This window comes from Micromonospora sp. RB23 (assembly GCF_053585025.1).
The window spans coordinates 6,497,219-6,552,396 of sequence record NZ_CM132111.1 but is presented as its reverse complement, the minus strand read 5'-3'; the positions used below and the strand labels follow the sequence as shown (position 1 = coordinate 6,552,396).

Below are 55,178 nucleotides of genomic sequence, written 5' to 3'. Positions count from 1 at the left end.
CGACATGCGGGTCGACGCGGGGCAGGTGCACGGCTTCCTGGGTCCCAACGGGTCCGGTAAGACCACCACGCTGCGTACGCTTCTCGGCCTGATCCGGCCCGACGGCGGACGGATGACGCTGCTCGGGCACGAGGTTCCCGCCGCGCTGCCCACCGTCGCCGGTCAGGTCGGCGCGATCGTCGAGAGCCCGCAGTTCTTCCCGCACTTCACCGCCCGGGACACGCTGTCCCTGCTGGCCGGGGCGGGCGAGGTGCCCGCCACACGGGTCGACGAGGTTCTGGAGCTCGTCGGGCTACGCGACCGGGCCGGCGAGCGGGTGAAGACGTACTCGCTGGGCATGAAGCAGCGGCTCGCCGTCGCGTCCGCCCTGCTGAAGAACCCGCAGCTGCTCATCCTCGACGAGCCGGCCAACGGCCTCGACCCGGGCGGCATCCGGGAGATGCGCACTTTGATGCGCACGCTCGCCGAATCCGGGATGACCGTGGTGCTGTCCAGCCACATCCTCGGCGAGATCCAACTCATCTGCGACTCCGTCACCATCATCTCGCTCGGTCGACGGGTCGCCTTCGGCCCGGTCGACGAGGTGCTCGCCCAGCACTCGTCCGGTGCCGTCCGCGTACGCCTCGAGGCGGTCAGCGACCTGCCGACGGCCACCGAGGCCCTCACCCGGGCCGGCATCCGGGTCACCGGGCACCCGGACCACCTCATGCTGACCGGCGTCGACAAGCCGGCGTCGGTGACCCGGCTGCTCGCCGAGCAGAACCTGTACGTCAGCGAACTGGCCCCGATCGCGGTCGACCTGGAGAGTGTCTTCCTCGAACTGACCGCCACCGCGCCGGTCCCTGGCCAGCACCGGCAGGTCGACGAGTCCACGAAGGTCGGTGGGACGGGTCAGCCCGGCGCCACCGGAGGAGGGTGGGGCGCGTGAGCCTCTATCGGACTGAGCTGCGCCGGCTGGCCAAGCGGCGCTTCACCCGCTACATGTCGCTGCTCGGCCTGCTGGTGCTGGCCGCCGTGGTGGTCGGTGTCTTCTTCACTAACCAGAAGATCGACGCCGGTCAGCTCGCCAAGGCCGAGCGGCAGGCCGACCAGCAGTACCAGGAGCAGGTCCGCTGGAGCGAGCAGGAGCGGGTCAACTGCGAGGAGGCCAAGAAGGCCGGCACGCCGAACGACGGCCGCTACCCCGAGGACTGCTCGGTGATCACGCCGCCAGCGCGGGAGCAGATCCAGGCGGAGTGGTTCCTGCCGTCGACGTTCAACTTCCGTAAGACGTTCGACGAGACACTGGTGCCGTTCGCCGCGATCCTCGCCCTGGTCGGGTTCGTGATCGGCGCGTCCTTCGTCGGGGCCGAGTGGAGCACCGGCGGCATGATGAATCTGCTGCTCTGGCGGCCGAAGCGACTCACCGTACTGCTCACCAAGCTGGCCGCGCTGCTCACCGGCATCCTGGCGGTGACGCTGCCCGCCGCGGTGCTGTGGTTCGCCGGCTTCTGGGCGGTCGCCAGCTTCCGGGGCAGCACGGAGAAGATGACCTCGGGGGCCTGGCAGTCGTTCGTCCTGACCGGGGTACGCGGCGTGGCGCTGGTGCTGGTCATCACGACCATCGGCTTCGCGCTCGCCTCGCTGGGCCGGCACACCGCGATGGCTCTCGGCGGCGTCGTGGCGCTGATGGTGGTCGGCCAGTTCGGCCTCGGCATCCTGCTGGCGATGGCGAACGTGAAGTTCGCCGAGGCGTGGCTGCTGCCGACGTACGCGCTGGCCTGGATGACGAAGACGGTCAAGCTGGAGAACTGGCAGTCCTGCAACGCGACCTACTACGGCGAGTGCAAGCCGGAGACGATGGACATCACGTGGCAGCAGTCCTCCGCGCTGTTCTCGATCGGGCTCGTGGTGATTCTCGGCGCGGCGATCTGGGCGATGCGTCGCCGCGACATCTCCTGAGCGGTACGTGAGTGACCCGGCGCGGCCGGCTTCGACGTCGGTGTTCCGACGTGCGGGGCCGGCCGCGCCGGCTGCTGCGACCGGGGCCTGCCCTGACTAGGCTGAACGCCATGCCCGCCGACGCCACCCCGGCCGCCCCCGAGCCGTCCACCGACGCTCGCCCGGGCGGGACGGCCGCCGGCGCAGCGCCCAGTGTGCCGACCCCGCGACCGGCGCCGCCCGTCGAGAGCACCGACGACGACGAGCTGGACGACACGGCCGCACCGGCCGACGCGACGACCGCCGCTCCCGCCGCTCCGGCGGTCGGCCTGACCGCTCGCGAGCAGGCCATACTCGCCTTCGAGCAGCAGTGGTGGCGGCATGCCGGCGCCAAGGAGCAGGCCGTACGGGACACCTTCGGCGTCTCCTCGACCCGGTACTACCAACTGCTCAACGGCCTGCTCGACAATCCTGCGGCGCTCGCCGCCGACCCGGTGCTGATCGGCCGGCTTCGCCGGCTGCGCTCGTCGCGGGCCCGCAACCGCCGCCGCTGACCGACCTGTCCGGTCCGACCGGTGCCGGCGCTGCCGTCCGCTTCGCTTCCGGGCGCAGCCGGTTGCCCGCCTTCCGACGGTCTCTCCCGGTCGTCCCGCCCGCCGGCTCGCATGTCGGCCGGGCCCACGGGTACGCGACGGGAGTTCCGGGGTCGCCAGGCGACCGAGCACCCAGGAGGGGAGCGGAGCATGACGGCAACCAACCAGAGCAGCAGCGGGCAGCAGGCCCGGCAGGAAGCGTCCCGCGTCGGCCACCAGGCCACGCAGGCCGGCGGGCAGGTTGCCCACGCCGCCGCCGAGCAGGGTGGGCAGGTGGCCGCCGAGGCGCGTCGGCAGGCCCGTCAGTTGACCGGTCAGGCCGGTGGACAACTTCGGGAACAGGCCCAGACGCAGCAGCGGCGAGCCGCCGACGGTCTGCGCGACATCGGTCGGGAACTGGGGTCGATGGCTGAGCGTGACGGTGATTCCGGGCTGGCGGGTCAGGCGGTACGCCGCGTGGCCGACGCCGCCCAGCACGCCGCCGGGTGGCTCGACGAGCGTGAACCCGGCGAGGTGCTCGACGAGGTGCGCACGTACGCGCGGCGTCACCCCGGTACGTTCCTGGCGGGCGCGGCGGTGGCCGGACTTCTGGTCGGACGGCTCACCCGCGGCCTGACCGGCTCGGCCTCCGGCAACGGCGGAGGCGGCGGCATGTCGAGCGGCCAACCGATGCCGCAGGGCGCACCGGACCAGGACGGTCAGCAGCCGTACGTGGGGGCGGCGCGGGCGCAGAACGTCTCGCCCGCCGGTCGCCCGCAGCCGGACGTGCCGGGCGGGGTGGCGCCGTGAGTGCCCCGGAGAAGGAGCGGACCCAGGCGTCGGTCGGCGACCTGCTGGGCGACGTGACCCGGGACCTGTCCACACTGGTGCGCAAGGAGGTCGAGCTCGCCAAGGCCGAGCTGCGCGAGGAGGTCAGCCAGGCGGGCAAGGCCGGCGGTATGTTCGGCGGCGCGGGGCTGGCCGGGTTCCTGGCCGTGCTCTTCGTGTCGTACGCCGTCTGGTGGGGGCTGTCCAACGTGATGGACGAGGGCTGGGCGGCGTTGATCGTCGCGATCGTCTGGGCCGCTGTCGCCGGTGGCCTCTTCCTCAACGCACGGACCCAGCTCAAGCGGGCACGCGAGGTACTGCCCCGAACGAAGCAGACCGCCCGGGAGTTGCCGGACGCCCTGCGGGGCCGGTGACCGAGTCGGTAGGGAGAGCAGAGCATGTCGAGTGATCCGGATCGGATCCGGTGGGAGATCGAGACCACCCGAAACGAGTTGAGCAGTGACGTCGACGCCCTGGCCGACAAGGTCAACCCGCGTCGGATCGCCGGTGACAGCGTCGGGCAGGCTCGCGGCGCGCTCACCCGAGCGAAGGAGAAGATGATGGGCAGCTCCAACCACCTGGGGCAGGAAGCCGGCCAGCGGATGTCGCACGCCGCGGGCTCCGTACGCGACGAGACCCGTTCGCTCGGGCAGCAGTCGCGCGCGCAGGCGCAGGGCAACCCACTGGCCGCCGGGCTGGTCGCCTTCGGCGCCGGCCTGCTGGCCGCCTCGCTGATTCCGCCGAGCGGGCGCGAACGTCAACTCGCCGGCCGCGCGAGGGACATGGTGAGCGAGCACTCGGGCGAGCTGCGTCAGCAGGCGAGCCAGGTCGGCCATCAGGTCCAGGACAACCTGCGGGAGCCCGCGCAGCAGGCGGCCCAGTCGGTGCGTTCCAGCGCCCAGCAGGGGATGTCCGCCGTACGCGACCAGGGCCGTTCGGCCGCCGGTCAGGTGCAGGGGCAGGCGCATGCGGCCGCCGACGACCTTCGGCAGCGCTGATGTGACGGGGCCGGCGTCGATGATGCGGGTGCGTTCCGCGTCCGCGCCGGCCCCCGGTCGGCCGGTCAACGAGGACGTGGTCTTCCAGTTCGGTCCGCTGGTCGGCGTCCTGGACGGCGCCACGGTGCCGGACGGCTTCGACACCGGCTGCGTCCACGGGCCGGAGTGGTACGTCCGACACCTGGCCGCCCGGCTCGCGGTGGCGGAGGCGGTCCGTCCGGCGGCCCGCCTCACCAGCAACCTCGCCGCGGCCATCCTCGCCGTCCGCGCCGACCACGGCGGGCAGTGCGACCTCGACCATCCGGTCACCCCGTCGAGCACCGTCTGCCTCCTGCGCGACTGCGGCGACGAGGTCGACTACCTGGTGCTCTGCGACAGTCCGCTGGTGCTGGACGTGGGCGGTCAGGTGAGTGTGGTGACCGACGATCGACTGGACACGGCGATGGCCGAGCTGCGGCAGACCCTCGCCACGGTGCCGGCGGGCGCATCTGACCCGGTCGAGCGCTTCCGGCACGCGGTGGGCGTCCAACGGGAGCGGATGAACCGTACGCACGGCTACTGGGTGGCGGCGGCCGACCCGGACGCGGCCTTCCACGCGGTGACCGGGACGGCGCCCCGGCGGGGTTCGGCGGCTCTGCGCCGGGCGGCGCTGCTCAGTGACGGCGCGTCCAGTGCGGTCGAGCAGTTCGGGCTGACCGACTGGACCGGACTGCTCGACCTGCTGAGCGCCGAGGGTCCGGCCGCGCTGCTCGGTCGGGTCCGGGACGCCGAGCGCGATCATCCCGATCGGCTCCGCCGGCACAAGTCCACGGACGACGCGTCGGTGGTGTTCTGCGAGTTCGGGCCATAGGCCATATGACGACGGAGCGTGAGGAGAAACACGCGAACCGCCCGACCGGCCGGTACCCGTGGCCGGACCGCCATCCGCTGGCCAATGGGGTGGACTTCGGCCGATGAGGCCGGCAGACTGCGGCACGTGGCGAGTGCGGTACGGCTGGAGCCGGTGGACGAGCGGAATCTGGAGCCGTTGCTCTCCGTAGCGGCTGCCGAGGCCGAGCCGGGCGAGGTGATGCCTCCGGTGGAGGCGCCCGCCGGTTGGTCGCTCGCCCGCCGGGAGGCCTTCCGCGACTTCCACCGGGCGAGCTTCGCCGGCCTGGACGGCCCGACCGGTTCTCAGATGTACGCGATCCTCGTTGGCGGCGAGGTGGTGGGCATGATCCGGATGACGCGCTGTGACGATCCGGGCACGGTGGAGACCGGCATGTGGCTCGGCCTCTCGGCGCGCGGACAGGGCATCGGCGCGGCCGCCCTGCGCGAGCTGCTCAACGTCGCCGCCCGCGCCGGGATGCGTGCCGTGGTCGCCGAAACGACACCGGATAACGCCGGCGCGCTCGCCATCCTCGAGAAATGCGGTGCCAAACTGCGCGAGGAAGGCGGAAAGGTGCACGCCGAAATCTGCCTGGACTCGACACCCCCGGCTCTCTGAGCCGCAATTCCACTTTCCCTTTTTCTGACGTTCTCCCTGCTTGAAACCGCCCTGCTGTCCCGTCTGGGCCGTCCTGGTTCGCTTTTCCGAATAGCGCTGGCCGCTGTCGACGGAAAATGTCCAGACGGTTTCGCGGCAATTCCGCCGGGTACTGCCCGCCGGGTCCGCAAATACGGGACGTCTCTTCGAGGGCGTGGTGTGCGCTGTTCCCCGGTGGCCCGCTGCCCTGAGCCCGCAGATGTCCCGGACCACCGGGGAGCGAGGGAGACCTGATGAAGACCGGAACACGGATCGGACTGGCGGTGGGCTTCGGCTACCTGTTGGGCCGGCGTCGCAAACTGCGTACCGCGCTGACCCTGGCGGCCGCGGTGGCCGCCGGGCGCGCGAGCCGCGACCCGGGCGGTCTGTTGAAGCGGGGTGGGGACCTGTTGCAGTCGTCCCCACAGTTGAGCAGCCTCAGCCGACTCGGCGGGCCGCTGGTCAACGCCGGCCGGTCCGCCGCGACCGCAGCGGCCGGCAGCGGCGTCGACGCGCTCACCGGCCGGCTGCGCGGCTCCGCCGACGCGTTGCGCCGCCGCGCGGGCAACCCGGGTGGCGACGGTGGCCAGGGTGGCGACGGTGGTCAGGACCGCAACGGCGACCAGGACCGCAACGGCGACCAGGACGGCAACGGCGACCAGGACGGCAACGGGGGCGGCGACAACCAGACGCGCGGTCGGAACGACGCGGCGGCCGGGCAGCGGCGGGGGCGGTGACCATGGCGGGAAACAGCAGCCCGGGCGGCCTCGGCGACAAGATCCGGGGGCCGTTGGCCGACGAGATGCGCAACCTCGCCGGCGCCATCGGCGAACGCGCGGTGAGCGTGGTGACGGAGCGGATCACCGGTGCGACCGGCCGTCTGAGCGAGTACGCGCGCCAGGGCGGTGGACCCGGACTGGTCGCCGCCGCCACCGGAGCGCAGAAGCTGGCCGAGGGCGGATCACCGGTGAAGGCGATGCTGCACGCCGGAGTGGCCGGCGGTAAGGAGAAGGTGATGTCGGCTCTCGGCCGCGTGGGCGGTAAGGGCGGTAAGGGCGGCGGCAAGAACAAGGTCACCAACATCGTCGAGACGATCGAGGTCGGTGTTCCGGTACGGGCCGCGTACAACCAGTGGACGCAGTTCGGCGACTTCCCGAGCTTCATGAAGAAGGTCGAGCAGGCCGACAACGACGAGCCCGAGAAGATGACCTGGAAGGCGCAGGTCTTCTGGTCGCACCGGACCTGGGAGTCGACAATCGTCCGGCAGGTACCCGACAAGCTCATCCACTGGCGCTCCAAGGGCGAGAAGGGCTCGGTCGACGGCACGGTCAGCTTCCACGAACTGACCCCGGACCTGACCCGCATCCTGGTGGTGCTCGAATACCACCCGCAGGGCCTCTTCGAGCACACCGGCAACCTGTGGCGGGCCCAGGGTCGGCGCGTCCGACTGGAGTTGAAGCACTTCGTCCGGCACGTGATGACCGAGGTGGCGCTCGACCCGGACCAGGTCGAGGGCTGGCGGGGCGAGATCCGCGACTCCCAGGTGGTCAAGGACCACGAGACCGGCCTGCGCGAGGAGCGGGAGCAGCAGGAGCGCGGCGGCCGCGAACCGAACGAGCCCGAGGACGAGGAGTACGACGAGGAGCCCGCCGAGGAACAGCCGCGCCGCCGGCCCGCAGGACGCCAGCGCCAGCGCCCGCCGCGGCGACCGGCCGAGCCGGAGTACGACGACGAGTACGAGGCGTACGAGGACGGCTACGACGAGGGGTACGAGGACGAGGCCGAGGAGGCCGACGAGGAGCCGCCGCCCGCACCCCGCCGACGCGCTCCCGAGCGGGCCCGTCGCCCGCAGCCGCGTGAGGAGCCGCAGCGGCCGCGACCGCCCGTCCGGCGAGGCTCTGAGCCGCCGCGCCGGCCGGTCGTGCGCCGCCGTCGGGGGGAGGACGAGTGACGCTGGTTTCCGGTGGTGACGCCGTCGGCGGTGCCCTGGAACGTGTGGAGGGTGCCGCCGGCGACCTCGCCGATGTCGTGGAAACGGTGCTCGACAAGGGCGTCGTGATCGACGCGCAGGTGTCGGTCGGGGTCGTCGGCATCCCCCTGGTGGAGATCAACGCTCGGGTGGTGGTGGCGAGCATCGAGACGTACCTGCGGTTCGCCGAGGCGGTGGACCGGCTCGACATCGGCCCGGACGAGGGCGAGGGGTTGGCCGGCCTCGTCGGCGGCGTCACGGGCGCGGTCCGCGAGGTCACCGGTTCGGTCCGGGACGTGACCGGCTCGGTCCGGGACGTCACCGGCGACGCCAACGGCACGGTACGGGACCTCGGGAGGGGTTGACATGGCGGACGACACGGGACTGTTCATCTACGGGCTGGTGCCGGCGGACGTCGAGGCGACGTCCGACGCGGCCGGAGTGGGGGAACCGTCCGGCGAGGTGACCGTCGTCCGACACGGCGACCTCGCGGCGCTGGTCAGCGAGGTGCCACTGGACGCGCGGCTGGGTAGCGCGGCGGACCTGAGGGCGTACCAGGAGCTGCTGGACGGAACGGCGGTCGTGGCACCGGTGCTGCCGGTCCGCTTCGGCACCGTCGTCACCGGCGCGGACGCGGTGCTCGACCTGCTGCGCCCACACCACGACCGGTTCGCCGCCGCGCTGGCGGAGTTCGAGGGCCGGGTGCAGTACGTGGTGCAGGGCCGCTTCGACGAGCAGGCGTTGCTGCGCGCCGTCCTCGACGAGAACCCGGCCGCCGCTCAGCTCGCCGAGCAGGTACGGGGTCGGGCCGAGGCGGCCAGCCGGGAGCCCCGGATCCGACTCGGGGAGCTGATCAGTCAGGCGGTGGAGCTGCGCCGCGAGGCGGAGAACCGGCGGCTGCTGGACGTCACGGCCGAGTTCGTGGTGACCACCCAACTGCGTCCGCCCACCCACGAGATGGACGCGGGGCACGTGGCGCTGCTGGTGGACACCGACCGCGAGGCCGATCTGATCGACGTGCTCGAGCAGTACGCCCAGGACCGGCGGGGCCTGCTGCGGCTGCGACTGCTGGGGCCTCTCGCCCCGTACGACTTCGTCGACGCGCACCAGTTGGCGGGTTGACCGTGGATCTGCTCTGGGCGCTGCTGACCCTGCCGTACGCCCCCGTGCGGGGGCTGACCGCCGTGGTCGGGGTGGTGGCCCGGGAGGCCGAGGCGCGACAGCACAACCCGGTCAACGTCCGGCGCGAGCTGGAGGAGCTGGACGCCGCCGTGGCCGCCGGTGAACTCAGCGCCGAGGAACGGGATCGGGCCGAGCAGCGGGTGCTGGACCGGCTGACCGGGGGTGCGGGTCGACGTGCCGGCGGCGCGCCTCCCTCCACCGGACAACCGCGTGGCCCGGGCCGGGAGAGGGGAGTGCGTCATGACCGACGACGCGAGGGCCCGCGAGCGTGAGCAGGCCGACGAGGAGTACCTGGAGCCGGTGTCGGCGGCCGAGGCGGCGCGCGCGGGCCTGCGGCAGCTCGTGGAGTTGACCGGCCGCGAGCCGTCGGTGACCACGTCGCTGGAGGCCACCCAGGACGGCTGGCTGGTCGGCGTGGAGATGGTGGAGGCACACCGGATTCCCAGCTCGACGGACCTGCTCGGCCTGTACGAGGCGGAGCTGGACATCGAGGGCAACCTCCTCGGCTACCGACGGGTGCGGCGCTACCAGCGCGGAAAGGGTGAGGTGGGCTGAGATGACCGCTGGTCAGCCGCCCTCGGTGGTGCAGAACTCGGGCCAGGTCCTGCCCGCCGGCCACGAGCCGGCCAACCTGGGCGACATCCTGGAGCGGGTGCTCGACCGGGGCATCGTCATCGCCGGCGACATCCGGGTCAGCCTGCTCGACATCGAGCTGCTGACGTTGAAGCTGCGGCTGGTCATCGCGTCGGTGGACACGGCGCGCCAGATCGGCATCGACTGGTGGGAGCACGACCCGTGGCTCAGCTCGCGGGCCCGCCCTCCGGTGGAGCCGGGACCGCGCGACCCGGAGCAGGTCGAGGCCGAGCGGCGTCCCCGGGTGGCGGCCCGGGCACGCCGCCGCGACGCCGGGCTGGAGGAGTGGGATGAGTTCGACGGCTGAGGTCGCGCCCGCGGAGTCCGCCACGACGACGGGGGTGTGGCTGCACGGCGTGGTGCGTGACGTCGAGCCGGCGACGCTGGCGGCGCTCGCCGGAATGGGCGGCGCCCCGGTCCGCGCGGTAGCGGCCGCCGGACTGGTCGCCGTGGTCAGCCCCGCGCCACTCGACGAGTACGGCGAGGAGCCGCTGCGCCGCAACCTGGAGGACCTGGCCTGGTTGGAGCGGGCCGCGCGGGCGCACCACGCCGTGGTGGACGCGCTCGCCCGACAGGGTCCGGTGGTGCCGGCCCGGCTCGCCACCGTGCACACCGACGACGATCTGGTGGCGGCGTCGCTCGCCTCCCGGCGGGCCGAGCTGTCCGCGACCCTCGCCCGGCTGACCGGACGCGACGAGTGGGGCGTCAAGGGCTACCTGGTGCCGGGGACGCCGGTCGAGAGCGCGGTCGCCCCGGATGGCGGGGTGGGTACGGCGTACCTGCGCCGCAGACGCGCCCAGCTCACGGCCCGCGACGCGCAACAGCAGGTGGCGAGTTCCGCCGCCGAAGCCGTGCACACGGCCCTCTGCGAGGTGGCCGTGGCGGGTCGTCGACACGCTCCGCAGGACCGGCGGCTCTCCGGCGCGTCCACGGCGATGGCGCTCAACGGCGCGTACCTCGTCGACGTCGCGGCGCTGCCCCGTTTCACCGAGCTGGTCGGCGCGCTGGGGGATCGTCATCCGGGCCTCCGGTTGGAGCTGACCGGGCCGTGGCCGGCGTACTCCTTCGTGGCGGAACGTCCGGCCGACGCCGTCGGGGAGCCACGGTGACCACCGCGCTCGCGCCGAGCAGCGCGGACGATCCGCTGGCGTACCGGCCCGTCGCCCTGGTCGACCTGCTCGATCGGGTGCTCGCCACCGGTGTGGTGATCAGCGGTGACATCACCCTGGCCATCGCCGACGTCGACCTGGTCCGGATCTCGCTGCGCGCACTGGTGGCGTCGGTCGGCGCGCTGGCGGCGGAGGACGCCGGGTGACCGGCCGGGACGACGCCAGCGAGCTGGTCGCGGCGCTCGACGCGCGGTCCTGGCAGCCACCCCGGGTCACCCCGCTGGACGGTCGGATCTCCGTGGACCGTGAGTCGGTCGAACGAGGGCTGGCCAGCCTGGTGCTGACCGTCGTCGAGTTGCTGCGTCAGCTCATGGAGCGGCAGGCGCTGCGTCGGGTCGACCTGGGCGACCTGACCGAGGAGCAGGTCGAACGCATCGGGGTCACGCTGATGGCGTTGGAGGAGCAGATGGCGGGGCTGCGGGAGCACTTCGGCCTGGCCCCCGAGGACCTGAATGTGGATCTCGGGCCGCTCGGCCCACTCCTGCCCACCGACTAGCGAACCGCCGGGTGGTCGGCGGCGACCCCCCCGGTGCCGCCGCCGACCGTCCCGATCAGGCCGGGATGCGTACGACGTCGTAGTCGACGGTCGGGCCCGGCTCGACGTCGAACCGGCCGTTCACCACGTAGAGCGCCGAGCCGAGCAGGTCCCCGGTCGCCGGCGACCGCAGCGCCGGGCTGGTGATCTCCCGCCGTACCACCCCGGCGGTCCGGCCGGCGTTCAGCTCGACGACCGCGACGACGTTGCTCAGGTTCCGGATCACGTAGAGGGTGCGACCGCGCAGGACCAGCCCGTCCGCCCGGTCCACCGAGTAGCCGCCGAGGTCGACCACCTGGCTGGCGCCGGTGCGCGCGTCGACGCGGACCAGCCGGCCGGTCAACATCTGGGCGACCAGCAGGTCCCCGTCGGGAAGCGCCACGATCCCGTTGTTGAACGCGTCTCCGGTGGCGGCCGGACCGGTGAGCGGCAGCACCCGGCCAGCGGTGGCGGCGGGCAGCCGACCACCCGGGAGCAGCGGTACGACGTACAGCACCGGCCGGGCGGAGTCGGTGAAGTAGACGGCGCGCGGGGTGACCACGAGGTCGTTGACGATGCTTCCCGGCTCGTCGGTGAACTGGTAGCGGGCGAGCCGCACGCCGGTCGCACCGTCGTAGACGCTCGCGGCTCCGGCGGAGAAGTCAGCCGTCCACAGCCGGCCCTGCGGGTCGAGCTTGAGACCGGCCTTCTGCTGGCCCGGAGCGCCCGCGATGAACACCGAACCGCGTCCGGTACGGAGGTCGCCCCGCCAGACGGCCCCGTTGCCGACCGAGCCGACGTAGACGGTGCTGCCCCGGCCGATCGTCAGCCCCTCGGGGGCGTACCCGTCGGGCAGGGCGATCCGGGACGGGAACGACGTGGTCGGGTGAGCGGTCGCGGGCGAGCCGACCGTGGCGAGGGAGGCAGCCGCCACCAGAGGGACGACGAGAATAGAGAACAGCCTGCGCAAGAGGTCACCGCCTGTCGTCGAGTGGATCTCTCCACTGCGGAACGTTCCGCTTCGACAACGTTCCGCGTACGGCAAAAGGTTGGAGCCGGCGCTCAGTCCCGCTCGGCGGCGTACGCGGCCAGCCAGGCGACCTGGGCCGGGTCCAGCGACGGGCGGACGCGCTCCCGCGCGGTGGCCACGTGTGCGGCGGTGACGGTGGCCGCGGCCAGGGACTCCCGCATCGCCGCGAGCGCCGCCTCCCGGATCACGGCGGCGCAGTCCGCGGCCGAGAAACCGGCCAGGTCCGCGCCGAGCGTGGCCAGGTCGACGTCGGACGCCAGCGGCACGTTCCGGGACGCGGCCCGCAGGATCTCCGCGCGCGCCGGCCCGTCCGGTGGCGGCACGTAGACCAGCCGCCCCAGCCGGCCGGGCCGCAGCAGCGCCGGGTCGACCAGGTCGGGCCGGTTCGTGGCGCCGACCACCACCACGTTGCGCAGCGCCTCCACCCCGTCCAACTCGGTGAGCAGCGCCGCGACCACCCGATCCGTGGTGCCGCCGTCGGTGGCCTGCCCGCGCACCGGGGCCAACGCGTCGACCTCGTCCAGGAAGATCAGCGTCGGGGCGGCCTCCCGGGCCCGGCGGAACAGTTCGCGTACGGCGCGTTCGCTCTCGCCCACCCACTTGGAGAGCAGTTCCGCGCCCTTGACCGAGAGCACGTTCGCCCGGCCCGAGCCCGCGAGCGCGGTGACCAGGTACGTCTTGCCGCAGCCGGGCGGTCCGTAGAGCAGCACGCCGCGCGGTGGCTGCACGCCGAGGCGGGCGAAGGTGTCCGGATAGGTCAACGGCCACAGCACCGACTCGGTCAACGTCTGCTTGACCTCGTCCAGTCCGCCGACGTCGTCCAGCTTCACCGACGCCAACTCCAGCGTCGACGCGGCCATCGTCGTCGGCCGGACCACCTCCAGGGCGGCGGTGAAGTCGCCCATCGCCACCGTGGGCGTCGACGCGGACTTCTGCCGCAGCGCCGCGCGTACCCCGGCCTCCCGGACCAGCGCGGCCAGGTCCGCCGCGACGAACCCGGGGGTACGGCCGGCTACCTCGTCCAGCCGCACGTCCTCGGCGAGCGGCACCTGCCGGGTCAGCACGGTGAGTTGTTCGCGGCGCAGGGCCGCGTCGGGCAGCGGCACGCTGATCCGCAGCGACAGCAGGTCCGGCGCGCGCAGCGCGACGTCGACGGCCTCCGGCCGGCTGGTGGTGCAGACCACGGCGACCCCCGCGCGGACGACCTCCGCGAGCGCCTGCCGGAACACCGTGGCCAGCGGGCCGGGCTCCTCCGCCGGCACCAGCGCCTCCACGTCGGTGACCAGCAGCACCGCCGGCCCGTCGGCACGGGCCGCCGTCGCGGCGGCGCGCAGCCGGTCGGCGGCGGCCTGGTCGGTCAGCGCGGCCACCTCGGGCGCCCACAGCGGGTGTACGCGGGCGCCCACCCGGGCCGCCACCGCCCGGACCAACGCCGACTTTCCGGAGCCGGCCGGCCCGGACAGCAGCACACCCAGCGAGATGGTCGTGCCCAGCCGGCCCAGCACCTCCCGGTGGTGAAAGCCGAGGTCGAGGAGTTCGGTCAACTCGTCCGCCTGGGCGCGCAGCCCCGGCAGTTCGTCCACGTCGGGCGCGTCCGTCTCTTCGACGGCGTCGACCGTCCCGGGCCGCCGGGCCGGTGGTGGCGCGCCGTGGGTGGCCGGCCCGTGCTCCCAGGCGACCACCGTGTCCATGGTGACCAGCGACCCGGCGGACTTCTCGACGGCGACCACGGTGAGCAGGGTGCTCGTCCAGGCGAAACCGACGCTGGTGGCGAGGCTGCGCCGGGCCGCCTCGACGAGACTGCGCGTCGACGCGTCCGGCAGCACGTCCTGCGGCAGCAGCGACACGTCGTCGCCGGCGGTGACCACCTTGCCGAGCAGGGCGAGCCGGAGCATCTCCGGGCTGACCGCCGCGATCACCTCCACCGGCCCGGCCAGGGTGACCCGGCCGGCCGGGGTCAGCGGCAACGGCGACACGCGCACGGACGCGCCGTCCCGCACGCCCAGGTTCCCGAGCGTGAGGTCGTCGGCGTAGAGCAGGCCGCTGCTCGCGCCGGCCCCGGCCGCCGCCACGATCCCGGCGGTCTCCCGACGACCCGCCAGCCGCACCGGCGCGCCGGGGCGCAGGCCCAGCGCGGTCAGCGCCTCCGGGTGCAGCCGCACGATGCCCCGTCGGGCGTCCAGCGCGGCCGGTCGTAGGCTCGCCGTCAGGGTCAGGTCGGGTTGGGCCACCGACCGACCGTAGTACCCGTCAGCCCGTCACGCCGCTCAGCGCCGCGGATCCAACTCGTCCAGCAGCGACGGGTCGCGCCGGATCAGCTCCGCCAGGCGGGCGGCCGGGTCCGGCGTCAGCCCGTCCGGGCCGGGCGCCCACGCCGGCACCGTCCGGCCGGAGAGCGGCCAGGACGGCGGGGGTTCCACCGGGGCCGCCGGTGGCTCCGGGCCGACCGTCACGTCCGGGCCGTCCCAGGAAACCCGCAGCGGGTACGTCCGACCGTCGTGCTCCACGCGGACGGTCACCGCCAGCCCGGGGTACGCGCCGACGACCTGGCGTACCGCCTCGGTGACCTCCTCGACCGGTCCCCACCCGGCCTCGTCGGCGGGGTCGTGCGGTTCCGCGTGCCGGGCCGGGCCGGCGTTGCGGGTTGGTGCGGTGACGCCCGGCGCGGCGGTCGGGCCCGGCGCTGGCGTGGCATCGTCACGGTCGTTGGCCCGCCGGCGCAGCGCCTCCTCGCGCCGGGCCAGCCGGGCCAGCGTCTCGTCCAGGTCGCCCCTCACCCGATCACCCCTTCCCGCCACGGCCGGAGCCGGTCGGCTCAGGCCTTCCTGTCCCGGGTGGCCCGGTCCAACGCGCGGTCCAGGACGACCAGCAGGGCGTCCCGCACCGAGAGCCGGTCCCGGGCGTCGAACTGCACCAGGGGTACGTGGTCGCCGATGGCCAGTGCCCAGCGGATCTCGCCGAGTTCCAGCGCCAGTCGGCCGTCGAACGCGTTGACCCCCACCACGAACGGCAACCCGGCCCGCTCGAAGAAGTCGATCGCCGGGAAGCAGTCGTCGAGTCGTGCGCTGTCGACGACCACGAGCGCGCCGAGCGCCCCCCGGGCGAGGTCGTCCCACATGAAGCCGAAGCGGGACTGCCCCGGCGTGCCGAACAGGTAGAGCTTCAGGCTGCGGTCGATGGTCACACAACCGAAGTCCATCGCCACCGTGGTGGTGGTCTTGGTGGACCGTACGCCCGGGTCGTCCACGCCGATGCCGGCGCTGGTCATCTCGGCCTCGGTGGTCAGCGGCGCGATCTCGGAGATCGCGCCGACCGTGGTGGTCTTGCCCACCCCGAACCCACCGGCGACGAGGATCTTGACCGGTACGGGTGGCGCGGCCGACGGACGGCTGGTCGGTCCCGTGTCCGCCGGTGGTCGATACGGAGGTGGCGGCGTGGCCGGCGGGGGCGGCGGCGCGCTGGCACGCCCGGACGCCGGACCGGTGCCCGGGGCCGCGCCGTAGCGGGCGGTGGCGCTGTTGCCGGCGAGACCCCCGATCGGGACGACCGGCCATTCAGGAGATCGCACGAAGTCCATCAATCACTCGCAGGATGAGGTCGGGGTCGTAGGCGTCGTTGGCGTCGGTGACGTGCACGTCCAGGTGCCCGGCGGCCCGCAGGTCGCCCACCAGCACCCGGGTCACGCCGAACTGGAGCCGGGCTCGGGCGGAGATCTCGGCCACCGAGATCGGCTCGGCGCAGAGCGCGATGATCGCCTGGAGTTCCGGTGCCAGCAGGGTGACCGGTGTGCCCGTCCATCGGCCGCCGTCCGAGCGGGTCACCTGCGTCTCCAGTCCGATCGCCGGATCGGCGCCGGCCACCCGCCCGGCGGTGAGCACGAACGGCCGCAGACCGGCCAGGCCGCTGTCGTCCGGCGCCGACTCCGGCGCCGCCGGCGCGCCGCCCCCACCCGGGTGCGGCGTGCGCAGGTAGGGGCGGATCCGTACCCCGGGCTCCGGGTCCGGATCCTCGCCGGCGACGTCGGGAGTCACTGCTGGACGGCGTTCTTCAGCTCGGCGATCAGTCGCGGTGTGAGCGCGCCGCCGGCCCGCCCGGCGAAGAGCGTCATCTCGTACGCGACGGTGCCCAGGTTCGCCGAGCGGTCGGCGACGACACCCAACACGGAACCGCTGCTGATGGCGCTGATCAACAGGTACCCGTCGGCCATGTCGACGATCACCCGGTTGAGACCGCCGAGCGCGTACCAGCTGGCCGCGCCTCCGGCGAGGCTGGTCATGCCCGACACGACGGCGGCCAGGCGTTCCGCGTTGGAGCGGTCCTTGATGGCCGACATGGCCATCAGCAGCCCGTCCGAGGAGACCGCGATCGCCTCCAACACCCCGGCGGTGCTGGAGGTGAAGGAGTCCAGCAGCCAGTTGAACGTGCGGGCCTCGGGGCTGAGGTCCCCGGCGGCGGCCGGCTGGGTCTGGTGGTCGACGTTGTCGTGCAGGAAGGGGCTGGTCACCGTGATGATCCTTCTTCGTTCCGACGATCTGGGCTGACTTCGCGGAGAGCACGGGCGACGCCCGCCTCGAACTCGGTGATGAGGCTGCGCACCTCGGCCGGGTCGCCGAGCTGCGGGCTGGCTGGTTGGTGGGGTGGCGACACCGTCAGGTTCGCGCCGGGCACGCGCCGGCTCAGCCGGGGGCGACCCCGGTTGGTGCCGCCGGTGTCCGCCACGGTCGGGCCGAGGCCGCCGGGGGTGGTGGGCAGGTCGACGGTAGCGCCGGGATCCGCCACCGTGGGCCCCGCGCTGGCGGGCGCGTCGGTGACCGTCCGCATTGACCAGTTCCCGCCGGGACCATCGGCCGGTGGTGCGCTCGACTCGGCCCGTCGTACGCCGGACTGGAACGCCTCGACCAGCGCGCGGGCGGCGTCCGGGTCGGCGGCGGTGGCGTCGACCGGCCGGGTGGGCGCGGCGGCGTCGGCGAGGCTCGCGCCGGGTACCCGCTGCCGGATCCGGGGGCCGGCGGACGTTCCCGCCGTGGTGGCGCTCTGCGCGACGGTGGCGGGTTGCGGTGTCGCACGGCCGGTCGCGGCGGCGTCCGCCGGCTCCCGAGCGCCGAAGGCGTCCCAGGACTCGCCGGCCTCCAGGCTGCGGGTGGCCCGGCTGAGCAGGTCCGTGTCGAAGCCGGCCGGGGCCACGGCGGCGGCTGCGGCGGTGGCCGGCGCGGCCGCCGGTACAGCGGTGGCCGGCGCGGCGGCGGCGCCTCGCGCGCGGGCTCCTCGGGCGGAGTCGAGAGCCGGCCGTCGCCCCCGGTCCGGTACGGCGGCCCGGGCGACCGTCGCCCCGGCCCGGTCGGCGCGGCGCAGCACCAGTGACCCCTGGGGGATCTCCACCTGGGCGGTCACTCCGCCGCCCACGGTGCTGGCGAGGGTCACCTCCCAGCCGTGGCGGCGAGCCAGCCGGCCCACCACGAAGAGGCCGAGCACCTCGGTCGGCGCGAGGTCGAGACGCTCCCGCCGGGTGAGCCGGGCGTTCTCCCCGGCGAGCCGTTGCTCGCTCATGCCGATGCCGTGGTCCACCACGGTGATCCGGGCGCCCTGCCCGGAGGTCTCGCCCGTCACCACGACGCGGGTGTGCGGCGGGGAGAAGACCGTCGCGTTCTCCATCAGCTCGGCCAGTGCCAGGACGAGGTCGCCGACGATGGCCGGCGCGGCGGCGACACCTGCCGGCACCTGCACGTCGACGCGGGTGTAGTCCTCGATCTCGCCGAGCGCCAACCGGACCACGTCGGCCAGCGGGACCGGCGCGGTGTGCGCGTCGGCGCCGGCCGAGCCGGAGAGCACCACGAGGCTGCCGGCGTTGCGCCGCAGCCGGCTGGAGATGTGGTCGAGCCGGTACAGGTGCTCCAACCTGCCGGCGTCGGCCTCCTGCTGCTCCAACCTGTCGATCAGCGCGAGCTGCCGGCTCACCAGGTTCTGGGTACGCCGTCCGACGTGCCCGAACATCTGCGCCACGTTGCGCCGGCCGGCGATCTGCCGTTCGACCAACTGGGCGGCGGTGTTCTGCACCCGGTCGAACGCCCGGGCCAGGTCACCGATCTCGTCGCTGGACCGGATGACCACCGGCTCCAACCGGACCGACTGGACGTTCTCCGCCTCGTCGTCGGTGACCCGGACCAACTCCGCCTCCGCGACCCGGGCGACCCGGTCGGCGGAGCGGGTGAGCTGGGTCAGCGGTCGGGCCACCGTACGCGCCACCGCCGCGCTGAGCAGCACCACCAGCGCCAGGATCAGCGCCGCCGCGCCCGCCACCAGGTAGGCGGCGGTCAGCGCCCGTCGCTGGTCGGCCTTCACCTCGGCGAGAACGTCGGCGACGATCTTCTTCTCGACGAACTGGCCGAGCCGGATCATCGTGCGGACGGCCGGGAACAGCGCCTCCATCGGCACGTCACGGACCGCCCCGGCCGGGTCCCGGGCACTGGTGATCAGGAAGTCCGGGCTGGTACGCGCCGCCACGGCGGCGTCGTTGAGCTGGGCCACCTTGAGCTGCTCGGGCGTGATCAGGCTACGGAAGCGCGCGTTGTCGACCTGGAGGGCGGCGATGCACGCCACGTAGCCGGCGGTGGTGTCCGGAGTACCGACCGCCTTGACGAGGATGCTCAGGGTGGCGCAGGCGCCGATGCCCTCGTCGGCGCGGAGCAGCCCGTCCAGGGCGAGCACCTGACGGCCGGGCAGCGTTTCGGTGTCCACACTGAAGACCAGCCGGAGCGATCCGATCAACTCCCTGTTGACCGGGCCGAAGGCGTCCATCACCTGGCCGGGGTTCGCGGTACGGGCCAGCACCGCCCGGCGCAGGTCGCCGAGCCGGGACACCCCGTTGAGCGCGTGGTCGACCTGTTCGGTCAGCGCGTCGCCGCCGTCGGCCCGCAGGTCGGCCACCCGGTCGTCCACGTCGGCCGCCTTGCGGATCACCTCCGAGCGTTCGACCCGGCCGAGCAGGAAGCCGATCGACAGGATGCGCTCCTGCTGGAGGTCCTGGACGAGGCTGCCAACCCGGCTGGCGAGCCGTACCTGGTCGGTGATGTCGGCGGCGCGCTGCGCGGCGGCCACCCGGTCGAGCACCACGGGCACCGCGAGGCCGACCATGCTCAGCAGGGGAATCACCACGAGCAGCGCGAGCTTCGCGCGGATCCGGAGCCTAGCGAGCAGCATCGAACGGCCCCCACTGCTCGACGGCCGGCTCGTGGGCCGCGCCCACCGGTTGCAGCGGTCGGATGTCGGTGGCGGCCGGTGGCTGCCAGGGGTCCCCGGGCGGCGGGGCGGCGGGGGTCGCGGCGTCCGGCGCGGCGGCGCGTCGGCGTGTCCGCCGGTCGGCGGCGACCAGCAGCCCGGCGAGCCAGATCAGCACCAGCGCGGCCAGTGCACCGGCCCCGACCGCCAACCACCGGTCCCGGGCCAGCCCGTCGGCCCGTTCGGTGAGCAGGGTGTCCAGTTCACCGAGGATGACGGGTTGGAGCTGCCGCGCGGCGTTGCGCGAGTTGAGCGCGGCGGCGGCCAGTTGGCCCTGGTCGACGACGCCGGAGGCGCTGGGAGTCGAGTACAGGGCCAACGCCTCCACCGACCGCTGGTAGGCGTCGAGTGGGGTCAGCACGTTGGCGCCCAGGTCGGTGCTCTCCGAGTTGTCCACGGCGGAGCGCAGGTTGTCGACCACGTCGTTCGCGGGCGACAGGGCGGACACCCGCAGGCCGGTCATCTCCATCAGGCTCCGGGGCCGCTCGGCGGCCGGTCGTTTGCCGGCGAGCGCACCCAGATCGGCGAGCCGGCCGGCGGCCACCACCGCTTCGGGCAACTCCTGGCCGACGCTGTCCTGGAGGAAGAAGGAGTCGGCACCCGGGTCACGACCCAGCCCTGAGCTCTCCCGAACCTTGCGGTGCAGGGCGAGCAGCAGGTCGGTGACCTCGCCGTACGCGGTGAAGGCCGCTTCCGGGTCGGCGGGGCTGCGCTCGCGCAGCGCCTCCAGCTTGGCCCGCAGCCCGGCCCACCGTTCCTGGGTGCGCAGTTGTCCGCCGATGCGGGCGTCCACCGCGGCGGCCTGCTCGACCGCGCGGGTCAGCGGCTCGCCGGGGACACCCCGGCCGGCGACGGCGTTGGACTGGGCCTCCACCAGCGCCTCGGTGATCGGGGCGAGGGCGCGCAGGTACTCCACGCCGAGTCGCTCGGAGTCGGCCAGGCGCCGGTCGTCGCCGGTCTGTCGCCAGGTGGACGCGAAGAGCATCCCGACCGGCGCGAGCAGCACGACGATGAGCAACAGCGGCAGGGACCGGCCAAGCATGGACGTCCGTCGACGGGCCCGCGGCGCGGGGACTGTCATGGTGTGTCTCCTCCGGCGTCGGGCGGGGGATCGCGCGGTGTCGGGTTCGCCGACAAGTCCCGTCCACCGGACCGGAAAACTAATCGAACCCCCAGGCGAGCGGCCGATTGCGGCGAGTCAGGTTTGCGTCAGTTCGCGTGATGTCACCGTTCGTCAGGGTTCCCGGCACGCTGTGTCCCATTGGCTGGTGTGACATGAAGGCATCGAGGGTGATATCCGCGAAAGATCGGAATTCACGGGATCCGAACTCAACTCACTGGCCCGCCACCGGAGGATGCTCGGTCGCACCGGACCGGAGCACCGATCGGGGCAACCGGACGGACGTACGGCGGATCTCAGCCAACGCTCAGGCTCCGAGCCGTACCGTGTGCCGCATGAGATCGCCGTCGCCGGCCGCGTGGTTCCGGCGTGCCCTGCCCACCCGCCGTCGCGTGATCGCCGCGGCGGTGGTCGTCGTGCTGGTGGCGGTCGCCGTCGGTTGGGCGGTGTGGCCGCAGGGGTCGGGCGTACGCGCCCAGAGCGCGATGCTCACCGTCCGCTCCGGACCGTCCGGCGACGCGCCCGTGGACCTGGACACCACCCTGTATCTCCCGTCCGGCGCGTCGTCCGGTCGGAAGGTCCCCGCGGTCCTGCTGGCACACGGCTTCGGGGGCACCAAGGAGTCGGTGCGCTCGGACGCGGAGGAGTTCGCCGGACGCGGCTACGCGGTGCTCACCTGGACGGCGCGGGGCTTCGGCCGCAGCGGCGGCGAGATCCATCTGGACAACCCGGACTACGAGGTGCGCGACGCCCAGCGGCTGCTGGACTGGCTGGCCGCCCGGCCCGAGGTGCGGACCGACGCGCCTGGCGACCCGAAGGTCGGCGTGGTGGGCGGCTCGTACGGCGGGGGTCTGGCGCTGTTGCTGGCCGCCCAGGACCGTCGGGTCGACGCGATCGTCCCCATGATCACCTGGAACGACCTGTCCCGGGCGTTCCTGCCGGAGAGCACGGGCGGCGCGCCGACCGAGGGCGTGTTCAAGAAGGGTTGGGCCGGCCTCTTCTTCGGCGGGGGCGGCAATGTGGGCACCGGCCCGGCGGGGCTCTCCGGTACGACCGCGGCCCAGCCCGAAGGCGCGCCCGCGTCCGCGGGCCCGCCGAGCCCGGGGCCGGGCGCGGGTCCCGGAACGGCGCCCGGTGGCCTCCCGGCCGGCGCCGCCGACCCGTCGTGCGGGCGGTTCGCGGCCGACGTCTGCGCCGCGTACCTGCGGATCGCCACCACGGGCCGGGCCGACCAGGCGGCCGTCGACCTGCTCCGCCGGTCCAGCCCGGCCGGCGTGCTGGACCGGATCAAGGCGCCCACCCTGCTGGTCCAGGGCGAGGCGGACACGCTCTTCCCGCTCGGCGAGGCGGACGCGAACGCCAAGGGGATCGCCTCCGCCGGCACCCCGGTGCGGGTCGCCTGGTTCACCGGCGGCCACGACGGTGGCAGTGGACCGCGCTCGGACTCCGACCGGGTGAAGTTCCTGACCATCCAGTGGCTCGACCACTACGTCAAGGGCGAGGGCGACGCGCCCGGCGACGACTTCACCTGGTCCCGGATCGCCGGCTTCGACGCGCTCGACCGGGGCCTGGTCGCCACCGGTTTCCGCCGCGCCGACTACCCGGGCCTGGCCGGCAACTCCCGCCGCGAGGTCGCGGTCGCCGGTCCGGCGCAGCCGATCGCGAACCCGCCGAACGGCAACCCGGCCGCCATCTCCTCGGTACCGTTCGCCGGTGGGCTCGCCTCGCTGCTCGACGGGGTGGCCGGGGACGTGCCCGGCCAGCACGCGCGCTTCGAGTCGACGCCGCTGACCGAGGCGGTCGACGTGGCCGGCGCACCCACCGTGACCGTACGGGCGGCCTCGCCGACCGGGGAGGCGGTGCTCTTCGTCAAGCTCTACGACGTCGACAAGGACGGCGCGGCCACCCTGCCGAACGGTCTGGTCGCGCCGATCCGCCTCACCGGCCTGCCGCAGCGGGTGCAGGACGCCCGCCCGGTCACCGTCACGTTGCCCGGGATCGTCCGCCGGATCGAGGCGGGGCACCGGCTGCGCCTGGTGGTGGCCAGCTCCGACCAGGCGTACACCACGCCCGCCGCGCCCACCGTCTACACGGTGGCCGCGGACGGCGCGGTCAGCCTGCCCACTGTCGACGGCGAGCCGATCCCCACCGCGGCCACCGTCTGGCGCTGGGTGCTCGCCGCCCTGCTCGCCGGCATCGTGATCGGGCTCGTCGTGGTCGTCGCCGTGGTCCGCCGCCGGCACCGCCGCCAGGACCGCTCGGTGCGTCCGGAGTACGCGGACACGCCGCTGGCCGTGCGCGCGCTGCGCAAGGAGTACGCGGACGGCTTCGTGGCCGTGTCGAACGTGGACTTCGAGGTGCACCCGGGCCAGGTGGTGGGCCTGCTGGGGCCCAACGGCGCGGGCAAGACCACCACCCTGCGGGTTCTGATGGGGCTGACCCAGCCGACCGCCGGGGAGATCTACGTGTTCGGTCGTCGGCTGGTGCCCGGCTCGCCGGTGCTGTCCCGCATCGGCGCGCTGGTGGAGGGGCCGGGGTTCCTGCCGCACCTCTCCGGTCTGGCGAACCTGCGGGCGTACTGGCGGGCCACCGGGCGACCGGCCGAGGACGCGCACTTCGACGAGGCGTTGGAGATCGCCGGGCTGGGCGACTCGGTGCACCGGAAGATCAAGAACTACAGCCACGGCATGCGCCAGCGGCTCGCCATCGCCCAGGCCATGCTCGGTCTTCCCGAGCTGCTGGTGCTGGACGAGCCGACCGACGGGCTCGACCCGCCGCAGATCGCCGAGATGCGCCGGGTGCTCCAGCGGTACGCCACCGACGGCCGGGCGGTGCTGGTCTCCAGTCACCTGCTGGCCGAGGTGGAGCAGACCTGCACGCACGCGGTGGTGGTCAACAAGGGCCGGATCGTCGCCTCGGGGCCGGTCCAGGAGATCGTCGGCGAATCGCCGAGCGTGCTGTTCGACGTCACCGACCCGGAGGCGGCGCGGGCGGTGCTGGACCGGCTGCACGGCGTACGGGTGCTGCCGGAGAGCGACGGGCAGTTGGTGGTGGACACCAACGGCACGGCTCGCAGCGAGGTGGTGGCCGAGCTGGTGCGCGCCGGCATCGGGGTGGACCGGGTGGTGCCCCGGCGACGCCTGGAAGACGCGTTCCTCGCCCTGGTGGGCGAGAACTCTCGGGGAAGCGGTGACCGGTGATGGCAGTTGTCGACGCGGGCGAGGCGCGGGGCTACCGGCCGTCGGCCACCCTGCCGTTCGGGGCGGAGTTCCGCCGTCAGGCGTCCCGACGGCGGACCCAGCTCGCGCTCGGTTTCATGGTGCTGCTACCGCTGATCATCCTGATCGCCTTCCAGTTCAACTCCGGTGGCGACGACGACAACGGCAACAACGAGTTCGCCAGCCTGGTCGACCTCGCCACCTCGGGCGGGCTGAACTTCACCCTCTTCTCGATCTTCGTGTCGGCGTCGTTCCTGCTGGTCGTGGTCGTCGCGCTGTTCTGCGGCGACACGGTGGCCAGCGAGGCGAGCTGGGGGAGCCTGCGCTACCTGCTGGCGATCCCGGTGCCCCGGGCCCGGCTGTTGACGGTGAAGCTGGTGGTCGCGCTCGCGTACTCGGCCCTGGCCCTGGTGCTGTTGGCCGGTACCGCCCTGCTCGTGGGCACCCTGCGCTACGGCTGGTCGCCGCTGCGCAGCACCGTGGCCGCCGAGCTGGAGCCGGGCGAGGGGCTGCTCCGGTTGCTGGCGGTGCTCGGCTATTTGGCGGTCGTACTCCTGGTGGTGGCCGGCCTGGCGTTCCTGCTGTCGGTGACGACGGACGCCGCGCTGGGCGCGGTCGGCGGCGCGGTTCTGCTGTGGATCCTGTCCAGCATCCTGGACCAGATCACCGCCCTGGGCGTGCTGCGGGACTTCCTGCCCACCCACTTCAGCACCGCCTGGCTGGGACTGCTGTCCACGCCGGTGCAGACCGACGACGTGGTACGCGGCTGCATCTCGGCGATCAGCTACGCGACGCTGTTCTGGGGGTTGGCGTTCTGGCGCTTCACCCGCAAGGACATCACGTCGTAGGCGTCCGCCAGGCGCTGACGCCGATCCGCCCCGTGTTGCCCACGTCGACCGGGCCGTGCGGGTCGACCTCCTCGGCCGGCTGACCGGCGGCGGGGGCCACCGTCAGGTACGCCCCGTCGGTGGCCACCACCGTCGAGTCGGTGACCAGGTTGCGCCAGAGGACGGTGGCGACGGCCCGTTCGCCTTTTTGCAGCGTGATCAGCTGCGGCGGCTGGTCGAAGCCCGACGTGATGTCCTTCGCCCCGTTCACCACCGCGAGGATGATCGGCTTGCGTTGCTCGTCGAGGACCCACACCGTCGGGTACCCGTTGAGCCGGTACGGGCGGTCACCGCAGTTGACCAGCTCCAGGCCGAGGGCGCGCAGCCCCATCGCCGCGTCCCCGCCGGTCGAGCGGATCCGGACGCCGGACGCCGGGCACTCGGCCACCGGAGGGGCGCTCGCCGAGGGGCTCGCGCCGGCCGCGGAGGTGGGCCCGGGCGGCGGACCGGTGGGGTCGCCGCCCTGCCCCGCGTGATCGCGGGGCACGCAGGCGCTGAGCGTGAGCACCAGTACGGCCGCCGCGCCGACCCGTCGCCCGATGGCGTTCCGGAAGATCATCCCCCGATCCTCGCCCACCGACGCGGCCGGCCGCTGCCCGGCCTCCCGCCGGAGCGCCGATCCGGGGGTGTCCAGCTGGTTGCCGCTCGCCAGATCGGCGAAGTGGTGCCTTCCCGGTAGCCGGATCCCGCCACATCGCCGACCTGGGCGTGGATCGGGGTTCGGGGCAGCTCGACAGGGTGTACGGGCACCGCGCCAGCCGGTACGTTGAGGATTCGGGAGCGCTCCCAGCGAGCGAGGCGCCGTCGTGTGTGGATCAAATCAGGGCAAAGTCGCAGCTCCAGCACTGCGCTCTGGGTGTTACCGACGGGGATTTTCCCACTAGCAAGGAATCTATTAACATCGATGCCTTGAGGCCCCACCATGGAAGAGATCTGTCCCCTTCGATGGAGGTCTCCATGAACGTCTCTCGGCTCGGCGGGCCGACCCTGTCCCTGTTCCGCATCGTGATCGGCCTGCTGTTCACGCTGCACGGCCTCTCCTCGGTCTTCGGGTTGTTCGGCGGCAACCCGATGACCGGCAAGGCGGTACCGCTCGGCACCTGGCCGGGTTGGTGGGCCGCCCTGATCCAGCTCATCTGCGGCGCGCTCGTGCTGGTCGGTCTCTTCGCCCGACCTGCCGCGCTGCTCGCGTCCGGCTCGATGGCGTACGCCTACTTCGTCGTGCACCAGCCGGACGACCTGCTGCCGCTGCGCAACGGCGGTGAGCTGGCCGCACTCTTCTGCTGGTCGTTCCTGCTGGTGGCGACACTCGGCTCGGGCCCGTGGGCGCTCGACGCGCTGCTGTTCAAGCGTCGCGCCGAGGCGTCGGCGCCGTCGATGGCCGAGCCCAGCCCGGTGAACGCCTGACCGCACCCGTAACGCGCGTCGCCGGAGCCTCGGCGTGTCGGCTCCGGCGACGCGTGCGTTCGGGGCGTCGTTCCATCGGGTGATGCCGTGGACGATTCAGCTCCAAAGGATGCGAGGGGGAGGGGTCGCTCCCCGGCCGCCCTCACGCCGACTCAGGCGCGCAGTCAGGCCGGCGGGCGGGGCGTGAGGACCGCGTCCAGCAGGCCCGGGTAGCGCGCGTCCACCTCATCGCGGCGTAGTCGGACCAGGCGGCTGGTGCCCGCGGCCCGGGTGCGGGTCAGGCCGGCCTCACGCAGCACCTTGAGGTGGTGGCTGCGGGTCGCCTTCGAGACGCCGAAGTCGAAGCTGCCGCAGGCCGCCTCGCCACCCTCGGCGAGCGCCCGGACGATCTGCAACCGCACGTCGTCGGCGAGTGCGGCCAGCACGGCGGTGACCGGTACGGCGGTCAGGTCGGGTTCGTGCGGCTCCATGTGACCAGTCTAACCCTTGTTCGACAACGATCGAACAACACCCTAGGGTCGGTGTCGTTGGTTCGAAGATACTCGAACAAAGGAGCTGACGATGCGATCCCGCGCCGCCGCCTACCCGCTGCTCGCCGCGCTCGCCTGGGGTGCGATGTTTCCGATCCTCGCCACCGCGCTGGTGAGGGTCGACCCGCTCAACCTGACCACCGCCCGCTATCTGTTCGCCGCCGTCATCCTGGTCGGCATCCTGCTGATCCGTGAGGGCTCGGCCGCGCTGCGCCTCGGCGGACGCGGAGTCGAGGTGGTGGTGCTGGGTGTCGTCGGCTTCGCCGGTTTCAACCTGCTCACCAATCTGGCCCTCGAACACGCCGCCCCGCAGCAGATCTCCCTGTTCGTGGCGACCACCCCGATCATCACCCAACTGGTCCGGTGGGCCCGGGACGGCGTACGGCCGAAGCCTCTCCTGCTGGTCCTCTCCCTGGTGGCGCTCCTCGGCGTCGGCCTGGTGATCACGCGCGGGAGCCTGGCCGGGCTCGGCCAGTTCGGTCTCGGCGGCCTCATGATGATCGGAGCGGTGCTCGGCTGGGCCGTCTACACCCACGGCGCGACCCGGTTCGGCGCCTGGTCGCCGCTGCGGTTCACCACCCTGACCGCGCTCGCCGGCACGGCCGCCATGCTGGCCGCCAGCATCGGCGCCGACGCCGTCGGGTGGCAGCACGCGCCGGCCGCCGCCGACCTGGTGGCGGTCACCCCACAACTGGCGTACGCCGTGCTCGTCGCCGCCGTCGTCGCGGTGCTGGCCTGGAACACCGGTGTGCAGCGGCTGGGCGCGGCCAACGCCGCCCTGTTCATGAACCTCGTCCCGGTGACCACCTTCGTCGTGCAGATCGCCCGTGGCTACCGGCCGGAGGGCGTCGAGCTGGTCGGCGCGGCGATCACCATCGCCGCCCTGGTCGCCGCGAACCTCGCGGCGCGCACCCGCCCCCGGCCCTCGGCGCCGCCCCGGGCGACGGCCGTCACCGATCCGGTCGCGGTGGTCGACCCGGTGGCGGTGGCCGCCCGCTGACCCACTGGCTGGGATGCCCGGTGGAGGCGCCGGGCAACGTTGCCTAGACTCGGTGGCACAACTGCATACCTCATCCAGAGGGGCTGAGGGATACGGCCCGACGACGCCCCGGCAACCACCCCGCGCGCTCACCGCTGAGCGACAGGCGGGGCAGGTGCCAATTCCGTCCCCGCCGCACCGTGCGATGCGGGGAAAGATGAGAGGACTCTCGACATGACGTCGACGCTCGCCGCCTCCGGCATCGACACCTCCGCCAGCCCCGCCCGCGCTCTCGTCTGCCGCGCCTGTTCGGCCCGCTACCCGCTCGCCGCCCAGCACGCCTGTTACGAGTGTTTCGGCCCGCTGGAAGTCGACTACGACACCGCGGCCCTCGCCACGGTCACCCGCGAGCAGATCGAGGCCGGCCCGAACAACATCTGGCGGTACGCCGCGCTGCTGCCCGCCGGGCAGGACCCGGCCACCCGGGTCACCCTCGACCCGGGTCTGACCCCGCTGGTCGCGGCGCCGCACCTCGCCGCCGAGCTGGGCATCACCGCGCCGCTCTGGGTCAAGGACGACAGCGCCAACCCGACCCACTCGTTCAAGGACCGGGTCGTCTCCGTGGCGCTGACCGCTGCGAAGGCGCTCGGGTTCAGCCGGTTCGCCTGCGCCTCCACCGGCAACCTGGCCAACTCCGTGGCCGCGCACGCCGCCCGCGCCGGCGTGCCCTCGATCGTCTTCATCCCCTGCGACCTGGAGCAGGGCAAAATCATCACCACCGCCGTGTACGGCGGCGAACTGGTCGCCATCGACGGCTCGTACGACGACGTCAACCGGCTCTGCGGTGAACTGGTGGAGACCGACGAGTTCGAGGACACGGCGTTCGTCAACGTGAACGTCCGGCCGTACTACGCGGAGGGCTCCAAGACCCTCGGGTACGAGGTGGCCGAACAGCTCGGCTGGCGGATTCCCGCTCAGGTGGTCATCCCGATGGCCAGCGGCGAACTGCTCACCAAGATTGACAAGGCGTTCTCCGAACTGGTCGAGATCGGCCTGGTCGAGGCGCCGGAGGGCGGCTGGAAGGTCTTCGGGGCGCAGTCGGCCGGCTGCAACCCGATCGCCGTGGCGCTGCACGCCGACACCGACACGATCACCCCGGTCAAGCCCACCGGCATCGCCAAGTCGCTCAACATCGGCGACCCCGCCGCCGGCCTCTACGCCCTCGAGGCGGTGCGCCGCACCGGCGGCTGGATGGAGTACGCCGACGACGACGAGATCCGCGCCGGCATCCGCGACCTGGCCCGCACCACCGGGGTGTTCGCCGAGACGGCCGGCGGCGTCACCGCGGCGGTGCTGCGCAAGCTGGTCGAGTCCGGCCGGCTCGACCCGACGGCGGAGACGGTCATCTTCAACACCGGCGAAGGTCTGAAGACGATCGACGCAGTGGCTGCCCAGGTCGGCCCGACCCACCAGATCAAGCCGTCCCTGCGTGCCGCCCGCGACGCCGGTCTGCTCGGCTGAATCCACCGGGTGACTGGATTTTCGCTGTGAGTGCGGAAAACCCACCGCGCAGGACTTGACGGCAGGAACCGGACGGCGCAAGATGCTCCGTGCGGGAGGGCATTTCGCCGAAGACTTTTGAAGTTCTTGCGACCCAACGCCGGAGGCGTTGTGCGAGTGTCCCTCCCGACCACGTTCGACAGGGCCAGCGAATATTCGCTGGCCCTGTCGCTTTTGCGGCTGCCAGGCTGACCCGCATGAGCATCACGATCGCGCCGTTCGACGGCACCGACCGGGCCGCGGTCAACGAGGCGTACCGGATCGGCGCGGCGGCCACCGAGGCCGACCTGCCCGACTTCCCGCCGTCCTGCCGGCGACGCTTCGACGCCCAGTTCCACACCCCGATGCCCGGCACCCGTTCCCTCTGGGTGCTGGCCCGGCTGGACGGGGTGCCCGCCGGCTACCTTCAGCTCGACCTGCCGCAGCTCGACAACACCGACAACGCCACCGCCGAGCTGACGGTCCGTCCGGACCTGCGCCGCCGGGGCGTCGGCCGGGCCCTGCACGAGTACGGGGTACGCCTGCTACGTCGACACGACCGCAAACGGGTCGTCGCCATGGCTGTCGCCGCGCTACCCGGCGGCCCGGCCCGACCGGCGGCGGGCGCGGCGTTCGCCACCGCGATGGGCGCGCACTCCGCGCTGGTCGAGGTGCGTCGCCGCCTGGAGATCGAGCACATCGACCGGATCGCGCTGCGGGCCGCCCTGGCCGAGGCCCAGCCCCGCGCCGAGGGCTACCGGTCCGTCTCCTGGCAGGGCGCCACCCCGCCGGAGTACGTGGCGGACATCGCCTACCTGGACGGCCGGCTGCTGATGGACGCGCCCATGGGCGACGTGCAGTGGGAACCGGAGCAGGTCGACGCCGAGCGCATCCGGGGCAACGAGCGCGCCCTGGAAGCCCGGGGTCGGCGGCGCTACCACCTCGCCATGCGACACGAGGCGTCCGGCCGGCTGGTCGCCTGGACCCTGCTCGACGTGGGCGTCTCCGTCGACTGGCACGCGTACCAGCAGATCACCCTCGTCGACCCGGCCCACCGTGGTCACCGGCTGGGCCTCATCGCCAAGGCCGAGAACCTGCACCACCTGCTGACCCACGAGCCCGGCGTACGCGTCATCGACACCTGGAACGCGGCCAGCAACAGCTACATGGTGGCGATCAACGAGCAACTCGGGTTCCGCCCGGTGGATGCCTGGGACAACTGGCAGCTCACCCTCTGACCGCCGGCGGCTCACCCGCCTCCAGCCGTCGCTTCAGCTCGTGGACCGCGCTGAGTAGATCCTGGTCCGAGGTGAAGTGGTGCCTCAGCACCGGTGGCGGCACCGTGTCGGTCGGCGGGACAGTCAACCCGGCCGGATCGCGCACCCGACGATCCACCTCCACGGCCCGGCCGCCCACCCGGGCCGTGGGATGGCCGGGTCGGGCCACCGGATCACCGACGAAGATCCAACCGCCGATCGGGTCGGTATAGCGCCAAAGGTTGATCCACCGCCAGTCGATCCGTTCTCCCGCCTCGTACAGCACCGAGTCGTTCACGTATGCCGGGAAGAACCGCCGGTACAGGGTGCCCAGTGGGCTCGCGTAGGTCAGCAGCGCGACCCGCCGCTGGCAGGTCGCCGGCAACTGGAGCACCGCGGCCATGGCGAGCACGCTGCCGTGACTTTGCCCGGACAGGACCACCTGGTCACCGCCCGCGACGAGTTGCCCGATCCGGCGGGTCAGCTCCGGCACTGCCCGCTCCGCGTAACAGGGCGGCGCGAGCGGGTGCGCTCCGCGTGGCCAGAACGTCGCCAGGTCCCAGAGCACCCCGACCGACCGGACGCCGGCCGACCGGTAGGCGAACAGTCCCGCTGCCGCCAACACCAGGGCGAACACGCCGGTCAGTGCCCCACCGAGATCGGTCACGAAGATCACTGGCCGGGCGAGCGTCTGGCCGCCCAGCCGCAGCGCGAGCGCCCCCGGCCCCTGGTGCACCATGGAGAGCCCGGCCGCGCCGAGCGTGAGCAACGCCAACACCGCGTACGCGATCGGCAGGAGTGGGCCGAGCCGGTCCGCCAGGCGCGCCCTGACGATCGCGTCCCGCACCGCCTCGACGCGCTCCCGCGGCACCCGGGACGCCTCCGGATACTCCCGGTGGACCAGTTCCTCCGCCTGCCGACGGTAGCGGGCCTGTCGGGTTCGCGCCCCGATCACCGCCACCCCCCACACCAGGACGAGCGCCACCGAGAAACCCAGCGCCGCCCAGCGGTACGCGACCGGTGGGGACAGCGGTGGCGCGCCCGGAGGCAACGGTCGGGCCGGGGTGGGGCTGGAGCCGCGGTCCAGGTACTCGGCGACCGCGTAGGTGACGGCGGATGAGTACGCCACGGCCAATCCGATCGCCACCGACCCCAGCACCGGCGCGCCGAGGCGGGCGACGAAGGTCCGTCCGGTCGGCGGGTGGCGGCTGAGCACCAGCACCCCCAGGGCCAACAGCAGCACCAACTGTGTGGCGAAGAGTCCGGCGACCAGCACGTCGTACCAGGGCAACGTGCCGGTGGCGGCCCACGGTGAACGGGGTGCGGACGCGTACGCCAGCGTCAGCACCGTCAGCACCACGGCCGAGCGGCGCGCCGCCTGGGTCCCCGAGCGGCCGGTGCCCGGCCCGCCGTGCCGCTCGATGGCCGGCCGGCAGAGCAGCACGGCGGTCCCGGCGAGCAGGGCCACGTCGATACCGAGCAGCACGTAACCGGTCAGGGCGGCGTCGTGGCGGGCCAGCGGCAGTAGCAGCGCCGCGTCCAGAGTGCCGAGCGCCACGGCGACGTGTACCGACCGTAGCCGCCGCAGGAGTGCCCGGTTGTCCCAGAAGGCCGGGGTGTCCAGGCGGTCCGCGCCCACCCCCTGCGGGGTCGTCGCGCTGTCCTCGGGGAGCTGCCAGGTGCGCGCCCCGAGTCGCCAGATCAGGGCGATCGCCAGGATCGGCAGGATGGCGAGGATGGCCAGCCGCAGACCTGGGGTCACGCCGCCCAGCCAGGAGATTTCCCGGCGGTCCTGGAGGCAGCGTGGGTACGCCGCACACTGCCAGGCGATCAGGTCGATCGCGACGCCCACCGTCGAGAGGACGTACATGGCGGTCAACGACGCCGCCAACAGCCGACAGACCGCCCGACCGGCGGTGCCCGAACGGCCGCTGATCGGGAGCATCCAGATCACGATGTTGCTGAGCATGAACGGCAGCAGCAGGACGAGCGAGAAGGTCCGGGTGGCGGTGCCGCCGGTCAGGCTGCCCCAGCGATACGCCTCCACCGTCGCCCCGTGCGACCCGGCCGTGTCGCCGAAGCCGGGTCGGGGCCGGTAGAAGCCGGCGTCGTCGTCCCCCGCGACCCGTATCACCACCGGCCGATCGAGGATCGCCTCCGGACCCTTGTCGGCGACGCCGTGCACCCGGATCTCGGTGATACCCACTCCGCCGTCCCTCCCTGGCCGAGAGCGGCGGTTACCCGTACTCCGCCGGACCAATCGCCGGCCGGTACCGGCCCTACTGCGCACGAGCCCGGTTGTTGCATGATGGCGGGCATGACGGAGACCCCGCATCCCCTGTACGACAGGCACGCCGACACCCTCAACCGTGCGCTGACCGCGATCACGGAGCGGGGCTACTGGTCCGCCTATCCCGAGTCCCCCAGCCCTCGCGTGTACGGCGAGACGGCCGCCGCCGACGGCAAGGCCGCCTTCGAGGCGTACCTCGGCGGTGACTTTCCACTCGACCAACCCGGCGGTGGCGGGCGGACCGCCACCGAGACGAGCCCGTTCGGCGTCGACCTGGCGGTGCGGTACCCGCACGCCGGCACCGACGAGCTGGTCGCCGCCGCGTCCGCCGCGCTGCCGGCCTGGCGCGACGCCGGCCCGCAGGCCCGGGTGGGCGTCTGCCTGGAGATCCTCGACCGGCTGCACACGCACATCTTCGAACTGGCGAACGCGGTGCAGTTCACCAGCGGGCAGGCGTTCGTGATGGCCTTCCAGGCCGGTGGCGCGCACGCGCTGGACCGGGCGCTGGAGGCGCTGGCGTACGCGTACGCCGAGATGACCCGGCACCCGGGCACGGCCGGCTGGGAGAAGGCCGCCGGCAAGGGTGAGCCGCTGCGGATGACCAAGACGTTCCACGTGGTCCCGCGGGGGGTGGCGCTGGTGATCGGGTGCAACACCTTCCCGACCTGGAACTCGTACCCGGGGCTGTTCGCCTCGCTGGTCACCGGTAATCCGGTGATCGTGAAGCCGCACCCGCGCGCGGTGCTGCCGTTGGCGATCACCGTCAAGTACGCCCGGGAGGTGCTGGCCGAGGCCGGCTTCGACCCGAACCTGATCCTGCTGGCGGCCGAGGCCCCCGGTGAGAAGCTCGCCAGCGACCTCGCCCTGCACCAGGCCGTCAAGATCGTCGACTTCACCGGTTCCACCGAGTACGGCGACTGGCTGGAGACGCACGCCCGGCAGGCGTCGGTCTACACCGAGAAGGCCGGCCTGAACACGGTCGTCATCGACTCCACCGACGACTTCGCCGGCATGTGCCGCAACCTCGGGTTCACGCTGACCCTCTACAGCGGGCAGATGTGCACCACCTCGCAGAACATCCTCATCCCGGCCGGCGGCATCGAGACCGACCAGGGGCACAAGAGCTTCGACGAGGTGGCCGGTGGAATCGCCGCCGCCGTCGGCAAGCTGACCGCCGACCCGGCCCGGGGCGTCGAGCTGACCGGCGCGATCGTCAACGACGGCGTGCTGGAGCGGCTGGCCGAGGTGACCAAGGTCGGGGAGCCGGTGCTGGAGTCGCGGACCGTCGCCCACCCGTCGTACGCCGACGCGGTGGTGCGTACCCCGACGATCGTGAAGCTGACCGCGGACGACGCCCAGACGTACGGCCGCGAGTGGTTCGGGCCGATCTCCTTCGCCATCGCGACCGACTCCACCGCGCACAGCCTGGAGCTGATGCGCCGGACCGTCGGCGAGAAGGGCGCGCTGACCGCCGGGGTCTACTCGACCGACGAGTCGGTGCTGGACGCCACCGAGGCGGTCGCGGTCGAGGTAGGGGTACACCTGTCCTGCAACCTCACCGGCGGTGTCTTCGTGAACCAGTCGGCGGCCTTCTCCGACTTCCACGGCAGTGGCGCCAACGCGGCGGCCAACTCGGCGCTGACCGACGGGGCATATGTGGCTAACCGGTTCCGGATCGTGCAGTCGCGGCGGCCTGCTTGATCTTTGGTTGCGGTGGGGGTTTCCGGGGCAGCCCGCCCCGCTCCGGGCGGTCAGGCTTGATCCCTGCGCGGGGCGGGCTGCCCCGGAAACCCTTCCGTGGGCACGGTTGTCGCTTTCGCGTCCGGGTTTGGGTGGGGCACCTTTCGTGGTTTTGCCCTGGGAAGAGTTCTCTTTTTTACGCTGTTCGTCGCATCTGTAGTTCGGTCAGGGCGGGGATCGTGGGGTGGGGGACCCGTACTCCGGTGTCTTTGAAGCCCAGCCGCTGGTAGGCCCGGTAGGCGCGGTCGTTGCCGACCACCACCTCCAGCAGCAGCTCCGGCCGACCGCAGGAACGTGACCAGGCGGCCACCGCGTCGATCAGCTCGCCGAGCAGCCCGCTGCCCCGCCAGGCCGGCGTGACGTACACGGCGTAGATCACGGTGAGGCCCGGCTCGTTCGGGGCGACCGTACCCCCGGCGTGCCCGACGAGCCGGCCGCCCGGGTCCGCGACGAACTGCGCGTTGTGGGGACCGGTCGACGTGTACGCCACCCGGGCGGCGAACTCGTTGTGCGGCCGGGCCGCGGCGTCGGCCAGGGTCTCCAGGAAGGCCAACGGCGCGTCGGCGAGCATCTCCAGGCGAAGCGCTCGCATCCGGGCGGCGTCCTGCGGTCGTACGCGGTGGATCCGCGCCTGCCGCAGGGCTGCGGCGCCCGTGGTGGTGGTCATGCCCGCATGCCTACCACAGGGGTGGACGCGCACCGGCGACCTGTGCGGTTGGATCTCCTCCATCCGGCCCTAACGCAACCATCGTCATGAATCCGACGGACCCTCGAATCGCCACGAAGTATGCCCGATTTGTGGTCGTGCGCTCCCGTCACTCCTCGTGTAGCGTGCGATTTCGATCACCTCTTTCAGCGGTCGTCGTCGATTGCTGTGGCGGTGGTCCGCGGGTGCCCGGCCGTGCCGGGTGTCCGGGCAGGCAACGCCGCGAAGAGTGAGGGAAGTGCACCGTGGCACAGGGTTCCGTGAAGTGGTTCAACGCCGAGAAGGGTTACGGCTTCATCGCCGTCGACGGCGGTCAGGACGTGTTCGTCCACTTCTCCGCGATCGAGATGGACGGTTACAAGGCGCTCGACGACGGTCAGCGGGTCGAGTTCGAGATCGCCCAGGGTCAGAAGGGTCCGCAGGCGGAGCACGTCCGCGTCATCAGCTGACCGATCCCGATCTGCTCGCCGGCGGTTCCCCCGATCGGCTGGCGAGTCGGGGCTGCGGCGCGGACGCCGGCCCGGGAAGATCGTGAACCGTTCCAGCCGATGCTGAGGAGGGCTCATGACCGACCAGTCGCCGCCACCCGCCACGCCCTCCGGGCCGGGTGAGCCGGACCCGTCCGCCGAAGATTCCGGCGCGTCACCCGTCCCGGGTGCGCCGCCCGAGTCCGGCGCTGGGATGCCTCCTGGCTGGCCGCCGGCCGCTGAGCAGCCGCCTGACGTGGTCGCCGGGATGCCGCCTGCCGGGCCGTCGCCCGTCTGGGACCCCGCGCGCGGCGCCTGGGTTCCGGCCGGCCTGCCGCCGCAGGGCTGGGCCGCTTCCGGCGTCGGCGGCTACCCGCCCGGGGCCGGCCCCTACGGCGGCCAGCCCTGGTATCCGGGGGCACCGGTCGGCTGGTACCCGCCGGGTTACGGCCTCGACCCGAACGACGCCCTGGTCACACCGCCCGGCGCCGGCATCGGTGGCTGGTTCGACCGGTTCTGGGGCGCGCTGCGTCGGGGCTGGCGGCAGTTGGTGCCGATCATGCTGCTCACGCAGGTCCTGCCGGCGGCGGTGCTCTCGGTCATCTCGTTCGGTCTGGACCCGTCACCCGCCTGGGAGGCGCAGGCCGAGACGAACCCGTCGGCCGGGCTGCCGGACAACTTCGCCACCAGCCTGCTGACCCTCGTCGTCGTGCTGGTCGGCGGCAGCCTGGTGATCGGCCTGGTGCAGGCGCTGGGCTGGGCCGCGGGCAGTTGGGTGATCACCCAGCAGGCGATCGGCCAGCCCGCCCGCCTCGGCGCGGCACTGCGGTACGGGCTACGCCGCGCGCTCGGCGTGTGGGGCTGGACGCTGCTGGTCAGCCTGCTCATCGGCATCGGAGTCTGCTTCTGCGTGCTGCCGGGCATCTACCTGGCGTTCGCCCTGAGCATGGCCGGCCCGGTCTACCTGTTCGAGCGGGACAATCCGATCGGCCGGTCGTTCCGGATGTTCCACGACCGGCTCGGGATGCTGCTCGGACGGGTGGCGCTGGTGGGCGCGGCGGTGATCATCGGAAGCGTCGTCCCCGGCGTCCTGGAGTCCGCCGGCACCACCGCGTTCGGCGAGGATCCGTTCGCGTCCCCGGGCGCCGCGGTCGGGGTGGTGGCCGTCATCGGCGTCACGGCGGTGCTGGCCCTGCCGGCCCACCTCGCCCAACTGGTCGGTCTGCTGATCACGTACGCCGAGCAACGCGCTCATGAGGGGCCCGTGAACGGGGCCACACTGGCCGCGGAACTCGGCTGACCGGGCTCATCGTGCTTGCACTCGGCAGGTGAGAGTGCTAAACAAGTCATTGGCACTCGCATACCGTGAGTGCCAATGGTCGGGACGGTGGGGCCTGGTTGCCCCGGTGTGGAGACACCGGAGCAGCACATGGCCGGTCGTCGCGGGCTATCCGGCCCGGCCGAAGGACGTCGTCGTCGCCAGGTGGCGACGTCCCAAGGTGCGTACACCAGGCGGCCCATCCGGGGCACACATCTCGGGTGGCCCGTGAGTGTCCAGGAGGACAACGCCGTATGGCCAAGATGATCGCGTTCGACGAAGAGGCGCGCCGCGGCCTCGAGCGGGGCATGAACCAGCTCGCCGACGCCGTAAAGGTGACCCTCGGCCCCAAGGGCCGCAACGTCGTGCTCGAGAAGAAGTGGGGTGCCCCCACCATCACCAACGATGGTGTGAGCATCGCCAAGGAGATCGAGCTCGAGGACCCGTACGAGAAGATCGGCGCCGAGCTGGTCAAGGAGGTCGCCAAGAAGACCGACGACGTTGCCGGTGACGGCACGACGACGGCGACCGTCCTGGCCCAGGCCCTGGTTCGCGAGGGCCTGCGCAACGTGGCCGCCGGCGCCAACCCGATGGCCCTGAAGCGGGGCATCGAGGCCGCGGTCGCGAGCGTCTCGGAGGAGCTGTCCAAGCTCGCCAAGGACGTCGAGACCAAGGAGCAGATCGCCTCCACCGCCTCCATCTCCGCTGGCGACAGCACCGTCGGCGAGATCATCGCCGAGGCGATGGACAAGGTCGGCAAGGAAGGCGTCATCACCGTCGAGGAGAGCAACACCTTCGGGCTGGAGCTGGAGCTCACCGAGGGTATGCGCTTCGACAAGGGCTACATCTCGGCCTACTTCATGACCGACCCGGAGCGTATGGAGGCCGTCTTCGACGACCCGTACATCCTGATCGTCAACAGCAAGATCTCGTCGGTGAAGGACCTGCTCCCGATCCTGGAGAAGGTCATGCAGGGCGGCAAGCCGCTGCTGATCATCGCCGAGGACATCGAGGGCGAGGCCCTGGCCACCCTGGTCGTCAACAAGGTCCGGGGCACCTTCAAGTCGGTCGCCGTCAAGGCGCCGGGCTTCGGTGACCGCCGCAAGGCCATGCTGGGCGACATCGCCATCCTCACCGGTGGCCAGGTCATCAGCGAGGAGGTCGGCCTCAAGCTCGACGCCGTCAGCGTCGACATGCTGGGCCGCGCCCGCAAGGTCGTCGTCACCAAGGACGAGACCACCATCGTCGACGGTGCCGGTGACGCCGAGCAGATCCAGGGCCGGGTCAACCAGATCCGGGCCGAGATCGACAAGAGCGACTCCGACTACGACCGCGAGAAGCTGCAGGAGCGGCTGGCCAAGCTGGCCGGTGGCGTTGCGGTCATCAAGGTCGGCGCGGCCACCGAGGTCGAGCTGAAGGAGCGCAAGCACCGCATCGAGGACGCCGTTCGCAACGCGAAGGCGGCCGTCGAGGAGGGCATCGTCCCGGGTGGTGGCGTCGCGCTGGTGCAGGCCGGCAAGACCGCCTTCGACAAGCTGGACCTGGTCGGCGACGAGGCGACCGGTGCCAACATCGTCAAGGTCGCGCTGGACGCCCCGCTGCGGCAGATCGCCGTCAACGCCGGCCTCGAGGGCGGCGTCGTGGTGGAGAAGGTCCGTAACCTCGAAGCGGGTCACGGCCTCAACGCCGCCAACGGCGAGTACGTCGACCTGCTGGCCGCGGGCATCATCGACCCGGCCAAGGTGACCCGTTCGGCGCTGCAGAACGCGTCGTCGATCGCCGCGCTGTTCCTCACCACCGAGGCCGTCGTCGCGGACAAGCCGGAGAAGACCCCGGCTGCCCCGGCTGGCCCGGGTGGCGGGGACATGGACTTCTGAGTCCAGATCCGACACACCGAACGGGGCGGGCCGCTGACGCGGTCCGCCCCGTTCGTCGTCAGGTGGGCAGCGGGCGCTGGTTGCGCCGCTTCTGCGCCCGGTCGTACGGCGGCAGCAACTGGATCGGCGCGTCCACCATCTCCTGCGGCTCGTCGGTCGCCGGGCGGCCGTCGGTGCTCATCTCGGCCAACTGTTCGGCGTCGCCGTAGTCCAGCCGGTCGAACGGCAGTTGGCCGGGCAGGTCGTCGACCGGTTTCCAGGTGATCGGCGGGCCGTCCTCGGTCTGGTCGTCATCCGTGGTCATGGCTGCCTCCTCTACCGAAACGGTAGGGGGCGTCGATGCCCGACGCGGGCGAATGGATCAATGTCCCATTTGACCGCTATTTCGCCGTGACGCGTCGCCGGTACAGGAAGAACACCCGCTCGATCCGCGCGCCCGCGCTGCCCGAGTAGAACGGCACCGGCCCCACCCAGCCGATCTGCGCCCGGTCCAGTCCCGCCGCATGCTGGTCCCGCAGGCAGCGGCGGAGCAGCACCCCGCCGATGCCCGAACCCTCGGCGGCCGGGGCCGTGCCCATCGGGCCGAACCAGCTCGGCCGGGACGACCCGTAGGCGGCGAACCCCAGCACCTCGCCGGCCCGCTCCGCCAGGTGGCAACCGGCCCCCTCGCGGCCCACCGATCCGGCCAGCTCGCCGTCCCAGGCGCCGCCGAAGGTGGACCGGGCGAACGCGGTCAACGCCGGCAGGTCCGCGGGCTCGGCCCGCCGTACCGTGATGTCCTGTCCGGCGAGCCGTCGCTCGGCCGCCTCCGTCGACCGCAGCGCCGGCGACTCGTCGTACGACAGGTCCGCGGTCATGTTCCAGGCGGTCCGATCCTGGTCGTAGCCCAGCGCCAGGGCCGCGCACACCGCCGGCGTGTACCGCACGTCGATGCCGGGCCAGGCGTAGTACGGCGGGTTCCCGGCCAGCAGCACCTCGGTCACGCCATGGCCGGCGAGTGCCCGCTCGGCCCGGGTGAGCAGCGCGCGGCCCACGCCACGGCGACGATGCCCCGGCAGTACGGCGACCAGGTCCACGTGCCCGATGCCCGGCTCGGTGGGCGACACCGAGCAGAGCGCCACCCCGACCAGGTCGTCGGCCCGGTACGCCCCGAGCGCGATCACCGGCCGGTCGACGGCGGCCCGGGGCCAGAGGACGTCCACGATGGCGTCCGCCTCGGCGGCGTCCTCCGGCAGGTCGAGCGCCTCTGCGCAGAGCCGCGCCACGCTGGGCGCGAGGTCCAGGGCCAGCTCGGTGACGATGATCTCGGCGTCCATGGGTGCCGACCCTAGATCACCCGCCGCCCTCCGCCCTGCTCACCCCCGGGCTGCCCGGACGGCGGCGAACGCGTCGACCTGACCGGCGCCCGTGACGTTCGCCGGAACGCCGCAGGCGTCGTCGGGATTGCGCGAGCGGTAGGTCGGCTCGGCCGGCGTGGCGGTGTCCCGCAGGATCTGCCGGGTCCGGGTCAGGTCGCCGATCAGGGCCGGATTCGCCGACCACATGAGCGCGACCACTCCCGCCACCTGCGGGGTCGCCATCGACGTACCGTCCAGCGCCGCGTACCCGCCGCCGGGCATCGCCGACACGACGCCCACCCCGGGGGCCAGCACGTCCGGCTTGCCCGCGCCGCCCGGCACCGGCCCGCGCGAGGAGAACTCCGCCACCCGCCGCTGCGCGTCCACCGCGCCCACGGTCAGCACCGTCGCGTACGGCGCGGGCGGGTCGTCGATCGACGCGCACCACGGGCCGGTGTTGCCGGCGGCGGCCACCACGAAGATCCCGGCCGCGTCCAGCGCCGCGGCGGCAGGCAGCAACGCGTTCCGGTCGCAGCCCTCGATCGCCGGGCAGCCCCACGAGTTGGTCAGCACCTGCGGGGCGCGTTCGGGTCGACCGTCGGTGAACGGGTCGCCCCCGGCCGGGAAGGGCGCCAGCATGAACTGGAGACAGTCCAGGTAGTGCCCCGGGCTGCCCAGGTTGCGGTCCAGGTTGACGCAGCCCACCCACTGCGCGTCCGGGGCCACGCCGATGCCGTCGCGCCCGACCGCGCTGCCCACGGTGTGGGTGCCGTGCCCGCCCTGATCGTTCGGCGCCCGGGTGCCGTCCCACGGGTCGTACCACGAGTCGTCGCCGCCCCGGAACCCCGCCCGCAGCGCCGGATGGCCACCGTCCACGCCGGAGTCGGAACTGCCGACCACGATGCCCCGGCCGGTCACCCCGAGTTGGGACCAGACCCGGTCCGCACCGAGCTGACGGATGTTCCACTCCGGGCCGGTCGGTGCCGGCGCGGTGCCCCGATTCTGCCCCGCCGGGGCGGGCAGTGGCCGTAGACGCTGGCTGACCAGTACCCGGGCCACCTCGGGCCGCCGCGCGAGCCAGGCGCGCACGGCCGGACCGCCGTCCACCTCGACCGCGTTGACCAGGTAGTACGGCACCGGGTCGAGCCGTAGCCGCGCCGCCGTCCGGCGCAGGCCGGCCTGCGTACGGTCGGCGGTCGTCACCAGCCGCCGGTAGACCTCCGCCGCCCGGGCGTCCCGGCCCGCCTGTCCCGGGGCGCCGGCCGGGATGCCGCTCAGGTCGGCCTGCTCGCGGAGTACCACCAGCAGCCGTTCGCCGTACAGGCCGGGCTGACCGGGCCCGACGTCGACCACGCCCACCGTCACCAGCAGGACCGCCGCCGCCAGCGCGGCGACCCGGCGGCTCGGGGTTCGTGCCGCTGGGCGGGCCAGCAGCACCGCGTACCCGACGGCGAGGACGACCCCGACGGCGAGGCCGACGCCGGCGGCGGCCGCCACCCAGAACGGCACGTCGCGGGTGCCGACCAGCAGCAGGGTGATCTCCTCCGGGTCGGTGAACGCCAGCGGTCCGAGCGCGGCGAGACCGACCAGCCAGCCGGTCGCCACCCGGCCGGCCTGGGCAGCCCCGGCCACGTCGGCGGTCGGTCGGGGGGTGACGGCCGGGTCGGCGGTGGGTCGCAGGGTCGCGGCCCACAGCGCGGCGAGCACGAAGCCGGTCGGCGGCAGCGTCAGCAGGGCGGGCAACTGCGCGCCGGACTGGCCCGTCCCGGCCGCCAGCAGCAGCAGCGCCACCCCGGCGACCAGGCCGCCGACCAGCACCAGGCGGGCCGGTCGGGGTGGCCGGCCGACCGCGAACCGGGACCAGAAGCTGGCGTCCAGCAGCGTGGCCGCCAGCACTCCCAGCGAGGCGGCCGCCAGGACCGCGAGAACGGTCTCCAGCAGCCCGCCGAGCGCGCCCAGCCAGGCCCACGGCAGCACCAGCGCCAGCCCGGCGGCGACGGCGAGCAGGGGCACCGGTCCCGGCCGCCGCGAGTCGCCCGGCGCCGGGCCGTCGGTGAGGCCGGCCAGCCGGGGGTACGCCCACCGACGCGCCGACCAGCGCACGGCGAGCGCGCCGAGCAGCGCCGTCGCGGCCAGCACGGCGAGGTACGCCTCGTGGTGCACGGGCGGCACCACCCGCAGCAGGGTGAGCAGGCCGAGGGTCAGCGCGCCGAGCAACCAGAGGTGTCCGGTGGCCCGGACGGCGGCCGAACGGGGCAGGACGGCCAGCAACAGGGCGGGTGTTCCGACCAGCACGACGGCGGTCAGGCCGAGCACCGGCCAGAGCCAGCCGAGGCGGTCCCGTCCGAAGTTCAGCAGCACCTGATCGGTCAGCCAGCCACCGGTCTGGGTGGCCACGGTGACGGCGACGGTCCAGCAGCCGACGAACACGGCCGCGACCACCGGCCACGGGGAGCTGCGGTCGCCGACTCCAGGATGACCATGCATCCGAGAACCCTACGACCACCCGGAAGATCTTCGACACATTCCGTTGGCCGCTGACGGAGACTGTCCGAAATCTCTGTCCGGTCGAGGTGGAAAGGAACGTGGTGGGGCGGGCGGCACGTGTCGACCGGCTGAGATGGCGGTTACGGTGGATGAGTGCGTGATCCCAATGTCTCCCGGGCCGTCGCCGGGCAGCTCTCGCCGATCCGTCGTGCGGCAGACCTGCGCCGACTCCGCGCCGAACGCTTCGACGTACTGGTCATCGGGGGTGGGGTGACCGGTGCCGGTGCAGCCCTGGACGCGGCCTCCCGGGGCCTGAAGGTCGCCCTGGTCGAGGCGCGCGATCTCGCCTCGGGCACGTCGAGCCGTTCCAGCAAGCTGATCCACGGCGGGCTGCGTTACCTGGAGCAGTTGGAGTTCCACCTCGTCCACGAGGCGCTGACCGAGCGTGGCCTGCTGGCGACCCGGCTCGCGCCGCACCTGGTCCGCCCGGTGCCGTTCCTCGTGCCGCTGCCCGCCGGTCGGGGCCTGCGTGATCTGCCGGCGCGCGTCTTTCGTCGTTCGTACTACGGCGCGGGCGTGGCCGCGTACGACGCCTTCGCCGGTCTCTTCGGCGGCGGCCGGGGCATGCCGCTGCACCGACACCTGACGCGGGAGGGCGCCCGGCGGATCTTCCCGAGCCTGCGCGCCGACGCCCTGGCCGGCGCGATCCGCTACTACGACGGGCAGGTCGACGACGCCCGGCTGGTCGTCACCCTGGCCCGCACCGCCGCCAGCCTCGGGGCCACGGTCGTGAGCAGCGCCCGTGCCGTCGGGCTGGTCCGACAGGCCCGGGAGGTCACCGGCGTCCGCGTCCGCGACCTGGAGGCCCCGGCCGGCTCGCCGGACGCGGAGTTCGAGGTGCACGCCCGCACCGTCATCGCGGCCACCGGCGTGTGGAGCGACGACATGTCCCGGATGCTCAACGATGTGGGCCTGCGGCCCGGCATCCGGGTGCGCGCCTCCAAGGGTGTGCACCTGGTGGTGCCCCGTTCGGCGATCACCGGGGAGACGGGGCTCATTCTGCGTACGGCGACGTCGGTGCTCTTCGTCATCCCGTGGGGCGGGCACTGGATCATCGGTACGACGGACACCGACTGGCGGCTGGACCGGTCCCATCCGGCGGCTTCGGCCCGGGACATCGACTACCTGTTGCAGCAGGTCAACACCGTGTTGGACCGGCCGCTGACCACCGCCGACATCGAGGGCGTCTACGCCGGCCTGCGTCCCCTGCTGGCGGGCGAGGCCGACTCCACCTCGAAGCTGTCCCGGGAGCACGCCGTGTTCGAGCCGATGCTCGGACTGCTGCTGGTGGCCGGTGGCAAGTACACGACGTACCGGGTGATGGCGTCCGACGTGGTCGATCGGGCCGTACGCCGGTTGGGGGGAGGTCGGGCGTCGCGGACCGCCGACCTGCCGCTGCTCGGCGCCGACGGGTACGCGGCGCTGTGGCGGGACCGGGCCGACCTGGCCCGGCGGCACGGCGTTCCGGTGGGCGTGGTGGAGCACCTGTTGGAGCGGTACGGCAGCCTCACCCTCGACCTGCTGGCGTTGGTCGACGCCGAGCCGCTGCTCGCGTCGCCGCTGGCCGGCGCTCCGGAGTACCTGGCGGCGGAGGTCGCCTACGCGGCGCGGGCCGAGGGGGCGCTGCACCTGGAGGACGTGTTGACGCGGCGTACGCGGATCTCGTTCGAGACCAGCCATCGTGGTCTGGAGTCGGCGGAACACGCGGCGGAGTTGATGGGCGCGGTGCTGGGGTGGGACGCGGCGACCCGGGCCCGCGAGGTCGAGCACTATCGCTCGCGGGTCGAGGCGGAGCGCCGGTCCCAGCTCATGCCGGACGACGCCGGGGCGGATGCTGCCCGACTCGGCGTGCCGGACGCGCGCGGGTACGCCGCGGACCGGGGCGGCGACGATCAGGCGGAGCTGCGACCGACCGTGAGATGACCGGAATGTAACGTTACCGATGGGTAACTAGCGATAGCAGCCCGGATGGTGGTTTCGAACGCTACCTACGGTGGGGTAGGTTTCCGCGCGTGCTGTACCGTGCGCGCCGCCGTCCGCTCGCCCCTGTTCTCGCCGTGGTGCTCGTCGGTGCCCTGGCCGGGTGTTCGCTGCTCGGCCGCGACGACGACGCCGACACACCGGCCGCCCCACCGCCGGCCGGGACGGCGGCCGGAGGGTCGGCACCCGAGCCCCCGACGACGGTGGCCGTGGGTCAGGTCAGCCTGCTCCAGCGGCTCGGCGCCGACGCCCCGCTGCGCACCCTCAGCGTCGAGAAGGACGGGTCGTGGCAGTGCCTCGACTGCGCCGGCGACGGGGTCACCTCCCGGGGCCGGCTGGCCCCGGAGCAGACCGAGCGGCTCCAGGTGCTGCTCGCCGACCCCCGGCTCGCCGAGGAGACCGACCAGGTCCGGCGGTACCGGACCACCTGCATCGACGCGCTGACGTCGAGCCTGCTCACCTCGTCCGGGCTGATCACCTCGCAGGACTGCCCCGGCGAGGAGCGGCCGCCGGTGGCCGGCGAGATCCTGTTGCTGCTCACCCAGGCCACGCCCGCCGAGGTCAAGGGCTGAACGCGGCGCCTCAGAGCACCTTGCCGGGGTTGAGCAGGCCGGCCGGGTCCAGCGCCGACTTGATCGCCTGGTGCACCCGGACGCCGACCGGGCCGATCTCCTGCGCCAACCAGTCCCGCTTGAGCAGGCCCACGCCGTGCTCGCCGGTGCAGGTGCCGCCCAGGTCCAGGCCGAGGCGCATGATCTCGTCGAACGCCCGCCGGCCCCGCCGTACGCTCTCCGGATCGGCCCGGTCGACGACGATGTTCGGATGCATGTTGCCGTCCCCGGCGTGCCCCACCACGCCGATCGGCACCGCACACTCCGTCGCGATCCGGGCCACCCCGTCGAGCAGCGCGGCGAGCGCGCCCCGCGGCACCGCCACGTCGTCGATCACCAGGCCGCCGCTGCCACCGGGGTGGGTGTCGGCCGCGAACTTCTCCATCGCCGGGTGGGCCAGCCGGCGGGCCTGCAACAACGCCGCCGCCTCCAGCGCGTCGGTGGCCGCGTAGACCTCCTCGGCACCGGCCGCCTCGCACACCTGCGCCACGACGGCCAGGTCGTCGGCCGCCCGGTCACCGGTGTCGGCGGCGGCGAGCAGCAGGGCCTGCGCGTCGGTCCGCAGACCCATCGGCCGGTACGCCTCGATCGCCCGCAGGTGGGTCTGGTCCAGCAACTCCAGCAGACTGGGTGTGAGGCCCCGCGCGGCGATCTGGGCCACCGCCGTGCCCGCCGCCGCGGTGGATCCGAAGACCGCCACCAGGGTCAACGAGTCCGCCGGGGCGGGCCGCAGCGCCACGGTCACCTCGGTGATCACGCCGAGGGTGCCCTCCGAGCCGACGAAGAGCCGCGTCAGGTCGTAGCCGGCCACCCCCTTGGCGGTACGACGGCCGGTGCGCAGCACCTCACCGGAGGCGAGCACCACCTCCAGGCCCAGCACGTACTCGGTGGTCACGCCGTACTTCACGCAGCACATGCCGCCCGCGTTGGTAGCCACGTTGCCGCCGATCGTGGACGACTCCCAGGAACCGGGGTCCGGCGGATACCAGAGACCCTGCTTCGCGACCGCCTTAGCCAGCGCGGCGTTGACGACGCCCGGCTGGACGACCGCGATCCGGCTCACCGGGTCGATCTCCCGGATCTCGTCCATCGCGACGGTGCTGAGCACCACCGAGCCGTCCACCGCGTTCGCCGCGCCGGCCAGTCCGGTCCGCGCGCCCTGCGGCACGACCGGTACGCCGTGCCGGGCCGCCGCCCGGACCACCGCGACCACCTGCTCGGTGGTCCGGGGGCGGGTCACCACAAGGGGTACGCCGGCGGCGCAGAGGTCGGCCTCGTCGCGCTGGTGTACGCGCAGCAGGTCCGGGTCGGTGAGCACGCCGTTCTCGCCCAGGGCGGCGCGCAGGTCGTCGAGGAGTCCGGTGGGGGCCATGCCGCCGAGGCTAGGTCGCCTGCCACCGATCATCAACGCGGGCTAGCTTTGGCGACATGCTCTACCTGGACCGGCCTGCCTGGCCGTGGCGCGGTCGGCTCTGGTCGCACCTGATCAGCGATGTCTCCTACGCCGAGTTGCACGCCTTCGCCGAGGCGCTGGGCGCACCCCGGCGCGGCTTCGACCGGGACCACTACGACATCCCGGCCGACCGGTTCGCGGCGGCGGTGTGGCTCGGCGCCCGGGTGGTGCCGAGCCGGGAACTGGTCCGGCTGCTCCGCGACACCGGCCTGCGCCGCCCGAAGCATCTCAGCGCGTCGCCGACCCGGTGAGGGTGGCCAGCTCACGGCGTAGATTGTCGCGGGCCGGCACCTCCCACCGTCGCGCCAGCGGCGGCAGCCGGAACAGTGCGGGCAGCCCCAGCAGCCCGGTGAGGACGCTGGCCCGCCCGCTGCGGAAGGCCGGGTCGGGCACGTGCGCGTACTCCCGTCGGATGGCCGCCGCGTAGCGGTCGTAGGCGGCCGGCGGGCCGGCCAGCACGGCGAGGTCCGCGTCGCAGAGCAGCGCGCCGTCGGAATCGTCCGCCGTCACCCGGTGCCCGGCGGTCAGCAGGACCAGCCGGCGGACCTCGGCCACCGCGGGTCCGGGCACCCCGAGCCCGGTGAGCAGGCTCCCGGCCAGCGCCGCGCTGTCCCGTTCGTTGGCGTCGCCGGCGGCCCGCGGGTCGTAGACCGCGTCGTGGCACCAGGCTGCCAACCGGACCAGGTCGGGCCGCTCGGCCAGCCCGGCGTGGCGGTCCACCACATCGAGTACGGCGGCCAGGTGCGTGACGGTGTGGTAGTGCCGGTGCGGCTCCCGCCAGCGGTCGAGCAGCCGCTCACCGGCCCGGGTCGCGTGCTCGTCTGTTGTCGCACCGGCGGCGCGGGCCGCAGCCCGCCACCGTTCCAGCAGATCGGCCACCGCCCGAGTCTGCCGCATCCACGCCCTATCGCGCGGGGGAGGATTCAGCGGGCCCGGCACGGGTAGTCGCGCCCATGGCGGCGGCCCGGGACAAGAGACCTCCGATGGTGCGGCGTGCGCCGCTGCGCGACGGGCTCGTGGACGTCGACGGGGCGCGCATCGCCGAGGCCACCGAGCAGCTCAAGCACCGGGGTCGGGCCACCCTGCACGACCGGCTGCACCGGGTACGGATGGCCGGTGGGCTGGCGGTCCAGGCCGGGCTGGCGGCCGGCCTGGCGTACCTCGTCTCGCACAAGGTGCTCGGCAACCCGCAACCGGTCTTCGCGCCGATCTCCGCGGTCGGCACGCTCGCCGCGTCGGTGGGTCAGCGGTTCCGCCGGACCGTGGAGCTGATCGTCGGGGTGGGCGTCGGGGTGGCCGTCGGTGATCTGTTGATCTACTTCCTCGGCACCGGCGCGTGGCAGCTCGGCCTGGTGGTCACGGTGGCGATCCTGCTCACCATCTTCGCCGGGGCGAGCGTGGCCATCGTCATCCAGGCGGCGGCCACGGCGGTGCTGATCGTGACGCTGAGCCCGTCCACCCAGAACCTGGAGATCCCCCGCTTCGTCGACGCGTTCCTCGGCGGCGGGATCGCGTTGCTGGTGACGGCGGTGCTGCTACCGCTGAACCCGCTCCGCGTGATCAACCGGGCCGCCCGGCCGGCGCTGGACCTGCTCGCGGCGCAGCTCGACGCGACCGCCGACGGCCTGCGCTCCCGGGACCGCGCCACCATCCAGCGGGCGCTGGAGCGGCTGCGCGACAACAAGGAGGAGCTGGCGACCCTGAGCGAGGCCATCGAGGGCGCCAAGGAGACCGCCACCCTGTCGCCGGCCCGCTGGCACCGCCGCGACGAACTCATCCACTACGCGGAGGCCGCCGACCCGATCGACCGGGCGATGCGCAACTCCGGCACCCTGATCCGCCGTTCCGTCACGCTGATCGAGGACGACGAGCCGGTACCCGACCCCATGCCGGACGCGATCGGTCACCTCGCCGAGTCGGTCCGGCTGCTCAAACACGAGTTCGCGGCGGGCGAGGAGCCGCAGAAGGCACGGGAGCGGTCACTGCGGGCCGTCAGCGAGGCCGGCCGGGCGTACGGGGCCGGCGTCGGCTTCTCCGGCAGCGTCGTGATCGCCCAGATCCGTACCACGGCCAGCGACCTGCTGGTGGCCTCCGGGATCGAGCAGGAGGAGGCGAACCGCTGGATCCGCACCTCGTTCGGCGACCAGGAGCGACCGGTGGGTGAACCGGCCGAGCCGGGCGACGCGCCGAAGCCACCCACCGCGCCGCCCGTCGGCTAGGGCGGGTGTCAGGCCAGCTCGGCGAGCGCCGCGAGCAGGCGGTCCACCTGGGCGGCGGTGCTGCCCAGACCGATGCTGGCACGCAGCGCGGTCGGTGGGAGATCCCGTCGGCCGGTACGCGTGGCAGCCTCGCAGAGCAGCCGTCGGGCCAGCGGGTGGGCGCAGAACAACCCGTCCCGTACGCCGATGCGGTGCTCGGCGGCGAGCCGGGCGGCCACCGTGGCCGAGTCCTGACCGGCGACCACGAACGACACGATGCCGACCCGGGGGGCGTCCGGGCCGAAGGTCCGCAGCTCCACGACGTGCGGCAGGGTCGCGAGGCCGGTGCGCAGCCGGGCCAGCAACGCCTGCTCGCGGGCGGCGAGCGCGAGCCGGTCGGCGTCGGTCAACGCCGCGCACACCGCCGCCAGCGCCACCGCGCCCAGCAGGTTGGGCGTGCCGCCCTCGTGCCGGGCCGGTCCGGTCGCCCAGGTCACGTCGTGGGTGGCCGGCCCGACGTGGCTGGTGGCTCCGCCGCCGGCCAGGTACGGCGGGGCAGCGTCCAGCCAGTCCGCCCGGCCGACGAGCACACCCGCGCCGAACGGGGCGTACAGCTTGTGGCCGGACACGGCCAGGTAGTCCACGTCGAGCGCGTGCTTGTCGACCGGCGCGTGCGGGGCGAGCTGCGCCGCGTCGAGGACGATCCGGGCGCCGTGCCGGTGGGCCACCCGGGCCAGCTCGGCGACCGGCCACAGCTCACCTGTCACGTTGCTCGCCCCGGTCACCGCGACCAGCACCGGCAGCGCGGGACTGCTGTCGCGGCGCAGTTCGGTGAGCGCGGCGGCGAGATCGCGTACCGCCCCGGCCGGGTTGGCGGGCACCGGCAGGCGTACCGAGCCGCGCGGCCAGGGCAGCAGGTTCGCGTGGTGTTCACCGGCGAAGGTGACCACCGTCGTGCCGGCGGGCAACGACCGGGCCAGCAGGTTGAGCGCGTCCGTGGTGTTCCGGGTGAAGACCACGTGGTCGTCCGCGCGGGCGCCGAAGAAGTCGCCGATTGTCTGCCGGGCCCGCTCGTAGGCCAACGTGCAGCGCCGCGACAGCGCTCCCGCGCCCCGGTGCACGCTGGCGTACCAGGGAAGCAGTTCGTTGACCGCGTCGGCCGCGGCCCGCGCGCACGGCGCGGTGGCCGCGTAGTCGAGGTTGATCTCGCCGGGTACGCCGAGCACGTCGAGCGCCGCCGACGGCGGGGACGCGACGGCGGGCAGGCTGGGTAGCGAGGGTACGAGAGTGACGGACACGCCGGAACCTCCGGGGTCAGGGACCCCGGGTGTGCTGTCGGGACGGGGTCCGCGCTTGCCCAGCACGCCGATCGGGCTGGGCCCGGTCATCACCCGGGGCACCCCACCGCGAACTCGACGAGGGTTGCCGGCCAGCAAGCCGGGGCTTGACGCTGGCGCTCGTGACCTGCCGGCAGCATAGCGGCTGTGGATGCGGCCGGACCAGCCGGCGGGGGATGGCTACGCTGACCGCATGGCCGACACCCCGCCCGGTGCACCCCTGCCGTCGCCGCCGCATCCGCCCGCGGTCCCGCCCGGCGCGTCGCCCCGGATGCCGTTGCGGCGCCTGGGCTGGCGGCGGTTCCTGGTGCTGGCCGGGGTGGTGCTGCTCATCGCCGCGTGCGCGGTCTTCATGGTCGTCCGCCTCGGCCAGTCGCTTGGCCTCGACGCGCTGCTCATCGGCGTGGGTGCCGCGATCCTGCCGGTGCCGGTGCTGGTCGCCTGCTTCCTCTGGCTCGACCGGTACGAGCCGGAACCGCTGAAGTACCTGGTCTTCTGCTTCGCCTGGGGGGCGTTCGTCTCCACCGCCGCCTCGCTGACCGTGAACGAGTTCGCCGCCGGGCGGTTCGCCGACTGGGGGCTGCCGGACGCGCTGACCGGTGTGCTGGTGGCGCCGTTCATCGAGGAGCTGACCAAGGCTCTCGGCCCGATCCTGCTGCTGGTGTTCCGGCGTCGGGAGTGGTCCGGGATCACCGACGGCCTGGTCTACTGCGGGCTCTCCGCGGTCGGCTTCGCCATGGTGGAGAACATCCTCTACCTGGGTGGATACGGCTACGCGGCCGGCGCCGACCGGTACGGCCCCGCGACCGGCACCCAGCAGGTGATCGCCATCTTCATCGTGCGGATCCTCCTTTTCGGGTTCGCCCATCCCCTCTTCACCTCGATGACCGGCGTGGGACTCGGCGTGGCCTCCCGTACCGCCGACCGGCGGGTCCGGGTGCTGGCCCCGATCGCCGGCCTGCTGCTGGCGATGATGCTGCACGGCACGTGGAACCTGCTGCCCACGCTGACCCAGGCCACCGGCGAGGCCGTGATCATGCTGTACGGCTTCCTGGGCCTGATGGTGCCGGTGTTCTTCGGCGTGGTCGGGCTGGCCGTGTGGCTGCGTGCCTGGGAGGGGCGGCTCACCGAGCGGACGCTGCCGGACTACGTACGCGCCGGCTGGTTGAGCCCGCCCGAGGTCGCCGCCCTGAGCAGCCTGGGCCGTCGGCACGCCGCCCGGAGTTGGGCACGACGGGTAGCGGGCGACGCCGGGGCGCGGGCGATGCGCGGATACCAGCTCGCCGCGACCCGGTTGGCCCTGCTGCGTGACGGGACGCTGCGCGGTCTGGACCGTAAGCCGGCCGACCGGGAACGGACCGCCGTCGAGGAGCGGCAACTCCTGGAGGCGATCACCGCGTACCGGTCGTACTTCGTGGGCCGTGACCCGCAGGCCCCGGCCGGTGTCTGGGACGGCAGCCAGTACCACCTGCGCTTCCCGGACGGCACGCAGCGATCGGTGACCGCGCCCGACGAGCCGGTGGTGCCCATCCCGGTGGTGCTCGCCCCGCCGCCCCCGGTCGGCTACCCGCCGGCCGGCTGGCACGGCCTGCGTCCCGCCGCGCCGTGGCCGCCCGGTAACGCCTGAGCGCGGGTGGCGCGCGTCGCGGCTGCCGGTGTCAGGTCATCAGGGTGGTGAGGAAGTCGCCGAGCCCCTGGGCCATCGCGATCAACGCGGCCCCGATCGCCTTGAACATCTGCGCCGCGCCGTCGGGCCGGAACGCCATGAAGTAGATCAGGAAAGCGACGCTGCCCCAGGTCAGCAGTTTCTTCACGAATACCGGCATCGTCCCTCCCCAGGGCCACGGTCGCCGGCTGGCTTCCCGTCGTACGGTCCGACAAACGGAGCGGCCGGGCCCGGGGAGGTCTACAGGTAGAGGCCGGTGGAGTCGTTGTCCACCCGTTCGGCGGCCACGGCGTGCACGTCGCGCTCGCGCAGCAGCACGTATCCGCGGCCGTGCAGCTCGACCTCGGAGCGGTCGTCGGGGTCGAAGAGCACCCGGTCGCCGGAGACGATGGCGCGGACGTTCGGCCCCACACCCACGGCGGTGGCCCACGCGAGGCGCTTGCCGACCGCTGCGGTCGCCGGGATGACGATGCCTGCGGTGGAGCGACGCTCGCCCTCGCTGCCTTCCATCCGTACCAGCACGCGGTCGTGCAGCAGGCGGATCGGCAGGCCGGAGTCGAGATCCTGGTCGGCGGTCACGGGGCAGACGCTACCGTGTCGCAGGTGACCGGCCGCCGGTGGTTACGCCCAGGGTCGTGCGGGCATTGTGTGGCGGAACTGCCCTACCGTGTCGGGAACGGACGTATGCTGTCCGACCTGTCGCCGTGGGCGGACGATTCTTCTGCCAGGAGGTGCGCTTGAGCCGCTTCGAGCGGGTACGCGGGCGGCTGCGCCGCGCCTACCAGTCAGAAAAGGAGTCGGTACGCGCCGCCCAGGAGACGCCGAGCGACGCGCCGGAGTCGCCCGGGATCGCCTCGCCGGCCGTCCCCGGGCCCGCCGCTCCGGCGCAGGCCACGGTCGTCGGCGCGGAGCCTGGCGTGGACCTGCACAGCTCGACGTCCAGCCGGGACGACGCCGACGTGCCGCACGGTCTGCGGATCGCCGCCGCCTGGTGCTGGCGGTTGATCGTGATCGGTGTGGTGGCCTGGGCGCTGCTCCGGATCGTCGGCACGGTCCGGATCGTGATCATCCCGTTGGCCATCGCGTTGCTGCTCTCGGCCCTGCTCGCGCCGGCCGTGGGTTGGCTGTTGCGGGCCCGGCTACCCCGTTCGCTGGCCACGGCAGTGGTGCTGGTCGGCGGCCTGGCGGCGGTCATCGGCACGCTGACCCTGGTGGTCAACGAGTTCATCCAGGGTGTGCCGGAGCTGAGCGAGAAGTCGTCGCAGGGCGTCCGGCAGATCCAGAACTGGCTGAAGACGGGCCCGTTGCACCTGTCCGACACGCAGCTAGACCGCTACATCGACGAGGCGCAGGGCTGGATCAACGACAACACCTCGAAGTTCACCAGCGGCGCGCTGAGCACCGCGGCGACGCTGGCGGAGGTGCTGACCGGCACGTTGCTGGTGCTGTTCGCGACGTTCTTCTTCCTGCGCGACGGCAACAAGATCTGGCGTTTCGTCGTACGGCTGCTGCCGGTGGCCGCCCGCTGGAAGGTCGACGACGCCGGGCGGGCCGCCTGGCAGACGCTCGTCGCGTACGTCCGCGCGACCGTGCTGGTCGCCTTCATCGACGCCGTCGGCATCGGCATCTTCCTGGTCATCTTCGACGTGCCGTTCGCCTTCCCGCTGGCCGCCCTGGTGTTCCTCGGCGCGTTCATCCCGATCGTCGGTGCGGCGCTCTCCGGCGGCGTCGCCGTGCTGGTGGCGCTCGTCGACAGCGGCCCGGTCACCGCGCTGATCATCCTGGGCGCGGTGATCGGTGTGCAGCAGGTCGAGGGGCACGTGCTCCAGCCCCTCATCATGGGTCGGGCGGTGGCCATCCACCCGCTCGCGGTGATCATCGGGATCGCGGCCGGCGTGGTGCTCGCGGGCATCACCGGCGCCCTGGTCTCCGTCCCTCTGATCGCGGTGCTGAACACCGCGGTACGCCGGCTGGCCGCCCGTACCGTTCCCGACACCCCACCCGACGCCGTGGTCGTAGCCTCCCAAGCACCCTGACCCGCCGAGCCCTCACCCCGGCCTCTGCGATCTTGCACTTTCGGTGGCGACAATTGGCCACAAACACCTCAAGTCGGCAACCGAAACTGCAAGATCGGCGCGGGGTCCGGGTTCGGGTGCGGGGTCCGGGTGAGGGGTGAGGCTTTACGTGGTGGCCAGGCGTTTCAGGGCGCCTCGGGCCACCTCGGGGCGGGTCGTGTACCAGAACGGGGGAAGGGACCGGCGTAGGAAGGGTCCGTAGCCTCGGGCCGTTTCCAGGCGCGAGTCGAGCACCGCGACGACCCCCTTGTCGCCGGTCGCCCGGATCAGCCGGCCCACGCCCTGCGCCAGCCGTACCGCGGCGATCGGCACGCTGACCGCCGCGAAGCCGGAGCCGCCGCCCGCGTCCACGGCGGCGGCGCGGGCCGCGGCGAGTGGTTCGTCGGGGCGGGGAAAGGGCAGCCGGTCGATGACCACGAGCTGGCAGGCGTCGCCCGGCACGTCCACCCCCTGCCAGAGCGACATCACCCCGAACAGGCAGCTCGACCGCTCCTCGCGGAACCGGCGGACCAGCAGCGGCAACGCCTCCTCGCCCTGCAACAACACCGGCAGGTCGGTCCGCGCGCGCAGCAGCTCCGCCGCCTGCGTCGCGGCCCGCCGCGAGGAGAAGAGCCCGAGGGTACGACCACCGAGCGCCTCGACGAGCCCGAGCAGCTCCTCACCGGCCGCGTCGGGCAGCCCGGAGACGCTGGGCCGGGGCAGGTGCGCGGCGACGTACAGGATGCCCTGCCGCGCGTAGTCGAACGGCGAGCCCACGTCCAGCGACCGCCAGCCCGGGCCCTCCGTCGCCGGGACGGTGGCGGGGTCGGCCAGCCGGCGGCCCGGTGTCTCGGCGGCCGGGCGGCCGGCACCGGTGCGGGCGGCCAGCGAGGCGGCGGCCGGCGACGCCGGGACCGGCGGCGCGTCCAGGCCGAGGGCGCGGGCCACCGTGTCGAACCGGCCGCCGAGCGCCAGGGTGGCCGAGGTGGCGACGACTGTGCGTTCGTCGTACAGGTGGGCGGCGAGGGTGCCGGCGACCGACAGTGGCGCGACCACCAGTGCCCGCC

The 55,178-nt window shown here is 73.1% G+C and carries 55 protein-coding genes and 2 riboswitches (2 of these 57 running past the window's edge); of the genes, 34 read left to right on the top strand and 21 right to left on the bottom strand.

Features of this window, described 5'->3' with window-relative positions; all coding sequences use genetic code 11:
- The 18 genes from ACTFTM_RS29960 to ACTFTM_RS29875 form a co-directional block, all read left to right on the top strand.
- Nucleotides 1-928 carry the 3' portion of an ABC transporter ATP-binding protein gene (locus ACTFTM_RS29960; RefSeq protein ID WP_449563660.1) on the top strand. Its footprint begins 83 nt before the window's first position, so 928 of the gene's 1,011 nt are visible here — the last part of the coding sequence; the start codon falls outside the window, past its left edge; its stop codon occupies nt 926-928.
- Nucleotides 925-1,941, top strand: coding sequence for an ABC transporter permease subunit (locus ACTFTM_RS29955; protein WP_449563659.1), 1,017 nt, complete (start codon nt 925-927; stop codon nt 1,939-1,941). Before ACTFTM_RS29960 ends, ACTFTM_RS29955 begins: the two co-directional genes overlap by 4 nt.
- A gap of 110 nt (nt 1,942-2,051) precedes the next feature.
- A complete protein-coding gene (locus ACTFTM_RS29950; RefSeq protein WP_449563658.1) occupies nt 2,052-2,474 on the top strand; it encodes a DUF3263 domain-containing protein in 423 nt (140 codons plus the stop codon).
- Nucleotides 2,475-2,663: 189 nt separating this feature from the next.
- Complete coding sequence (locus ACTFTM_RS29945) at nt 2,664-3,302, top strand: hypothetical protein (protein ID WP_449563657.1); 639 nt, start codon at nt 2,664-2,666, stop codon at nt 3,300-3,302.
- Nucleotides 3,299-3,694 (top strand): phage holin family protein, encoded by a 396-nt coding sequence (locus tag ACTFTM_RS29940; protein ID WP_449563656.1) that lies wholly within the window; start codon nt 3,299-3,301, stop codon nt 3,692-3,694. Before ACTFTM_RS29945 ends, ACTFTM_RS29940 begins: the two co-directional genes overlap by 4 nt.
- Before the next feature lie 24 nt (nt 3,695-3,718).
- On the top strand, nt 3,719-4,318 hold the full coding sequence (locus ACTFTM_RS29935) for a DUF3618 domain-containing protein (protein ID WP_449563655.1): 600 nt from the start codon (nt 3,719-3,721) through the stop codon (nt 4,316-4,318).
- Entirely contained in the window at nt 4,287-5,168 is an 882-nt protein-coding gene (locus ACTFTM_RS29930; protein ID WP_449563654.1) for a hypothetical protein, read from the top strand. Before ACTFTM_RS29935 ends, ACTFTM_RS29930 begins: the two co-directional genes overlap by 32 nt.
- A gap of 126 nt (nt 5,169-5,294) precedes the next feature.
- Nucleotides 5,295-5,804, top strand: coding sequence for a GNAT family N-acetyltransferase (locus ACTFTM_RS29925; protein WP_449563653.1), 510 nt, complete (start codon nt 5,295-5,297; stop codon nt 5,802-5,804).
- 272 nt (nt 5,805-6,076) lie between these two features.
- Nucleotides 6,077-6,559, top strand: a complete 483-nt coding sequence (locus tag ACTFTM_RS29920) for a hypothetical protein (protein WP_449563652.1) — start codon at nt 6,077-6,079, stop codon at nt 6,557-6,559.
- Between the two features lie 2 nt (nt 6,560-6,561).
- The gene (locus ACTFTM_RS29915; protein WP_449563651.1) at nt 6,562-7,773 is read left to right on the top strand and encodes an SRPBCC family protein; all 1,212 of its coding nucleotides are present in this window, start codon (nt 6,562-6,564) and stop codon (nt 7,771-7,773) included.
- The gene (gvpJ, locus tag ACTFTM_RS29910) at nt 7,770-8,156 is read left to right on the top strand and encodes a gas vesicle protein GvpJ (protein ID WP_449563650.1); all 387 of its coding nucleotides are present in this window, start codon (nt 7,770-7,772) and stop codon (nt 8,154-8,156) included. The genes ACTFTM_RS29915 and gvpJ overlap by 4 nt, the downstream gene beginning before the upstream one ends.
- Nucleotide 8,157: 1 nt before the next feature.
- A complete protein-coding gene (locus ACTFTM_RS29905) occupies nt 8,158-8,913 on the top strand; it encodes a GvpL/GvpF family gas vesicle protein (RefSeq protein ID WP_449563649.1) in 756 nt (251 codons plus the stop codon).
- A gap of 2 nt (nt 8,914-8,915) precedes the next feature.
- Nucleotides 8,916-9,245 (top strand): gas vesicle protein GvpG, encoded by a 330-nt coding sequence (locus tag ACTFTM_RS29900; protein ID WP_449563648.1) that lies wholly within the window; start codon nt 8,916-8,918, stop codon nt 9,243-9,245.
- Nucleotides 9,214-9,528 carry a gas vesicle protein GvpO gene (locus ACTFTM_RS29895; RefSeq protein ID WP_449563647.1) on the top strand — a complete coding sequence of 105 codons (315 nt, stop codon included), beginning with the start codon at nt 9,214-9,216 and terminating at the stop codon, nt 9,526-9,528. The genes ACTFTM_RS29900 and ACTFTM_RS29895 overlap by 32 nt, the downstream gene beginning before the upstream one ends.
- A 1-nt stretch (nt 9,529) precedes the next feature.
- On the top strand, nt 9,530-9,913 hold the full coding sequence (locus ACTFTM_RS29890) for a gas vesicle protein (RefSeq protein WP_449563646.1): 384 nt from the start codon (nt 9,530-9,532) through the stop codon (nt 9,911-9,913).
- The gene (locus ACTFTM_RS29885) at nt 9,897-10,715 is read left to right on the top strand and encodes a GvpL/GvpF family gas vesicle protein (protein ID WP_449563645.1); all 819 of its coding nucleotides are present in this window, start codon (nt 9,897-9,899) and stop codon (nt 10,713-10,715) included. The genes ACTFTM_RS29890 and ACTFTM_RS29885 overlap by 17 nt, the downstream gene beginning before the upstream one ends.
- On the top strand, nt 10,712-10,921 hold the full coding sequence (locus ACTFTM_RS29880; RefSeq protein ID WP_396800027.1) for a gas vesicle protein: 210 nt from the start codon (nt 10,712-10,714) through the stop codon (nt 10,919-10,921). Before ACTFTM_RS29885 ends, ACTFTM_RS29880 begins: the two co-directional genes overlap by 4 nt.
- Nucleotides 10,918-11,271 (top strand): gas vesicle protein K, encoded by a 354-nt coding sequence (locus ACTFTM_RS29875; protein ID WP_449563644.1) that lies wholly within the window; start codon nt 10,918-10,920, stop codon nt 11,269-11,271. The genes ACTFTM_RS29880 and ACTFTM_RS29875 overlap by 4 nt, the downstream gene beginning before the upstream one ends.
- Nucleotides 11,272-11,326: 55 nt before the next feature.
- On the opposite strand, the gene ACTFTM_RS29870 is transcribed toward ACTFTM_RS29875, so the two are convergent.
- The 8 genes from ACTFTM_RS29870 to ACTFTM_RS29835 all read right to left on the bottom strand — a co-directional run bounded on the left by ACTFTM_RS29870 (nt 11,327) and on the right by ACTFTM_RS29835 (nt 20,675).
- Complete coding sequence (locus ACTFTM_RS29870; RefSeq protein ID WP_449563643.1) at nt 11,327-12,223, bottom strand: superoxide dismutase; 897 nt, start codon at nt 12,221-12,223, stop codon at nt 11,327-11,329.
- 128 nt (nt 12,224-12,351) lie between these two features.
- Nucleotides 12,352-14,550 (bottom strand): AAA family ATPase, encoded by a 2,199-nt coding sequence (locus tag ACTFTM_RS29865; protein ID WP_449563642.1) that lies wholly within the window; start codon nt 14,548-14,550, stop codon nt 12,352-12,354.
- Between the two features lie 36 nt (nt 14,551-14,586).
- The gene (locus ACTFTM_RS29860; protein WP_449563641.1) at nt 14,587-15,096 is read right to left on the bottom strand and encodes a hypothetical protein; all 510 of its coding nucleotides are present in this window, start codon (nt 15,094-15,096) and stop codon (nt 14,587-14,589) included.
- A gap of 38 nt (nt 15,097-15,134) precedes the next feature.
- Complete coding sequence (locus ACTFTM_RS29855; RefSeq protein ID WP_449563640.1) at nt 15,135-15,896, bottom strand: GTP-binding protein; 762 nt, start codon at nt 15,894-15,896, stop codon at nt 15,135-15,137.
- A complete protein-coding gene (locus tag ACTFTM_RS29850) occupies nt 15,874-16,350 on the bottom strand; it encodes a DUF742 domain-containing protein (protein WP_449563639.1) in 477 nt (158 codons plus the stop codon). The genes ACTFTM_RS29855 and ACTFTM_RS29850 overlap by 23 nt, the downstream gene beginning before the upstream one ends.
- Complete coding sequence (locus tag ACTFTM_RS29845) at nt 16,347-16,823, bottom strand: roadblock/LC7 domain-containing protein (RefSeq protein WP_449563638.1); 477 nt, start codon at nt 16,821-16,823, stop codon at nt 16,347-16,349. Before ACTFTM_RS29845 ends, ACTFTM_RS29850 begins: the two co-directional genes overlap by 4 nt.
- Complete coding sequence (locus ACTFTM_RS29840) at nt 16,820-19,516, bottom strand: nitrate- and nitrite sensing domain-containing protein (protein ID WP_449563637.1); 2,697 nt, start codon at nt 19,514-19,516, stop codon at nt 16,820-16,822. The genes ACTFTM_RS29845 and ACTFTM_RS29840 overlap by 4 nt, the downstream gene beginning before the upstream one ends.
- The gene (locus tag ACTFTM_RS29835) at nt 19,503-20,675 is read right to left on the bottom strand and encodes a hypothetical protein (RefSeq protein ID WP_449563636.1); all 1,173 of its coding nucleotides are present in this window, start codon (nt 20,673-20,675) and stop codon (nt 19,503-19,505) included. Before ACTFTM_RS29835 ends, ACTFTM_RS29840 begins: the two co-directional genes overlap by 14 nt.
- Before the next feature lie 374 nt (nt 20,676-21,049).
- Between ACTFTM_RS29835 and ACTFTM_RS29830 the strand changes: the two genes are divergently transcribed.
- A complete protein-coding gene (locus ACTFTM_RS29830; RefSeq protein WP_449563635.1) occupies nt 21,050-23,914 on the top strand; it encodes an alpha/beta fold hydrolase in 2,865 nt (954 codons plus the stop codon).
- A complete protein-coding gene (locus tag ACTFTM_RS29825; protein WP_449563634.1) occupies nt 23,914-24,780 on the top strand; it encodes an ABC transporter permease in 867 nt (288 codons plus the stop codon). The genes ACTFTM_RS29830 and ACTFTM_RS29825 overlap by 1 nt, the downstream gene beginning before the upstream one ends.
- On the opposite strand, the gene ACTFTM_RS29820 is transcribed toward ACTFTM_RS29825, so the two are convergent.
- Nucleotides 24,770-25,378 carry a DUF4232 domain-containing protein gene (locus ACTFTM_RS29820; protein ID WP_449563633.1) on the bottom strand — a complete coding sequence of 203 codons (609 nt, stop codon included), beginning with the start codon at nt 25,376-25,378 and terminating at the stop codon, nt 24,770-24,772. The genes ACTFTM_RS29825 and ACTFTM_RS29820 overlap by 11 nt on opposite strands.
- 398 nt (nt 25,379-25,776) lie before the next feature.
- Between ACTFTM_RS29820 and ACTFTM_RS29815 the strand changes: the two genes are divergently transcribed.
- Complete coding sequence (locus ACTFTM_RS29815; RefSeq protein ID WP_449563632.1) at nt 25,777-26,226, top strand: DoxX family protein; 450 nt, start codon at nt 25,777-25,779, stop codon at nt 26,224-26,226.
- Between the two features lie 164 nt (nt 26,227-26,390).
- Here ACTFTM_RS29815 and ACTFTM_RS29810 read toward each other — a convergent pair whose 3' ends face one another.
- A complete protein-coding gene (locus tag ACTFTM_RS29810) occupies nt 26,391-26,696 on the bottom strand; it encodes an ArsR/SmtB family transcription factor (RefSeq protein WP_449563631.1) in 306 nt (101 codons plus the stop codon).
- 91 nt (nt 26,697-26,787) lie between these two features.
- Here ACTFTM_RS29810 and ACTFTM_RS29805 point away from each other — a divergent pair, with 91 nt between their 5' ends.
- The 3 genes from ACTFTM_RS29805 (at nt 26,788) to ACTFTM_RS29795 (ending at nt 30,512) form a co-directional block, all read left to right on the top strand.
- Nucleotides 26,788-27,756, top strand: coding sequence for an EamA family transporter (locus ACTFTM_RS29805; protein WP_449563630.1), 969 nt, complete (start codon nt 26,788-26,790; stop codon nt 27,754-27,756).
- A gap of 67 nt (nt 27,757-27,823) precedes the next feature.
- Nucleotides 27,824-27,959, top strand: a riboswitch (SAM riboswitch).
- A gap of 10 nt (nt 27,960-27,969) precedes the next feature.
- Nucleotides 27,970-29,256 carry a threonine synthase gene (thrC, locus tag ACTFTM_RS29800; RefSeq protein WP_449563629.1) on the top strand — a complete coding sequence of 429 codons (1,287 nt, stop codon included), beginning with the start codon at nt 27,970-27,972 and terminating at the stop codon, nt 29,254-29,256.
- A 236-nt stretch (nt 29,257-29,492) separates the two neighbouring features.
- Nucleotides 29,493-30,512 carry an N-acetyltransferase family protein gene (locus tag ACTFTM_RS29795; RefSeq protein WP_449563628.1) on the top strand — a complete coding sequence of 340 codons (1,020 nt, stop codon included), beginning with the start codon at nt 29,493-29,495 and terminating at the stop codon, nt 30,510-30,512.
- Here ACTFTM_RS29795 and ACTFTM_RS29790 read toward each other — a convergent pair.
- Nucleotides 30,502-32,736, bottom strand: a complete 2,235-nt coding sequence (locus ACTFTM_RS29790) for a hypothetical protein (protein ID WP_449563627.1) — start codon at nt 32,734-32,736, stop codon at nt 30,502-30,504. The two genes, ACTFTM_RS29795 and ACTFTM_RS29790, sit on opposite strands and share 11 nt — an antisense overlap.
- A gap of 111 nt (nt 32,737-32,847) precedes the next feature.
- Here ACTFTM_RS29790 and paaN point away from each other — a divergent pair, with 111 nt between their 5' ends.
- Complete coding sequence (gene paaN / locus ACTFTM_RS29785; protein ID WP_449563626.1) at nt 32,848-34,521, top strand: phenylacetic acid degradation protein PaaN; 1,674 nt, start codon at nt 32,848-32,850, stop codon at nt 34,519-34,521.
- Nucleotides 34,522-34,696: 175 nt separating this feature from the next.
- Here paaN and ACTFTM_RS29780 read toward each other — a convergent pair whose 3' ends face one another.
- On the bottom strand, nt 34,697-35,227 hold the full coding sequence (locus ACTFTM_RS29780) for an N-acetyltransferase family protein (RefSeq protein ID WP_449563625.1): 531 nt from the start codon (nt 35,225-35,227) through the stop codon (nt 34,697-34,699).
- A 284-nt stretch (nt 35,228-35,511) separates the two neighbouring features.
- Here ACTFTM_RS29780 and ACTFTM_RS29775 point away from each other — a divergent pair, with 284 nt between their 5' ends.
- From ACTFTM_RS29775 to groL, 3 genes are all read left to right on the top strand, one after another.
- Complete coding sequence (locus tag ACTFTM_RS29775) at nt 35,512-35,715, top strand: cold-shock protein (RefSeq protein ID WP_449563624.1); 204 nt, start codon at nt 35,512-35,514, stop codon at nt 35,713-35,715.
- A 115-nt stretch (nt 35,716-35,830) separates the two neighbouring features.
- Nucleotides 35,831-37,033, top strand: coding sequence for a hypothetical protein (locus tag ACTFTM_RS29770; RefSeq protein ID WP_449563623.1), 1,203 nt, complete (start codon nt 35,831-35,833; stop codon nt 37,031-37,033).
- Between the two features lie 272 nt (nt 37,034-37,305).
- Nucleotides 37,306-38,928 (top strand): chaperonin GroEL, encoded by a 1,623-nt coding sequence (groL, locus tag ACTFTM_RS29765; RefSeq protein ID WP_357392346.1) that lies wholly within the window; start codon nt 37,306-37,308, stop codon nt 38,926-38,928.
- Nucleotides 38,929-38,986: 58 nt separating this feature from the next.
- Here groL and ACTFTM_RS29760 read toward each other — a convergent pair whose 3' ends face one another.
- The 3 genes from ACTFTM_RS29760 to ACTFTM_RS29750 all read right to left on the bottom strand — a co-directional run bounded on the left by ACTFTM_RS29760 (nt 38,987) and on the right by ACTFTM_RS29750 (nt 42,752).
- Complete coding sequence (locus ACTFTM_RS29760; protein ID WP_449563622.1) at nt 38,987-39,232, bottom strand: hypothetical protein; 246 nt, start codon at nt 39,230-39,232, stop codon at nt 38,987-38,989.
- A gap of 76 nt (nt 39,233-39,308) precedes the next feature.
- A complete protein-coding gene (locus tag ACTFTM_RS29755) occupies nt 39,309-40,244 on the bottom strand; it encodes a GNAT family N-acetyltransferase (protein WP_449563621.1) in 936 nt (311 codons plus the stop codon).
- 39 nt (nt 40,245-40,283) lie between these two features.
- Complete coding sequence (locus ACTFTM_RS29750; RefSeq protein WP_449563620.1) at nt 40,284-42,752, bottom strand: S8 family serine peptidase; 2,469 nt, start codon at nt 42,750-42,752, stop codon at nt 40,284-40,286.
- Between the two features lie 153 nt (nt 42,753-42,905).
- Here ACTFTM_RS29750 and ACTFTM_RS29745 point away from each other — a divergent pair, with 153 nt between their 5' ends.
- The gene (locus ACTFTM_RS29745) at nt 42,906-44,735 is read left to right on the top strand and encodes a glycerol-3-phosphate dehydrogenase/oxidase (protein ID WP_449563619.1); all 1,830 of its coding nucleotides are present in this window, start codon (nt 42,906-42,908) and stop codon (nt 44,733-44,735) included.
- Between the two features lie 89 nt (nt 44,736-44,824).
- Nucleotides 44,825-45,364 (top strand): hypothetical protein, encoded by a 540-nt coding sequence (locus ACTFTM_RS29740; protein WP_449563618.1) that lies wholly within the window; start codon nt 44,825-44,827, stop codon nt 45,362-45,364.
- A 10-nt stretch (nt 45,365-45,374) separates the two neighbouring features.
- Here ACTFTM_RS29740 and ACTFTM_RS29735 read toward each other — a convergent pair whose 3' ends face one another.
- Complete coding sequence (locus ACTFTM_RS29735; RefSeq protein ID WP_449563617.1) at nt 45,375-46,775, bottom strand: FAD-binding oxidoreductase; 1,401 nt, start codon at nt 46,773-46,775, stop codon at nt 45,375-45,377.
- A gap of 56 nt (nt 46,776-46,831) precedes the next feature.
- Here ACTFTM_RS29735 and ACTFTM_RS29730 point away from each other — a divergent pair, with 56 nt between their 5' ends.
- Nucleotides 46,832-47,107 carry a DUF4031 domain-containing protein gene (locus ACTFTM_RS29730; protein WP_449563616.1) on the top strand — a complete coding sequence of 92 codons (276 nt, stop codon included), beginning with the start codon at nt 46,832-46,834 and terminating at the stop codon, nt 47,105-47,107.
- Here ACTFTM_RS29730 and ACTFTM_RS29725 read toward each other — a convergent pair.
- Nucleotides 47,085-47,735 carry an HD domain-containing protein gene (locus ACTFTM_RS29725; RefSeq protein ID WP_449563615.1) on the bottom strand — a complete coding sequence of 217 codons (651 nt, stop codon included), beginning with the start codon at nt 47,733-47,735 and terminating at the stop codon, nt 47,085-47,087. The genes ACTFTM_RS29730 and ACTFTM_RS29725 overlap by 23 nt on opposite strands.
- Nucleotides 47,736-47,839: 104 nt before the next feature.
- On the opposite strand from ACTFTM_RS29725, the gene ACTFTM_RS29720 reads away from it, so the two are divergent.
- Entirely contained in the window at nt 47,840-49,075 is a 1,236-nt protein-coding gene (locus tag ACTFTM_RS29720; protein WP_449563614.1) for an FUSC family protein, read from the top strand.
- 8 nt (nt 49,076-49,083) lie between these two features.
- Here the strand turns inward: ACTFTM_RS29720 and ACTFTM_RS29715 are convergent, their stop codons facing one another.
- Nucleotides 49,084-50,319: an aminotransferase class V-fold PLP-dependent enzyme gene (locus ACTFTM_RS29715; RefSeq protein WP_449566768.1), complete on the bottom strand. Its 1,236-nt coding sequence runs from the start codon at nt 50,317-50,319 to the stop codon at nt 49,084-49,086.
- Between the two features lie 79 nt (nt 50,320-50,398).
- Nucleotides 50,399-50,519: riboswitch (SAM riboswitch) on the bottom strand.
- Nucleotides 50,520-50,542: 23 nt separating this feature from the next.
- Here ACTFTM_RS29715 and ACTFTM_RS29710 point away from each other — a divergent pair.
- Entirely contained in the window at nt 50,543-52,018 is a 1,476-nt protein-coding gene (locus ACTFTM_RS29710) for a PrsW family intramembrane metalloprotease (protein WP_449563613.1), read from the top strand.
- A 31-nt stretch (nt 52,019-52,049) separates the two neighbouring features.
- On the opposite strand, the gene ACTFTM_RS29705 is transcribed toward ACTFTM_RS29710, so the two are convergent.
- Complete coding sequence (locus ACTFTM_RS29705) at nt 52,050-52,217, bottom strand: hypothetical protein (protein ID WP_234588321.1); 168 nt, start codon at nt 52,215-52,217, stop codon at nt 52,050-52,052.
- Nucleotides 52,218-52,297: 80 nt separating this feature from the next.
- A complete protein-coding gene (locus ACTFTM_RS29700; RefSeq protein WP_449563612.1) occupies nt 52,298-52,636 on the bottom strand; it encodes a GroES family chaperonin in 339 nt (112 codons plus the stop codon).
- Nucleotides 52,637-52,794: 158 nt separating this feature from the next.
- Between ACTFTM_RS29700 and ACTFTM_RS29695 the strand changes: the two genes are divergently transcribed.
- Complete coding sequence (locus tag ACTFTM_RS29695; protein ID WP_449563611.1) at nt 52,795-54,093, top strand: AI-2E family transporter; 1,299 nt, start codon at nt 52,795-52,797, stop codon at nt 54,091-54,093.
- Nucleotides 54,094-54,237: 144 nt separating this feature from the next.
- Here ACTFTM_RS29695 and ACTFTM_RS29690 read toward each other — a convergent pair whose 3' ends face one another.
- Nucleotides 54,238-55,178, bottom strand: partial view of an ATP-dependent DNA helicase gene (locus ACTFTM_RS29690; RefSeq protein ID WP_449563610.1) — the final stretch only. It continues 1,249 nt past the right edge of the window; 941 of the gene's 2,190 nt are visible here — the last part of the coding sequence; its start codon lies off the right edge, out of view; the stop codon is at nt 54,238-54,240.

What these genes read in the sequence shown, in the direction of transcription:
- ACTFTM_RS29950 (WP_449563658.1), top strand. Translation starts at nt 2,052, where the DNA reads ATGCCCGCCGACGCCACCCCGGCCGCCCCCGAGCCGTCCACCGACGCT.
- ACTFTM_RS29945 (WP_449563657.1), top strand. Translation starts at nt 2,664, where the DNA reads ATGACGGCAACCAACCAGAGCAGCAGCGGGCAGCAGGCCCGGCAGGAA.
- ACTFTM_RS29935 (WP_449563655.1), top strand. Translation starts at nt 3,719, where the DNA reads ATGTCGAGTGATCCGGATCGGATCCGGTGGGAGATCGAGACCACCCGA.
- ACTFTM_RS29930 (WP_449563654.1), top strand. Translation starts at nt 4,287, where the DNA reads ATGCGGCCGCCGACGACCTTCGGCAGCGCTGATGTGACGGGGCCGGCG.
- ACTFTM_RS29920 (WP_449563652.1), top strand. Translation starts at nt 6,077, where the DNA reads ATGAAGACCGGAACACGGATCGGACTGGCGGTGGGCTTCGGCTACCTG.
- ACTFTM_RS29915 (WP_449563651.1), top strand. Translation starts at nt 6,562, where the DNA reads ATGGCGGGAAACAGCAGCCCGGGCGGCCTCGGCGACAAGATCCGGGGG.
- ACTFTM_RS29905 (WP_449563649.1), top strand. Translation starts at nt 8,158, where the DNA reads ATGGCGGACGACACGGGACTGTTCATCTACGGGCTGGTGCCGGCGGAC.
- ACTFTM_RS29895 (WP_449563647.1), top strand. Translation starts at nt 9,214, where the DNA reads ATGACCGACGACGCGAGGGCCCGCGAGCGTGAGCAGGCCGACGAGGAG.
- ACTFTM_RS29890 (WP_449563646.1), top strand. Translation starts at nt 9,530, where the DNA reads ATGACCGCTGGTCAGCCGCCCTCGGTGGTGCAGAACTCGGGCCAGGTC.
- ACTFTM_RS29885 (WP_449563645.1), top strand. Translation starts at nt 9,897, where the DNA reads ATGAGTTCGACGGCTGAGGTCGCGCCCGCGGAGTCCGCCACGACGACG.
- ACTFTM_RS29855 (WP_449563640.1), bottom strand. Translation starts at nt 15,896, where the DNA reads ATGGACTTCGTGCGATCTCCTGAATGGCCGGTCGTCCCGATCGGGGGT.
- ACTFTM_RS29840 (WP_449563637.1), bottom strand. Translation starts at nt 19,516, where the DNA reads ATGCTGCTCGCTAGGCTCCGGATCCGCGCGAAGCTCGCGCTGCTCGTG.
- ACTFTM_RS29835 (WP_449563636.1), bottom strand. Translation starts at nt 20,675, where the DNA reads ATGACAGTCCCCGCGCCGCGGGCCCGTCGACGGACGTCCATGCTTGGC.
- ACTFTM_RS29830 (WP_449563635.1), top strand. Translation starts at nt 21,050, where the DNA reads ATGAGATCGCCGTCGCCGGCCGCGTGGTTCCGGCGTGCCCTGCCCACC.
- ACTFTM_RS29825 (WP_449563634.1), top strand. Translation starts at nt 23,914, where the DNA reads ATGGCAGTTGTCGACGCGGGCGAGGCGCGGGGCTACCGGCCGTCGGCC.
- ACTFTM_RS29820 (WP_449563633.1), bottom strand. Translation starts at nt 25,378, where the DNA reads ATGATCTTCCGGAACGCCATCGGGCGACGGGTCGGCGCGGCGGCCGTA.
- ACTFTM_RS29815 (WP_449563632.1), top strand. Translation starts at nt 25,777, where the DNA reads ATGAACGTCTCTCGGCTCGGCGGGCCGACCCTGTCCCTGTTCCGCATC.
- ACTFTM_RS29810 (WP_449563631.1), bottom strand. Translation starts at nt 26,696, where the DNA reads ATGGAGCCGCACGAACCCGACCTGACCGCCGTACCGGTCACCGCCGTG.
- ACTFTM_RS29805 (WP_449563630.1), top strand. Translation starts at nt 26,788, where the DNA reads ATGCGATCCCGCGCCGCCGCCTACCCGCTGCTCGCCGCGCTCGCCTGG.
- thrC (WP_449563629.1), top strand. Translation starts at nt 27,970, where the DNA reads ATGACGTCGACGCTCGCCGCCTCCGGCATCGACACCTCCGCCAGCCCC.
- ACTFTM_RS29795 (WP_449563628.1), top strand. Translation starts at nt 29,493, where the DNA reads ATGAGCATCACGATCGCGCCGTTCGACGGCACCGACCGGGCCGCGGTC.
- paaN (WP_449563626.1), top strand. Translation starts at nt 32,848, where the DNA reads ATGACGGAGACCCCGCATCCCCTGTACGACAGGCACGCCGACACCCTC.
- ACTFTM_RS29780 (WP_449563625.1), bottom strand. Translation starts at nt 35,227, where the DNA reads ATGACCACCACCACGGGCGCCGCAGCCCTGCGGCAGGCGCGGATCCAC.
- ACTFTM_RS29770 (WP_449563623.1), top strand. Translation starts at nt 35,831, where the DNA reads ATGACCGACCAGTCGCCGCCACCCGCCACGCCCTCCGGGCCGGGTGAG.
- groL (WP_357392346.1), top strand. Translation starts at nt 37,306, where the DNA reads ATGGCCAAGATGATCGCGTTCGACGAAGAGGCGCGCCGCGGCCTCGAG.
- ACTFTM_RS29760 (WP_449563622.1), bottom strand. Translation starts at nt 39,232, where the DNA reads ATGACCACGGATGACGACCAGACCGAGGACGGCCCGCCGATCACCTGG.
- ACTFTM_RS29755 (WP_449563621.1), bottom strand. Translation starts at nt 40,244, where the DNA reads ATGGACGCCGAGATCATCGTCACCGAGCTGGCCCTGGACCTCGCGCCC.
- ACTFTM_RS29750 (WP_449563620.1), bottom strand. Translation starts at nt 42,752, where the DNA reads ATGCATGGTCATCCTGGAGTCGGCGACCGCAGCTCCCCGTGGCCGGTG.
- ACTFTM_RS29735 (WP_449563617.1), bottom strand. Translation starts at nt 46,775, where the DNA reads ATGGCCCCCACCGGACTCCTCGACGACCTGCGCGCCGCCCTGGGCGAG.
- ACTFTM_RS29730 (WP_449563616.1), top strand. Translation starts at nt 46,832, where the DNA reads ATGCTCTACCTGGACCGGCCTGCCTGGCCGTGGCGCGGTCGGCTCTGG.
- ACTFTM_RS29720 (WP_449563614.1), top strand. Translation starts at nt 47,840, where the DNA reads ATGGTGCGGCGTGCGCCGCTGCGCGACGGGCTCGTGGACGTCGACGGG.
- ACTFTM_RS29710 (WP_449563613.1), top strand. Translation starts at nt 50,543, where the DNA reads ATGCGGCCGGACCAGCCGGCGGGGGATGGCTACGCTGACCGCATGGCC.
- ACTFTM_RS29705 (WP_234588321.1), bottom strand. Translation starts at nt 52,217, where the DNA reads ATGCCGGTATTCGTGAAGAAACTGCTGACCTGGGGCAGCGTCGCTTTC.